The sequence below is a fragment of the Serinicoccus sp. CNJ-927 genome (genome assembly GCF_001942435.1).
GTDB classification, from domain to species: Bacteria; Actinomycetota; Actinomycetes; order Actinomycetales; family Dermatophilaceae; genus Ornithinicoccus; species Ornithinicoccus marinus.
The window spans coordinates 1-57671 of sequence record NZ_MKKF01000006.1; the positions used below are offsets into that span (position 1 = coordinate 1).

The 57671-nt window shown below is 73.3% G+C and carries 51 protein-coding genes, 1 tRNA gene and 3 pseudogenes (1 of these 55 running past the window's edge); 6 read left to right on the forward strand and 49 right to left on the reverse strand.

The features are described 5' to 3' along the window. Positions 1 to 904: pseudogene (locus tag BJF86_RS17810) on the reverse strand (hypothetical protein); the annotation flags it as partial. Positions 905 to 1217: 313 nt separating this feature from the next. Further along, the gene (polA, locus tag BJF86_RS02385) at positions 1218 to 3932 is read right to left on the reverse strand and encodes a DNA polymerase I (RefSeq protein WP_075816821.1); all 2715 of its coding nucleotides are present in this window, start codon (positions 3930 to 3932) and stop codon (positions 1218 to 1220) included. 19 nt (positions 3933 to 3951) lie between these two features. On the opposite strand from polA, the gene BJF86_RS02390 reads away from it, so the two are divergent. Beyond that, positions 3952 to 4407: a hotdog fold thioesterase gene (locus BJF86_RS02390; protein WP_083652661.1), complete on the forward strand. Its 456-nt coding sequence runs from the start codon at positions 3952 to 3954 to the stop codon at positions 4405 to 4407. 69 nt (positions 4408 to 4476) lie between these two features. On the opposite strand, the gene BJF86_RS02395 is transcribed toward BJF86_RS02390, so the two are convergent. The 12 genes from BJF86_RS02395 to BJF86_RS02450 all read right to left on the reverse strand — a co-directional run bounded on the left by BJF86_RS02395 (position 4477) and on the right by BJF86_RS02450 (position 15305). Beyond that, positions 4477 to 5142 carry an ANTAR domain-containing response regulator gene (locus tag BJF86_RS02395; protein WP_414819924.1) on the reverse strand — a complete coding sequence of 222 codons (666 nt, stop codon included), beginning with the start codon at positions 5140 to 5142 and terminating at the stop codon, positions 4477 to 4479. 55 nt (positions 5143 to 5197) lie between these two features. Continuing rightward, positions 5198 to 5283: transfer RNA gene (locus BJF86_RS02400), tRNA-Leu, on the reverse strand. A gap of 59 nt (positions 5284 to 5342) precedes the next feature. Next, positions 5343 to 6803: a pyruvate kinase gene (gene pyk, locus BJF86_RS02405; protein ID WP_075816823.1), complete on the reverse strand. Its 1461-nt coding sequence runs from the start codon at positions 6801 to 6803 to the stop codon at positions 5343 to 5345. 52 nt (positions 6804 to 6855) lie between these two features. Then, complete coding sequence (locus BJF86_RS02410; RefSeq protein WP_075816824.1) at positions 6856 to 7587, reverse strand: DsbA family protein; 732 nt, start codon at positions 7585 to 7587, stop codon at positions 6856 to 6858. 1 nt (position 7588) lies between these two features. Next, entirely contained in the window at positions 7589 to 8095 is a 507-nt protein-coding gene (locus BJF86_RS02415; protein WP_143553645.1) for a MauE/DoxX family redox-associated membrane protein, read from the reverse strand. Then, positions 8092 to 8877 carry a tryptophan synthase subunit alpha gene (gene trpA, locus BJF86_RS02420; RefSeq protein WP_075816825.1) on the reverse strand — a complete coding sequence of 262 codons (786 nt, stop codon included), beginning with the start codon at positions 8875 to 8877 and terminating at the stop codon, positions 8092 to 8094. The genes BJF86_RS02415 and trpA overlap by 4 nt, the downstream gene beginning before the upstream one ends. Beyond that, a complete protein-coding gene (gene trpB / locus BJF86_RS02425) occupies positions 8874 to 10127 on the reverse strand; it encodes a tryptophan synthase subunit beta (RefSeq protein ID WP_143553646.1) in 1254 nt (417 codons plus the stop codon). The genes trpA and trpB overlap by 4 nt, the downstream gene beginning before the upstream one ends. Before the next feature lie 8 nt (positions 10128 to 10135). After that, positions 10136 to 10969 carry an indole-3-glycerol phosphate synthase TrpC gene (gene trpC, locus BJF86_RS02430; protein ID WP_075816862.1) on the reverse strand — a complete coding sequence of 278 codons (834 nt, stop codon included), beginning with the start codon at positions 10967 to 10969 and terminating at the stop codon, positions 10136 to 10138. Positions 10970 to 11020: 51 nt separating this feature from the next. Continuing rightward, a complete protein-coding gene (locus tag BJF86_RS02435; RefSeq protein ID WP_022924080.1) occupies positions 11021 to 11233 on the reverse strand; it encodes an HGxxPAAW family protein in 213 nt (70 codons plus the stop codon). Between the two features lie 12 nt (positions 11234 to 11245). After that, entirely contained in the window at positions 11246 to 11668 is a 423-nt protein-coding gene (locus tag BJF86_RS02440; protein WP_143553647.1) for a hypothetical protein, read from the reverse strand. 11 nt (positions 11669 to 11679) lie between these two features. Then, positions 11680 to 13497, reverse strand: coding sequence for an ABC transporter ATP-binding protein (locus BJF86_RS02445; RefSeq protein WP_075816827.1), 1818 nt, complete (start codon positions 13495 to 13497; stop codon positions 11680 to 11682). Then, the gene (locus BJF86_RS02450; RefSeq protein ID WP_237768050.1) at positions 13494 to 15305 is read right to left on the reverse strand and encodes an ABC transporter ATP-binding protein; all 1812 of its coding nucleotides are present in this window, start codon (positions 15303 to 15305) and stop codon (positions 13494 to 13496) included. The genes BJF86_RS02445 and BJF86_RS02450 overlap by 4 nt, the downstream gene beginning before the upstream one ends. A 120-nt stretch (positions 15306 to 15425) precedes the next feature. Here BJF86_RS02450 and BJF86_RS02455 point away from each other — a divergent pair, with 120 nt between their 5' ends. Together BJF86_RS02455 and BJF86_RS02460 are read left to right on the forward strand one after the other, a co-directional pair. Beyond that, positions 15426 to 16073: a TIGR03085 family metal-binding protein gene (locus BJF86_RS02455; RefSeq protein WP_075816829.1), complete on the forward strand. Its 648-nt coding sequence runs from the start codon at positions 15426 to 15428 to the stop codon at positions 16071 to 16073. A gap of 41 nt (positions 16074 to 16114) precedes the next feature. Next, a complete protein-coding gene (locus tag BJF86_RS02460; RefSeq protein ID WP_075811058.1) occupies positions 16115 to 17272 on the forward strand; it encodes an FUSC family protein in 1158 nt (385 codons plus the stop codon). 1 nt (position 17273) lies between these two features. Here the strand turns inward: BJF86_RS02460 and BJF86_RS02465 are convergent, their stop codons facing one another. From BJF86_RS02465 to efp, 25 genes and pseudogenes are all read right to left on the reverse strand, one after another. Beyond that, positions 17274 to 17723, reverse strand: coding sequence for a PH domain-containing protein (locus BJF86_RS02465; protein WP_075816830.1), 450 nt, complete (start codon positions 17721 to 17723; stop codon positions 17274 to 17276). Next, on the reverse strand, positions 17720 to 18445 hold the full coding sequence (gene pnuC, locus BJF86_RS02470) for a nicotinamide riboside transporter PnuC (RefSeq protein WP_075816831.1): 726 nt from the start codon (positions 18443 to 18445) through the stop codon (positions 17720 to 17722). The genes BJF86_RS02465 and pnuC overlap by 4 nt, the downstream gene beginning before the upstream one ends. 2 nt (positions 18446 to 18447) lie before the next feature. Next, positions 18448 to 19140 carry a ribulose-phosphate 3-epimerase gene (rpe, locus tag BJF86_RS02475; protein WP_075816832.1) on the reverse strand — a complete coding sequence of 231 codons (693 nt, stop codon included), beginning with the start codon at positions 19138 to 19140 and terminating at the stop codon, positions 18448 to 18450. A gap of 4 nt (positions 19141 to 19144) precedes the next feature. Beyond that, the gene (locus tag BJF86_RS02480) at positions 19145 to 20710 is read right to left on the reverse strand and encodes an RsmB/NOP family class I SAM-dependent RNA methyltransferase (protein ID WP_075816833.1); all 1566 of its coding nucleotides are present in this window, start codon (positions 20708 to 20710) and stop codon (positions 19145 to 19147) included. After that, positions 20703 to 21641 carry a methionyl-tRNA formyltransferase gene (gene fmt, locus BJF86_RS02485; protein WP_075816834.1) on the reverse strand — a complete coding sequence of 313 codons (939 nt, stop codon included), beginning with the start codon at positions 21639 to 21641 and terminating at the stop codon, positions 20703 to 20705. Before fmt ends, BJF86_RS02480 begins: the two co-directional genes overlap by 8 nt. A gap of 6 nt (positions 21642 to 21647) precedes the next feature. Beyond that, entirely contained in the window at positions 21648 to 23489 is a 1842-nt protein-coding gene (locus BJF86_RS02490) for an ABC transporter ATP-binding protein (protein WP_075816835.1), read from the reverse strand. Beyond that, positions 23489 to 24484 carry an ABC transporter permease gene (locus tag BJF86_RS02495; protein WP_075816836.1) on the reverse strand — a complete coding sequence of 332 codons (996 nt, stop codon included), beginning with the start codon at positions 24482 to 24484 and terminating at the stop codon, positions 23489 to 23491. Before BJF86_RS02495 ends, BJF86_RS02490 begins: the two co-directional genes overlap by 1 nt. A 58-nt stretch (positions 24485 to 24542) precedes the next feature. Beyond that, the gene (locus tag BJF86_RS02500) at positions 24543 to 26075 is read right to left on the reverse strand and encodes an ABC transporter permease (RefSeq protein WP_075816837.1); all 1533 of its coding nucleotides are present in this window, start codon (positions 26073 to 26075) and stop codon (positions 24543 to 24545) included. A gap of 240 nt (positions 26076 to 26315) precedes the next feature. Beyond that, positions 26316 to 28157 carry an ABC transporter substrate-binding protein gene (locus BJF86_RS02505; protein WP_075816838.1) on the reverse strand — a complete coding sequence of 614 codons (1842 nt, stop codon included), beginning with the start codon at positions 28155 to 28157 and terminating at the stop codon, positions 26316 to 26318. Between the two features lie 252 nt (positions 28158 to 28409). Then, complete coding sequence (locus BJF86_RS02510; RefSeq protein WP_158068353.1) at positions 28410 to 30545, reverse strand: primosome assembly protein PriA; 2136 nt, start codon at positions 30543 to 30545, stop codon at positions 28410 to 28412. A gap of 23 nt (positions 30546 to 30568) precedes the next feature. Next, positions 30569 to 31783 (reverse strand): methionine adenosyltransferase, encoded by a 1215-nt coding sequence (gene metK / locus BJF86_RS02515; RefSeq protein ID WP_075816839.1) that lies wholly within the window; start codon positions 31781 to 31783, stop codon positions 30569 to 30571. A gap of 85 nt (positions 31784 to 31868) precedes the next feature. After that, positions 31869 to 33119 (reverse strand): bifunctional phosphopantothenoylcysteine decarboxylase/phosphopantothenate--cysteine ligase CoaBC, encoded by a 1251-nt coding sequence (gene coaBC, locus BJF86_RS02520; RefSeq protein WP_075816840.1) that lies wholly within the window; start codon positions 33117 to 33119, stop codon positions 31869 to 31871. 29 nt (positions 33120 to 33148) lie between these two features. Next, positions 33149 to 33418, reverse strand: a complete 270-nt coding sequence (gene rpoZ / locus BJF86_RS02525; protein WP_022924097.1) for a DNA-directed RNA polymerase subunit omega — start codon at positions 33416 to 33418, stop codon at positions 33149 to 33151. Further along, positions 33415 to 34017 (reverse strand): guanylate kinase, encoded by a 603-nt coding sequence (gene gmk, locus BJF86_RS02530; protein ID WP_075816841.1) that lies wholly within the window; start codon positions 34015 to 34017, stop codon positions 33415 to 33417. Before gmk ends, rpoZ begins: the two co-directional genes overlap by 4 nt. Before the next feature lie 62 nt (positions 34018 to 34079). Then, a complete protein-coding gene (gene mihF, locus BJF86_RS02535; RefSeq protein WP_010148593.1) occupies positions 34080 to 34397 on the reverse strand; it encodes an integration host factor, actinobacterial type in 318 nt (105 codons plus the stop codon). Positions 34398 to 34522: 125 nt separating this feature from the next. Beyond that, on the reverse strand, positions 34523 to 35395 hold the full coding sequence (gene pyrF, locus BJF86_RS02540) for an orotidine-5'-phosphate decarboxylase (RefSeq protein WP_075816842.1): 873 nt from the start codon (positions 35393 to 35395) through the stop codon (positions 34523 to 34525). After that, a complete protein-coding gene (locus BJF86_RS02545) occupies positions 35392 to 36210 on the reverse strand; it encodes a hypothetical protein (RefSeq protein ID WP_075816843.1) in 819 nt (272 codons plus the stop codon). The genes pyrF and BJF86_RS02545 overlap by 4 nt, the downstream gene beginning before the upstream one ends. Then, the gene (locus BJF86_RS02550) at positions 36197 to 37009 is read right to left on the reverse strand and encodes a hypothetical protein (protein ID WP_158068354.1); all 813 of its coding nucleotides are present in this window, start codon (positions 37007 to 37009) and stop codon (positions 36197 to 36199) included. The genes BJF86_RS02545 and BJF86_RS02550 overlap by 14 nt, the downstream gene beginning before the upstream one ends. Before the next feature lie 10 nt (positions 37010 to 37019). Next, positions 37020 to 40416, reverse strand: a pseudogene (gene carB / locus BJF86_RS02555) (carbamoyl-phosphate synthase large subunit). 4 nt (positions 40417 to 40420) lie between these two features. Beyond that, complete coding sequence (carA, locus tag BJF86_RS02560) at positions 40421 to 41578, reverse strand: glutamine-hydrolyzing carbamoyl-phosphate synthase small subunit (RefSeq protein ID WP_075816845.1); 1158 nt, start codon at positions 41576 to 41578, stop codon at positions 40421 to 40423. Beyond that, on the reverse strand, positions 41575 to 42909 hold the full coding sequence (locus BJF86_RS02565; RefSeq protein ID WP_075811075.1) for a dihydroorotase: 1335 nt from the start codon (positions 42907 to 42909) through the stop codon (positions 41575 to 41577). The genes carA and BJF86_RS02565 overlap by 4 nt, the downstream gene beginning before the upstream one ends. After that, the gene (locus BJF86_RS02570; protein WP_075811076.1) at positions 42906 to 43844 is read right to left on the reverse strand and encodes an aspartate carbamoyltransferase catalytic subunit; all 939 of its coding nucleotides are present in this window, start codon (positions 43842 to 43844) and stop codon (positions 42906 to 42908) included. Before BJF86_RS02570 ends, BJF86_RS02565 begins: the two co-directional genes overlap by 4 nt. After that, a complete protein-coding gene (gene pyrR, locus BJF86_RS02575) occupies positions 43841 to 44428 on the reverse strand; it encodes a bifunctional pyr operon transcriptional regulator/uracil phosphoribosyltransferase PyrR (protein ID WP_075811077.1) in 588 nt (195 codons plus the stop codon). The genes BJF86_RS02570 and pyrR overlap by 4 nt, the downstream gene beginning before the upstream one ends. A gap of 201 nt (positions 44429 to 44629) precedes the next feature. Beyond that, positions 44630 to 45043, reverse strand: coding sequence for a transcription antitermination factor NusB (gene nusB, locus BJF86_RS02580; RefSeq protein WP_022924107.1), 414 nt, complete (start codon positions 45041 to 45043; stop codon positions 44630 to 44632). Positions 45044 to 45046: 3 nt separating this feature from the next. Next, entirely contained in the window at positions 45047 to 45607 is a 561-nt protein-coding gene (gene efp, locus BJF86_RS02585; RefSeq protein WP_022924108.1) for an elongation factor P, read from the reverse strand. Positions 45608 to 45735: 128 nt separating this feature from the next. On the opposite strand from efp, the gene BJF86_RS17815 reads away from it, so the two are divergent. Both BJF86_RS17815 and BJF86_RS02590 read left to right on the forward strand, forming a co-directional pair. Then, positions 45736 to 45909 (forward strand): hypothetical protein, encoded by a 174-nt coding sequence (locus BJF86_RS17815; RefSeq protein WP_158068355.1) that lies wholly within the window; start codon positions 45736 to 45738, stop codon positions 45907 to 45909. Then, positions 45885 to 46208 carry a hypothetical protein gene (locus tag BJF86_RS02590; RefSeq protein WP_075811078.1) on the forward strand — a complete coding sequence of 108 codons (324 nt, stop codon included), beginning with the start codon at positions 45885 to 45887 and terminating at the stop codon, positions 46206 to 46208. Before BJF86_RS17815 ends, BJF86_RS02590 begins: the two co-directional genes overlap by 25 nt. Positions 46209 to 46213: 5 nt before the next feature. Here BJF86_RS02590 and aroB read toward each other — a convergent pair whose 3' ends face one another. The 9 genes and pseudogenes from aroB to BJF86_RS02635 all read right to left on the reverse strand — a co-directional run bounded on the left by aroB (position 46214) and on the right by BJF86_RS02635 (position 56628). Beyond that, complete coding sequence (gene aroB / locus BJF86_RS02595; RefSeq protein WP_237767390.1) at positions 46214 to 47308, reverse strand: 3-dehydroquinate synthase; 1095 nt, start codon at positions 47306 to 47308, stop codon at positions 46214 to 46216. Then, a complete protein-coding gene (locus tag BJF86_RS02600) occupies positions 47293 to 47802 on the reverse strand; it encodes a shikimate kinase (protein WP_075811079.1) in 510 nt (169 codons plus the stop codon). The genes aroB and BJF86_RS02600 overlap by 16 nt, the downstream gene beginning before the upstream one ends. Further along, the gene (aroC, locus tag BJF86_RS02605; RefSeq protein WP_075811080.1) at positions 47799 to 49061 is read right to left on the reverse strand and encodes a chorismate synthase; all 1263 of its coding nucleotides are present in this window, start codon (positions 49059 to 49061) and stop codon (positions 47799 to 47801) included. The genes BJF86_RS02600 and aroC overlap by 4 nt, the downstream gene beginning before the upstream one ends. Before the next feature lie 59 nt (positions 49062 to 49120). Continuing rightward, complete coding sequence (locus BJF86_RS02610) at positions 49121 to 49840, reverse strand: A24 family peptidase (protein ID WP_075816846.1); 720 nt, start codon at positions 49838 to 49840, stop codon at positions 49121 to 49123. Next, positions 49837 to 50691: a shikimate dehydrogenase gene (locus BJF86_RS02615; RefSeq protein ID WP_321166136.1), complete on the reverse strand. Its 855-nt coding sequence runs from the start codon at positions 50689 to 50691 to the stop codon at positions 49837 to 49839. The genes BJF86_RS02610 and BJF86_RS02615 overlap by 4 nt, the downstream gene beginning before the upstream one ends. Then, on the reverse strand, positions 50661 to 51938 hold the full coding sequence (mltG, locus tag BJF86_RS02620) for an endolytic transglycosylase MltG (RefSeq protein ID WP_075816847.1): 1278 nt from the start codon (positions 51936 to 51938) through the stop codon (positions 50661 to 50663). The genes BJF86_RS02615 and mltG overlap by 31 nt, the downstream gene beginning before the upstream one ends. Further along, the gene (gene ruvX, locus BJF86_RS02625) at positions 51935 to 52471 is read right to left on the reverse strand and encodes a Holliday junction resolvase RuvX (protein ID WP_075816848.1); all 537 of its coding nucleotides are present in this window, start codon (positions 52469 to 52471) and stop codon (positions 51935 to 51937) included. The genes mltG and ruvX overlap by 4 nt, the downstream gene beginning before the upstream one ends. Further along, positions 52468 to 55157 (reverse strand): annotated as a pseudogene (gene alaS / locus BJF86_RS02630) (alanine--tRNA ligase). The gene ruvX and the pseudogene alaS overlap by 4 nt, the downstream one beginning before the upstream one ends. 64 nt (positions 55158 to 55221) lie before the next feature. Then, on the reverse strand, positions 55222 to 56628 hold the full coding sequence (locus BJF86_RS02635; protein WP_075811085.1) for a replication-associated recombination protein A: 1407 nt from the start codon (positions 56626 to 56628) through the stop codon (positions 55222 to 55224). Positions 56629 to 56646: 18 nt separating this feature from the next. On the opposite strand from BJF86_RS02635, the gene BJF86_RS02640 reads away from it, so the two are divergent. Further along, positions 56647 to 57435, forward strand: coding sequence for a GNAT family N-acetyltransferase (locus tag BJF86_RS02640; RefSeq protein WP_075816849.1), 789 nt, complete (start codon positions 56647 to 56649; stop codon positions 57433 to 57435). A 97-nt stretch (positions 57436 to 57532) separates the two neighbouring features. On the opposite strand, the gene BJF86_RS02645 is transcribed toward BJF86_RS02640, so the two are convergent. Next, positions 57533 to 57671, reverse strand: the end of a protein-coding gene (locus tag BJF86_RS02645; protein WP_083652662.1) for an AAA family ATPase. It continues 365 nt past the right edge of the window; 139 of the gene's 504 nt are visible here — the last part of the coding sequence; its start codon lies beyond the right edge, outside the window; the stop codon is at positions 57533 to 57535.

Sequence of the window (57671 nt, forward strand, 5' to 3'; positions counted from 1 at the left end):
AGTCCTCCCGGCGAGGTGGGTCCACCGGATACCTGCCTGGGTCACCCGGGCGGGCCCGGTGCGCAGAGTCCTCCCGCTGGATTGGGCCTGAGGGATCCCCCGCGGCGTCGTGAACGCCACCCCTCCCTGCGGCGCAGGTGGAGCAGGCGGCTCGGCCGGCCAGCGCGTCCCAGGGGACGACGACCTGCAGCTCGACGGTCGGCATGCCGGTCGCGACCCGCGCGATGCCCTCCAGGTCAGGCGTGACCAGATCGGCCCAGCCCTCCGGCCTCGCGTCGTCTGCCGCCGCAGACGAAGCAGTCGAACCGGACGGTCCAGGCTCATCAGCCACGAGATGATCCTCGGGGGCGCGGGCTTCGCCAGCTGTCCCCGGCTCGGGCGACCGGGTGCCTGGGCCTGCCTCGGACGGACTGCCGAGGTCGTCCGGCACCGGGAGCCGTCCGTGGACGAGGAAGGCGGTGAGCACGTCGCAGCGGAGCTGGTCCAGGGTGCGGGGATCGCCCTGCTCGCGCAGCAGCCGGGCAGCGCGCTCGACCCGGGCGTGCGCCGCGATCAACGAGATCGCGGGCCCGGTCGCCTCCAGCGTCGCCGTCCCGTCGTCGTGGACCGTGATCCTCGCGCGACGCTCCCGGTAGCCCCGGCTGCGCCGCTCCCGCTCGGCCACCACATCGCTCCCCTCGGCCCGGGTCGCCTCCCGTGCCAGCGCGGCGGAGTAGTCCACCTCGTGCCACGGCCCCTGCCGCAGCTCACCCTCGGGCGTCAGCCGCTCACCCATCCCCAGCCGCGCCTGCACCTCGGCGCACGCCACCCGCTTCGTCTCCGCCCGCCACCTCGCCCGCTGACCGTCGGTCAGCTCCTCCACCGAGACGAACCCCTTCTGCGCCAGCACCGCAGCACCAGCCACCGCCACCACCAACCGCGCCGCCTCGACCAGCCGCGCCTCCAGACCCGAACGGCCGCCGCCACAGCCCCGAGCGCACCCAGCGCCGCCTCCTCCGCCGACCCCTCCGACTCGATCACCGCGACCGCCACACCCCCCACCCCCTCAGATGAAGCACCTCGTCCTGACCCCACGCTCATCGAACGCACGTTCGATATCAAGCGCCGCAGACGGACAGCGAGCAGGTAGGGCGATGGCGACGATGGTGGGCGCACCCCCGTCGATAGCGTGAGCTGAGTCCCACACCCTGCGGCGTGTCTCCGAAGCCTCGCCCGGGTCAGTGGGCGGCGTCGTGCCAGCTCCGGCCCAGGCCGACGCTGACGTCGAGCGGCACCGTGAGGTCGGCCGCCGCCCCCATCTGGGCACGGACCAGCTCCTCGACCTGCTCCTCCTCGCCCGGGGCGACCTCCAGGACGAGCTCGTCGTGCACCTGGAGCAGCATCCGGGAGGCGAGGTCGGCCTCCCGCACGGCGGCCTCGGTGCGCAGCATCGCCACCTTGATGATGTCGGCCGCCGAGCCCTGGATCGGGGCGTTGAGCGCCATGCGCTCCGCCATCTCGCGGCGCTGCCGGTTGTCGCTGGTGAGGTCGGGCAGGTGTCGCCGCCGACCCAGGATGGTCTCGGTGAAGCCGGTCCGGCGGGCCTCCTGGACGACGTCGCGCAGGTAGTCGCGGACACCGCCGAAGCGCTCGAAGTACTCCTCCATGAGCTCCTTGGCCTCGGCGGTGGAGATGCCGAGCTGCTTGGAGAGGCCGAAGGCGGACAACCCGTAGGCCAGGCCGTAGCTCATCGCCTTGACCTTGGAGCGCATCTCGGGCGTGACGTCGGCCTGGTCGACCCCGAAGACCCGGGCACCGACGAAGCGGTGCAGGTCCTCGCCCTCCCGGAAGGCGTGGATCAGTCCCTCGTCACCGGACAGGTGGGCCATGATGCGCATCTCGATCTGGCTGTAGTCCGCGGACATCAGGGACGCGTAGTCACCCGACCCACCGCTCCCGACCACGAAGATCTCGCGGATCCGACGACCGGCGGCGGTGCGGATGGGGATGTTCTGCAGGTTGGGCTCGGTGGAGCTGAGCCGCCCTGTCGCGGCGATCGTCTGCTGGAAGGTGGTGTGGATGCGCCCGTCGTCGGCGACCGCCTTGATGAGGCCCTCGGCGGTCACCCGGAGCCGGGTCACGTCCCGGTGCCGGAGCAGTGCCTCGAGGAAGGGGTGCTCGGTCTGGGCGTAGAGGCCAGCGAGGGCGTCGGCGTCCGTGGTGTACCCGGTCTTGGTCCGGCGCGTCTTCGGCAGGCCGAGGGTCTCGAAGAGCACCGTCTGCAGCTGCTTGGGCGAGCCGAGGTTGACCGTGTCGTCGCCGATGGCGTTCCAGGCGTCCTGCTGCGCCTGTGCCACCCCGTCGGCGAATTCCTGCTCGAGGGCGGTCAGGGCCGGCAGGTCGACGGCGATCCCGGCGCGCTCCATGCGGCGCAGCACCCCCACGAGCGGCAGCTCGACCTGCTGCAGCAGATGCCGCTCCTCCTCGTCGGCCAGCTCGGCGTCGAGGGCGTCCGCCAGGTCGTGGACCGCCCGTGCGTGCACCATCGCCGAGCGTGCCGCGGCCTCCCGGGCGTCCTGCTCCCCCTCGTCGAAGGAGAGGTCGAGCTGGCCCTGAGGGGCCCGCGCCCCCGCCCCCTCGGCCTCGAGCCGCAGCTCGCGGTGGAGGTAGCGCAGGGCCAGGTCGGCGAGGTCGTAGGAGCGCTGGTCCGGCCGGACCAGGTAGGCGGCGAGAGCGGTGTCGCTGACGACCCCCTCGACCGGCAGCCCGACGGCCTCCAGCGAGGCCACCTGCTCCTTGCCGCCGTGCAGCGCCTTGGTCCGGTCCTCGTCGGCCAGCCAGGCGGCCAGGGCCGCCTCGTCCGTGGGCTCGAGGTCGGACAGGTGCAGGTAGACCGCCTCCTCCGGCCCGGCGATCGCCAGCCCGGTGGCCTCACCCGGTCCGGCGGCGGTCCGTGGGTCGGCGTCGACGACGACCGCCAGCCGGCCCTGCGCTCCCGGGGCCTCGAGCCACCCCGGGAGCGCACCGGCGTCGAGGACCGTCCCCGCGACCTCGATGCCCTCCTCGGCCTCGGTCTCCGCGGACTCCAACGTCGAGAAGAGCCGCTCGCGCAGCACCCGGAACTCCAGGCCGTCGAAGACCCGGTGCACCTCCTCCCGGTCCCATCCACGCGCCTGCAGGTCGGCCACCGTCAGCTCCAGCGGCACGTCGGCCACGAGCTGGTTGAGCCGGCGGTTGCGCAGCACCTGGTCCAGGTGGTCCCGGGTCGCCTGCCCCGCCTTGCCGGGCAGCTGGTCGGCATGGTCCACGATGCCCGACAGGTCGCCGTGCTGGGCGAGCCACTTCGCCGCCGTCTTGGGGCCGACACCCGGCACGCCGGGCAGGTTGTCCGAGCTCTCCCCCACCAGGGCCGCGAGGTCGCTGTAGCGCTCCGGCCGGACGCCGTACTTCTCCTCCACCGCCTCGGGGGTCATGCGCCAGGTCTCGGAGACACCGCGGACCGGGTAGAGCAACAGCGTCCGGTCGTCCACCAGTTGGAAGGCGTCGCGGTCGCCGGACACGATGACCACCTCCATCCCCTCCTCCCGCGCCTGCGTGGTGAGGGTGGCGATGATGTCGTCGGCCTCGTAGCCGTCGACGTCCAGGTGCGCGATGCGCAGGGCGTCCAGGATCTGCTTGACGAGGTCGACCTGCCCGACGAACTCCCCCGGCGTGCTCGATCGACCCGCCTTGTACTCGGCATACTCCTGAGTGCGGAACGTCTGCCGCGACTTGTCGAAGGCGACGGCGACGTGCGTCGGCGCCTCGTCGCGCAGCACGTTGATGAGCATCGAGGTGAAGCCGTAGACCGCGTTGGTGCTCTGCCCGGTCGTCGTGGAGAAGTTCTCCACGGGCAGCGCGAAGAAGGCGCGGTAGGCCAACGAGTGTCCGTCCAGCAGCAGCAAGCGACTCACGCATGGCAGCCTATGTCCCATGACCGACAGTCCGACGCCTCGGCCCCCGGCGGATGCCGCTGTGACCCCCGGCTCCCCCGCACCGGCCGACGTCCCCCGGGGCGATCTCGCCGAGCGGATGGGTATGCGTCTGGTCCAGGTCGGGGCCGAGCGCACCGTGGCCACGATGCCGGTGGCCGGCAACACCCAGCCCTACGGCCTGCTCCACGGCGGGGCCTCTGCCGCTCTCGCCGAGACCGTGGGATCGGTCGCCGCGGCCATGCACGCCGGCGAGGGGCGGATCGCGGTCGGGGTGGACCTCAACGCGACCCACCACCGGGCCGTGCGCGAGGGTGTCGTCACCGCCGTCGCGACCCCGCTGTCCCTCGGCCGGTCGGTCGTGTCCTACGACATCGTCGTCACCGACGAGCAGGACCGCCGGGTGTGCACCGCACGCCTCACCTGCGCGCTGCGGGATCGGCCCCCGGGCGGCTGACCCGGTCGCCCTGACCCCGGTCGGCTCATGGCTACTTCTCGGGGCTACTTCTTGGGCTACTTCGTGGGGCTACTTCTTGGCGGGCATGCCCGAGATCACCGCGTCGGCGACCTCGCGCATGGAGAGCCGGCGGTCCATCGCCGCCTTCTGGATCCAGCGGAAGGCGTCCGCCTCGCTCAGCTTGAGCTGGGACATGAGCAGCCCCTTGGCGCGGTCCACCTGCTTGCGGGTCTCGAACCGCTCGCCGAGGTCGGCCACCTCGGCCTCGAGCGCCTTGCGCTCGGCCCAGCGGGCCCGCCCGATGTCGATGGCGGGGAGCACGTCGGCGGCGCTGAAGGGCTTCACCACGTAGGACATGACCCCGGCGTCACGGGCCCGCTCCACGAGGTTCTTGTCGCTGAACGCGGTGAGCATCACCACCGGCGCGAGGCCGTCGCGGCCGATCTGCTCGGCTGCGGTCAGCCCGTCCATCCCCGGCATCTTGATGTCCATGACGACGAGGTCCGGCGACGTCTCCTGGGCCAGTGCGACCGCCTGCTCGCCGTCGGCGGCCTGGCCCACGATGGTGTGGCCGGCCTCGGTCAGCATCTCGGCGAGGTCCATCCGGATCAGCGCCTCGTCCTCGGCCAGCAGGATGCGCATCCCCGTCTCCGCGCCCTCCGCGCCGGAGGTCTGCCTCTCGTCGGCCTCGGGCACCGGCTGGTCCTGCTCCCCCTGCGGCGTCGTCTCACTCACGTCTCGCACCCTATCTGTCGCGTCTCACCCCGGCCAGCACGTCGCGGGCCGGGGGTGGTGCCGGGAGCGGGACTCGAACCCGCACGCCCTCGCGGGCAGAGCATTTTGAGTGCTCCGTGTCTGCCATTCCACCACCCCGGCAGGTGGTCGGCGCGGTCGGGACCGCGCCCAGAAGCCGGTCCATCATACCGGCATCACGATCAGACCTCGGGGTCCTGGGTGTAGGCCGGAGCCTCACCGAGGATGGCGTCGCCCACGCGGTGCATCCGCAGCGCGTTGGTGGTGCCCGAGACCCCGGGGGGCGAGCCGGCCACGATGACGACGATGTCACCCTCGGTGCATCGCTTCTCGCGCAGCAGCGTCTCCTCCACCTGCTTGACCATCTGGTCGGTGTGCCAGACGAAGGGGACGAGGAAGGTCTCCGCACCCCAGGTAAGAGCCAGCCGAGACCGGGTGTGCTGCTCGGTGGTGAACGAGAGCATGGGTGTCGTGGGGCGCACCCGGGCCATGCGGGTCGTCGTGTCACCGCTCTTGCTGAAGGTCACCAGGAACTTCACCTGCTCACCGAGGGCGTCGGCGAGCGAGATCGCGGCTCGCGTGACCGCACCGCCGGGGGTCTTCGGCTTGGTGGTGATCGGCGGGATCCGGTGCATCCCGTGCTGCTCGGTGCTGCAGATGATGCTCGCCATCGTCTCCACCGCCCGGATCGGCCAGGCGCCGACGGAGGTCTCCCCCGAGAGCATGATCGCGTCTGCCCCGTCCAGCACGGCGTTGGCGCAGTCGCTGGCCTCGGCCCGGGTGGGTCGCGGGTTGTCGACCATGGACTCCAGCACCTGGGTGGCCACGATCACCGGCTTGGCCTTCTCCCGGCACAGCTGGATGGCGTCCTTCTGCACGAGAGGCACCTGCTCGAGCGGGAGCTCCACCCCCAGGTCGCCACGCGCGACCATGATGCCGTCGAAGGCATCGACGATCCCGGCGAGGTTGTCCACCGCCTGCGGCTTCTCGATCTTGGCGATGACCGGCAGCCGACGGCCCTCCTCGTCCATGATCCGGTGCACGTCCTGCACGTCGTCGGCCGAGCGCACGAAGGACAGGGCGATGAAGTCCACCCCGCTGCGGACCGCCCAGCGCAGGTCGTCCTCGTCCTTGTCCGACAGGGCCGGGACGCTCACCGCGGCACCAGGGAGGTTGATGCCTTTGTTGTTGGAGACGACCCCGCCGACCACCACCTCGCACACCACGTCGGTCGCCGTGACCTCGGTGGCCCGGAGCATCACCTTCCCGTCGTCGATGAGCAGGTCGTCCCCGGGAGCGACATCGCCCGGCAGGCCGGGGTAGGTCGTGCCGACGCAGTCCTGGTCGCCGGGGACCTCCCGTGTGGTGATGGTGAAGGTGGACCCCGAGCGGAGGGTCACCGGGCCCCCGGCGAAGGTGCCGGTGCGGATCTTGGGGCCCTGCAGGTCGGCCAGGACGGCGACCGCGTGGCCGGTGGCATCGCTGGCCTCGCGGACCTTGATGTAGCGCTCGTAGTGCTCCTCGTAGGAGCCGTGCGAGAGGTTGAGCCGGGCCACATCCATCCCGGCGGTGACGAGCGCCTCGATCTGGGCGGAGGAGGCGGTGGCGGGGCCGAGGGTGCAGACGATCTTCGCGCGACGCATAGGTCAAGCCTAGTCGTGCAGGGGCCGCTTTCCCGCATCGCCTGCCGCGACGTCAGGAGCCGTCGGCGAGCAACTCAGCCAGGTCCGTGGAGCCCTCCATCAGACCCTGCAGCCGGGTGTCTTCCACCTGCTCGCCGTTGACGAGCAGCCGCGGGGTCCCGGTGATGCCGTCCCGGTTGGAACGCTCCTGCATGTCGGCCACGTAGTCGTCGTAGGTGCCGTCCTGGACGCACGCGGTGAACGAGCTCAGGGACTCCCCGGTGAGCCCGGCCGCCTCCCCGAACCCCAGGAGCTCCTCGTCGGTCCATCCGGTACCCTCCTGCGCGGGCTGACCGGCGAAGACCGCGGCGTGGTAGGGCAGGAAGGCACCCTCGTCGTCGGCGCACAGAGCCGCTCCGGCGGCGCGCCGGGAGGAGTCGTTGCCCAGCTTGCCGTCGAGGAAGGACATCATCGTCACCGTCAGCGTGATCTCCCCCGCCTCGGCCCGGGCGGCCAGGTCGTCACCCACCGCCTCCTCCAGCACGCCGCACCACGGGCACTGGAAGTCCTCGTACAGCTGGACCTGCGGCACGTCGTCCGAGACGGGCGCACCGACCTGTATGCCGCCGCCCTCCGGCAGCGCGTTGGCGCTGCCGGTCGCCTCCATACCCCCCTGCCGGGTGACGGCCCACAGCACCAGCGCGCCCACGAGCGCGACGACGAGCAGCACGACCGCGCCGATGAGGACCGGCGAGGGACCGGCGGAGGAGACCTGCTTGACCTCGGGTGCTGGGGGACGGGGCATGTCAGTCGCCTTTCCGGAGGAGGGTGTCGAGGCAGGCCAGGGAACGCGGCCTGACGACGAGCCACGAGGCCATCGCCAGGAACCCCACGTCGCGGAGCATCTCGGTGAGGTAGCGGGTGTCCTCGGGCGCCACCGGCCCGCCCGACCCGAAGCACCCGCAGTCGATGCTGAGCCCGCGGGCCCAGGCCGAGGCGATACCGGCGACGAAGACGAGCATGAGCACGGCGCTGCCGAGCGCCGCGGCGCGGGTGAGCAGGCCGACGAGAAGGAGCAGGGCCAGCGCCAGCTCCACGACCGGCAGCAGCACCCCGACCGCGCGGGCCACGTCGTAGGGGAAGAGCTCGTAGGCCACGACGTTCTGCACCGAGCCGGTGAGGTCGCTGATCTTGGTCCAGCCGGCATACCCCAGGACGCCGGCCAGCCCGAGGCGCAGCAGCAGCCCCACCACATCCAGCGCTGGCGACCGCGGACCCTGCACCGAGGTGCGCTCCTCCTGCACCGCGGTCACGCCCGGCGCACCCCGGCGGCCAGCTCGTCGGTCAGTCCGGCCAGCCGCCCCAGCGAGGTGTCCTCCCCGAGCGCGCGGACCAGGGCGGAGCCCACGATCACGCCGTCGGCGAAGCCGGCCACCTCGGCGGCCTGCTCGCCCGTGCTCACGCCGAGACCGACGCACAGCGGCAGGTCGGTGACCTCGCGGGTACGGGCGACCAGCGACTGCGCGGCGTCGCCGACGCTGGCCCGCACGCCCGTGACCCCCATCGTGGAGGCCACGTAGACGAACCCGCGGCAGGCCTGCGTCGTCGGGCGCAACCGCTGCGGCGTCGAGCTGGGAGCGACGAGGAAGACCGGCGCGAGCCCATGCGCGTCCGCGGCGGTCAGCCAGTCCTGTGCCTCGTCGGGGATGAGGTCCGGGGTGATGAGGCCGGCGCCACCGGCGGCCGCCAGGTCGGCGGCGAAACGCTCGACGCCGTAGCGCAGGACCGGGTTCCAGTACGTCATGACCACGGGGACGGCCCCGGCCGCGCGGGCCGCGGCCACGACCTCGAAGACGTGGCTGAGCCGGAAGCCCGCCGTCAGGGCTGTGCTGGCGGCCCGCTCGACGACCGGACCGTCCATGAGCGGGTCGGTGTAGGGGACACCCACCTCGACGACGTCGCAGCCGTGCTCGGCGAGCGTGCGGACCGCCTCCAGCGAGGTGGGCAGGTCCGGGTATCCCGCGGGCAGGTACCCCACGAGGGCGGCCCGACCTTCAGCCCGGGACCGGGCGAAGACGTCGTCCAGGGTGCTCACGACACGGTCTCCTGGGCACCGGGCCCCGTCTCGCCGTCGACGTGCGCCTCGCCGTCGTCGTCCACGAGCCCGAACCACCGGGCGGCGGTGTCGACGTCCTTGTCCCCGCGCCCCGAGAGGTTGACCAGCACCGTCGTACCGGGACCGAGCTCCGGGCCGATCTTCAGGACGCCGGCCAGGGCGTGCGCGCTCTCGATGGCCGGGATGATCCCCTCGGTGCGGCACAGCAGCGAGAAGGCGTCCATCGCCTCCCGATCGGTCACCGGCGCGTAGCGGGCGCGTCCGCTGTCGTGCAGGAAGGCGTGCTCGGGACCGACGGAGGGATAGTCCAGCCCGGCCGAGACCGAGTGGGTCTCGCGGGTCTGACCGTCCTCGTCCTGCAGCACGTAGGTCGCGGCGCCGTGCAGCACCCCCGGCTCACCGCCGGAGAAACGCGCGGCGTGCCGGCCGCTCTCGACGCCTTCTCCCCCGGCCTCGAAGCCCCACAGCGCGACCGAGGGGTCGTCCCGGAAGGCGTGGAAGATACCCATGGCGTTGGAGCCGCCCCCGACGCAGGCGCAGACCGCGTCGGGCAGCCCGCCGACGGCCTCGTCGACCTGCTTGCGGGCCTCCTCGCCGATCACCGCGTGGAAGTCGCGGACCATGGTCGGGAACGGGTGGGGGCCGGTCACCGTGCCGAGCAGGTAGTGCGTGTGGTCGACGTTGGTCACCCAGTCCCGCATCGCCTCGTTGATGGCGTCCTTGAGCGTGGCGCTCCCGGTGGGGACGGCGACGACCTCGGCGCCGAGCAGCCGCATCCGGGCGACGTTGAGGGCCTGGCGCTCGGTGTCGACCCGGCCCATGTAGACCGTGCACTCCAGCCCCATGAGCGCGGCCGCGGTGGCGGTGGCGACGCCGTGCTGCCCGGCCCCGGTCTCGGCGATCACCCGACGCTTCCCCATGCGGACCGCCAGCAGCGCCTGGCCCAGCACGTTGTTGATCTTGTGCGACCCGGTGTGGTTGAGGTCCTCGCGCTTGAGCAGGACGCGAGGGCCGCCGGCGTGCTCGGCGAAGCGGGGCACCTCGGTGAGCGGGCTGGGCCGCCCGGTGTAGTCGCGCTGCAGGCGGTCGAGCTCGGAGCGGAAGTCGGGGTCGGCCATCGCCGCGAGGCGGGCCTCGTCCAACTCCTCGAGCGCGGCCACCAGCGCCTCGGGCACGTAGCGTCCGCCGAACTCGCCGAAGCGCTCGGCCGCGGTCACCTCGTCGCTCATCGGGCTGCTCATCGGGTATGCCCCGCCCGAGTGGCGGTCGCGTGCACGGCCGGGTGCGCCCCCACGGCGACCATCTCCCGGACGGCCTCCTGCGGCGAGCCGGAGGTGACCAGCGCCTCCCCGACGAGCACCGCCTGGGCGCCGGCCTCGGCGAAGCTCAGGACGTCGAGCGGGCCGCGCACCCCGGACTCGGCCACCGCCACGCAGCCGGCCGGGACGTGCGGCGCCAGCCGGGCGAAGGTCCCACGGTCGACCTCGAGGGTCTTGAGGTCGCGGTTGTTGACGCCGACGATCCGCGCACCGGCGTCCAGCGCCCGGCTCAGCTCCTCCTCGTCGTGCACCTCGACGAGCGCGTGCATGCCGAGCGACTCGGTGCGCTCCAGCAGGCTCACGAGCACCTGCTGGTCCAGGGCGGCCACGATGAGCAGCACCAGGTCCGCACCGTGGGCGCGGGCCTCCCAGAGCTGGTAGGGGTCGACGATGAAGTCCTTGCGCAGCACGGGCACGTCGACCCGAGCGCGCACGGCGTCGAGATCGGCGAGCGAGCCACCGAACCGCCGCTCCTCGGTGAGGACGCTGATGACGCTGGCGCCCCCGGCCGCGTAGTCGGCGGCGAGCCCGGCCGGCTCGGCGATGGCCGCGAGCGCGCCCTTGGAGGGGCTGCTCCGCTTGACCTCGGCGATGACGTGGATCCGGTCCGTGCGGGACAGCGTGGCCCAGGCGTCCCTGGCCGGCTCCGAGGCCCAGGCGAGCTCCTGCACCGCCTCCATCGGGGCGGTGGCCCGCCGCCGGTCGAGGTCCTCGCGGACGCCGTCGACGATCTGCTCTAGCACGGAAGACACTCCCCCAGCGTAGAACGCGCCGCCGGGTGCGGTGACCACGAGGGTGTCCGGTCAGCGGTGGGCGGCGTCGTGCTCCGGCTCGCCCATCCCGGCACGGTCCAGGAGGTACCACGCCAGGGCTCCGACGACGCCGAGCGCCAGACCGACGTAGAGCAGCCAGTCCGGGGACAGCACGACGCCCCAGACGGCGACCACGCTGCCGACGAGCATGATGGTCACGCCCACCCAGGCGGCGACGCTGTGACCGTGGCTGTCCTCGTGCATGTGGCGCTCTCCTCACTCGTCGGGCGACGGGCCGAGGGGTCCGTCGGGCGCCATTGTGCCAGCCCGCGCGCCCGGGAGGAGCACCAGCGCGCCCACCGCCGCGACGACGCCGGCGAGCAGGCAGACCCAGAACCATGCGGTGGCCCCGGCGGGCCGTGCCAGGCCGGTCGCGACCGCCGCACCTGCGGCGGCGAGCACCGTCAGCGCGCGGACGGCGCCACCGGCCCACCCGTTCGCCCGCGCCCCGGCGAGGGCGGCCACGGCCACGACGAGGAGCAGCGCCGTGACGACGGGGGCGAGGTCGGTGCCCGTCCGGACCTCGTCCCAGGCGATGCCGGCCGCATCCACCCTGGTCCCGCTGGACCACGGCTGACCGGCCGCAAGCAGGGCCAGGCCCGTGGCGAGCAGGGTGACGGGCAGCACGGCGCGCCGCACCTCCGGCATCCTCAGATCGCCTGCTGCGCCGCCCAGGAGGCGTGCATCCGGGTGTAGACCCCGCCCCGGGCCACGAGGTCGCGGTGGTGACCGAGCTCGACGATCCGGCCGGCGTCCACGACCACGACGACGTCGGCCGCCTCCGCGGTCGACAGCCGGTGCGCGATGGCGACCGAGGTCCGACCGGTGGTCAACCCCTCGAGCGCCCGCTGCACCCGTACCTCGGTGGCAGGGTCGACCGCGCTGGTGGCCTCGTCGAGGACGAGCAGGTCGGGGTCGGCGAGGTAGGCGCGGGCGATGGCGACGAGCTGGCGCTCACCGGCCGACAGCGACTCGCCCCGCTGCCCCACCTGCGTCCGCAGGCCGTGCGGGAGACCCTCGACCCAGGCGTCCAGGCCGAGCTCGGTGACCGCGAGCCGCAGGTCGTCGTCGGAGGCCTCGGGGCGTCCGAAGCGGATGTTGTCGGCCAGGTCGGCATCGAAGAGGAACCCCTCCTGCGGGACCAGCACCACGCGCTGCCGCAGGCTGGCGAAGCTGATCTGCCGCAGGTCCACCCCGTCGAGGCGGACCACACCCTCGCTCGGGTCCATGAGCCGGGTGAGGAGCTTGGCCAGGGTGGTCTTGCCGGAGCCGGTCTGACCGACGACGGCCACCCGGGTGTGCGGCTCGATGCGCAGGTCGACCTCGCGCAGCACGCGCTCGCCACCGGGGTAGGCGAAGGAGACGTCCTCGAAGTCCACCGTGATGGGGCCGCGCTCGAGCGCGACGCCCTCCTCGCCCGGGTCGGCGACGTCGGCCGGGGTGTCGATGACCCCGATGACCCGACGCCAGCCCGCGATGGCGTTCTGCATCTCATTGAGGATCTCCGTCGCCATGAGCACCGGCTGGGTGAAGAGGTTGACCAGGAACAGGAAGCCGACGAGCTGCCCGAGCGTGAGCTGGCCCCGCGCCGCGAGGACGGTGCCGACGACGAGGACCACCGCCGTGGTGATGCCCGCGAAGGCCTGGCCCGAGACGAAGGCCATGACCGAGCGCACCTGGGCCCGGATGGCCGAGGACCGGTGCGCCTCGATCGCCTCGTCGATCCGGGCGGCGGTGCGGTCCTCGACGCCGTAGGCGCGGATCGTCGTGGCCCCGACGATCGACTCGCTGATCGAGCCGAGCAGGTCCCCCACCCGCTCCCGGACGGTCCCGTAGGAGCGCCCCAGGATCGGCTGGAAGCGGCGGACCAGGAAGACCAGCGGCACCAGGCAGAGGTAGACCACGCCGGCCAGGAGCGGGCTGTAGGCGACCATGAGGATGGTGGCCAGCACGATCTGGGCCGTGCTCACGAGCAGCATCAGCCCGCCGAACTGCACGAACATCGAGATCGTGTCGACGTCGCTGGTGACCCGGGACACGAGCGCACCGCGCCGCTCGGTGCTCTGGGTGAGCACGGACAGGTCGTGGATGTGCCGGAAGGCGCGGAGCCGTAGCGTCGCGAGACCGGACTCGGCCGCGGTGAACAACCGGACGTTGACGGCATACTGCGCCAGCGAGGTGAGCGCGACGACCCCGGCGGCGAGGGCGATCGCGCGGACGACGAAGTCCACGTCCGGACCGCCTGGCGCGTTGATCCCGTTGTCCGTGGTCTGCTGCACGACGAACGGGATGACCACCCGGCCGACGGTCGCGACCACCGCGAGGACCAGCGTCAGCGTCAGCCCGGTCCGCAGCTCCGGCGACAGCTCGAGCCCGCGCCGCAGCGTGGCCAGCGTCCCGAGCTGCGACCGGCCGTCGATCCGGCTGGAGACCGGCTCCTCCTGCTCGCGCTCCGGTGCCTCGCTCACGGGGTCACCTCCTCCTGCCGCGTCACCGCGGCACGCTCGGCGGCCTCGCGGGAGTAGGCCTGGACGAGGTCGACGTAGCCGCGGCAGCGTGAGAGCAGCTCGTCGTGCGAGCCCTGGTCGACCACCCGGCCGTGCTCGAGGTAGACGACCTCGTCGGCCAGCAGGATGGTCGCCATGCGGTAGGCCACGACGAGCACGGTCATCCCGCCACGGGCCTCCCGCAGCCCGGCGAGGATGGCCTGCTCCACCGACGGGTCCACGGCGCTGGTGGCGTCGTCGAGGACGAGCAGCCGCGGCCGGCGCCAGATCGCGCGGGCGAGCGCGATGCGCTGCCGCTGCCCGCCGGAGAGGGTCCCGCCGCGCTCCCCGATGACGGTGTCCAGCCCGTCGGGGAGGGAGCGCACGAAGTCGTCGGCCTGGGCGATCCGCAGGGACTCCCAGACCGAGGCGTCGTCGGCGTCCTCTCCCAGCGTGATGTTGCCGCGCACCGAGTCGTCGAACATGAAGGTCTGCTGCGCGACGAGCGTGGCGTTGGCGGGCAGCTCGCCGTGCGCCAGCTCGCGGGCCTCGACCCCGTCGAGGCGGACCGAGCCCGCGTCGGCGTCCACCAGGCGCAGCGCGAGGTTGGCCAGGGTGCTCTTGCCCGCGCCGGTGGGCCCCACCAGCGCCACCGTGCTGCTGCTGGGGACGGTGAGCGTCACGCCGCGGATCGTCGCCTGCTCCTCCCCGGCGTGGGAGTAGGTCACCCCGGCGAGCGCGGACTCCGCGGGGGCGCCGCCCCGCAGCGTCGCGGTGCCGTAGGGCATACCCCCGCGGGCCTGCAGCACGTGCTGCACCCGGTCGTGGCCGACCACCGAGCGCGGGATCTCGGCGAGCACCCACCCCAGCGCACGCACCGGGAAGGCCAGGATGGAGAAGAGGTAGGCCATCTGGACGACGTCGGCGGCGTCGAGCGCGCCACGGGAGACCTGCCAGGTGCCGACGCCCAGCACCGCCAGGGTGCCGAGGGTCGGGATGGCCTCGATCACGGGCTCGAAGACGCCGCGGGTGCGACCGACCAGGATGAGGGCATCGCGCAGCTCGTGCGCCTTGGCGCGGAACCGCCCGGTCTCCTGGTCCTCCCGCCCCATCGCCTTGACGACCAGACCGGCCTCGAAGGACTCGTGCGCCACCTCCGCGACCTCGGCGCGCAGCTGCTGCGCGTGGGTGATCCGCGGCGACATGACCCGTTGGAAGACGAGGTTGGCGGCGAACAGACCGGGGAAGACGAGGAGCCCCAGGACGGCCAGCAGCGGGTCGACCAGCACCATCATGGTGCCGGCGATGACGAGCATGAACAGGACACCGATCGCCATGGGCAGTGGGTTGAAGACCTGCCACGTCGCCTCGACGTCGGCGTGCGCGTTGGAGAGCAGCTGGCCCGAGGGGTGGGCGTGGTGCCACGAGAGCGGGAGCCGGAGGTACTGCCGGGTCACCCGACGCCGGTAGTCGGCCTGGAGGTTGAACCCCGCCATGGTCGCCCAGACGCGACGCAGGATCACGCCCGCGACATTGACGACCAGCACGGCGAGCAGGACCCCGAAGATGGTCCACAGGCCGGCCGCCTCGACCCGCTGGGCGCGCACCGAGGGCTCGACGACCTCGTCGGTCAGCCAGCCGATCGCCCACGCGGTGGCGACGGTGGCCCCGGCCCACAGCACCGCCCCGACGACCGCGACCGTCGTCGGGCCCCGCTGCCTGGCCATCCCGCCGCCGATGACCCGCAGCCCACGGCGCAGCACCGCGCGCTCGGCGACGGGGCGGGGCACCGGTGCGGCGGTAGACGAGGGCATGGGGCAGGGGACCTCCGGTGACGAGGCGGGTGGTGGTGGTTCCTCCCATCCAACCACGCGGTCCTGACAGACCTCCGGCGTGGTTCGATGAGGGGTATGCCGCACTCCCCCGACCTGCTCCGCCACCTGGTCGCGCGCACCGCCACCGAGCTGGGGCCGGACGCGCCGACGCTCTGCTCCCCCTGGACGGTGCGTGACCTGCTCGCGCACCTCGTCGTCCGGGAGACGCGCCCGGACACGCTCCCGGGCATCGGTCTGCCGCTGCCCCCGCTGCAGCGCCACACCGAGCGGGTGCAGGACGAGGTCGCCGCGCGGCCGTTCGCCGAGCTGGTCGACCAGGTGCGCAGCGGCCCGCCGCCGTGGTGGCCGACGCGGCTGCCCGTCCTGGACCGCGCGGTCAACGTGGCCGAGCTCGCGATCCACCACGAGGACCTGGCGCGGGCGCGACCCGGATGGGCCCCGACCGACCTGCCGGACCCGGTGCCCGCCCAGCTGTGGGGCACCGTCCGCACGGCCGGGCGCCTGCTCTACCGCGACGCACCCTGCGGCGTCGTCGTGGTCGCACCGGGCCACGGCCGCGCCGCCGTGCGTCGGCCGCCGGCGGGCCGCGGCAGCGTCGTGCTGACCGGTGCCCCGCTGGAGCTGCTGCTCCACGCCTTCGGCCGGGACCAGGTGGCGCGGGTGGAGGCGGCGGGCGAGGACCGCGACGTCCAGGCGCTGTCCTCCCACCGGCGCGGCGCCTGAGCCCTGCGCCGCGGGAGGAGTCGGTAGGCCACACTGAGGGCATGAGCAGCGCCCGTGAGCACGCCCGGGCCGCCGGGCACGTGGTCCTCGACCCGCTGCGCGAGGAGATCACCCCCGGCGCGGCACGGACCAGGGTGCTGCGACTGCGCTCCCGGGCCTGGCTGATCCTGCAGGCGGCGACCGGTGCGGTCCTGGCGTGGTTCGTCGCCCACGACCTGCTCGGCCACGCGCTGCCCTTCTTCGCCCCGATCACGGCGATGGTCTGTCTCGGACTGACCTATGGCGACCGGCTCCGACGCATCGTCGAGCTGACCATCGGGGTGGCCATCGGCGTAGGCATCGGCGACCTCTTCGTCCACATCTTCGGCACCGGGCTGTGGCAGATCTTCGCGGTCTGCGTCGTCGCGATGTCGCTCGCGGTCCTGGCCGGGGCCGGGCAGCTGCTCATGATGCAGGCCGGGATCCAGGGCGTCATCATCACCACCCTGGTCGCCGGGGACGGACAGGCCTTCAACCGCTGGCTGGACGCCGCGGTCGGCGGCGGGGTGGCGCTGCTCATCGCCATGCTGGCGCCGATGCGCTCGACCACGAAGCGGCCGCGGGAGCGGATCATCGCCCTCGTGGGTCACCTCGCCGAGGTGCTCACCGACACCGCGCAGAGCCTGCGCAACCGGGACGTGGGCCGGGCCACCCGGGCGCTGCAGACCGCCCGGGGCCTGTCCGCCGAGCTGGAGGCGCTCCAGGACACCACCGCCGAGGCCGCGGCTGCCGCGCGCCTGGCTCCGCTGCTGTCCGGGGTGCACAAGGCGGAGGTCCAGGAGATCAAGGTGCTGCTGCAACCGCTCGACCTCGCGATCCGCAACATCCGGGTGCTCGCCCGACGCGCCGAGGCGGCGGTCGGGGCCGGGGAGTTCGTGCCGGACTCCTACACCGACATGGTCGAGGGGCTGGCCGAGGCGGCCGCCGTCCTGCAGGAGAAGCTGGAGCACCGGGAGCCGCTGGGCGGCGCGCAGGAGGACCTGGTGCACCTCGCCCGGCAGTCGACCTGGGGGCACTCCCGCGCCGGCCTGTCCGCCGAGGTGCTCCGCGCCCAGGTGCGCTCCACCGTCGTGGACCTGCTGGTGCTCTCCGGCATGACGACCGCCGAGGCGCGGCGCCGGGTGCCGCCGACCCGTGAGGAGATCGACCCCGTGGAGTAGCTCAGCGCTGGTGGTGCTCGACCAGGGCCGCCAGCCGGGAGGCCTCACGCTTCGCCCGCTCGCCGTCCGCGCGCTGGATCGCCATGACGGCCAGCTCCTCGGTGTCGTTCAGCTCGAGCACCACCCAGGGCGCGCCGGGCGTGAAGGTCACCGAGGCGACCTGCGACCACTCCAGCTCGCGCCGCAGCACGAGGTTGACGACCACGAGCCCGGCGGCGGAGGGGATCGCGCGGATGAGGGCATACCGCCAGAGGAAGGCCCCCATGGCGAGGCCCAAGCCGGCGATGAAGATCCGGTTGAGCAGCGCCATCGTCGGGCCGGCACCGGCGTAGGTGGGACCGAGCACCGCCACGAGCCCGAAGACCAGCACCGAGGCGAGCCCCGCGACCCGAGCCACCCGCGCGCCGGTCACCGGGCGGAACGGCGCGTAGGGGTCGGTCGCCCCGCTCACGACCGCACCCTGGCGTCACCCGCGGCCGGGCCGGCCCCGGTCACCGCGCCCTGCGGCGCCTCGTCCCGCGCGGCCCGGGACCACACGACGAAGCCCCACAGCACGAGCGCGCCGTAGACGGCATACATCACCGCGGAGGGGTAGTAGCCCGAGTGCCACAGCAGCGGCACCCCGACGAGGTCCACGGCGATCCACACCAGCCAGAAGTCCACCCAGCCGCGGGCCATGGCGTAGGTCGCCAGCATCGACCCCACGAAGATCCAGGCGTCGGTCCAGTAGTACCAGCGCGGTGCCGGCCAGCCCGCGCCCACCTGCGCGAAGACCCCCTGGGCCAGCACGACGAGGAGGGCGGCGGCGAGGAGGTATGCCGTGCGCTCGCGCAGCGTCGCCCAGCGGGGGGTGATCGCCGGCTCACCCTTGGCGCGGGTGCGCCGGGAGGCCTGCCAGCGCCACCAGCCGTAGACGCTGGTCGCGATGAAGAAGACCTGCCGGGCGGCCTGCCCGAAGAGGCTGTGCTCCTGCGGGTTCACGAACCACACCCCCATGAAGACGGTGAAGAGCAGCAGGTTGCCGATGATGCCGACCGGCCAGGCCCAGACGGTGCGTCGCATGCCGAGAAGCGCCGAGGCGAAGCCGAAGCCGTTGCCGACGACCTCGCGCCACGCGACGCTGTGGCCCAGGACGGAGACCTCGGCATAGAAGAGGTCACCCCAGACGTCCACGCTCAGACCTCGGGCGAGGAGCTGGACGAGGACGCTGCGGCGGCGCGGCGGAGGTCCGCGACGGCACCGGCCACGTCGTCGGCGCCGTAGACCGCGGAGCCGGCGACGAAGACGTCGGCCCCGGCCTCGGCGCACCGGGCGATCGTGTCCTGCGCCACGCCCCCGTCCACCTGCACCCAGATGTCGCCACCGTGCCGACGCACCGCCTCCCGGACCTCGCGCACCTTGGCCAGCTGGTCGTCCATGAAGGATTGCCCGCCGAAGCCCGGCTCGACCGTCATGACGAGCACCATGTCGAGCTCGGGCAGCAGGTCGGCATACGGGGCGAAGGGGGTGCCGGGCTTGAGCGCCATCGCCGAGCGCGCCCCCGCGGCCCGGATGGCCCGCGCGGTGCCGACCGGGTCCGCGGCCGCCTCGACGTGGAAGGTCACCGAGGAGGCACCTGCCTCGGCGTAGCCGGGCGCCCACCGGTCGGGGTCCTCGATCATGAGGTGGCAGTCCAGCGGGACCGGGCTGACCTGGGCCAGCGCCTCCACGACCGGTCGACCCAGGGTGAGGTTGGGCACGAAGTGGGCGTCCATGACGTCGACGTGCGCCCAGTCCGCGGTCTCGATGGCGCGGAGCTCGTCGGCCAGGTGGGCGAAGTCCGCGGCGAGGATGGAGGGGCTGATCTGCGGGTGCGCGGGCGGGGCCATGCGTTCAGTCTAGAGAGGGTGCCGCGCGCCGGAGCAGGGCCACGAACATCCCGTCCGTGCGGTGCCGGTGCGGCCACAGCTGGGCCCACGGGCCGTCCCCGGTGTCCGGCACGGGGGCGCCGGAGCGGTCGCGCAGCAGCGGGCGGACGTCCACCGGCTCGACGTCGGGCCGGCGCTTGAGCACGTCCTTGACGACCAGCTCGGTCTCGGCGAGGTGCGGCGAGCAGGTGGCGTAGGCCACGAGGCCCCCGGGCCGCACGGCGGTGAGCGCCGAGTCCAGCAGCGCGCGCTGCAGCGGACCGAGAGTGCCGAGGTCCTGGGGCGAGCGGCGCCACCGCGCCTCGGGGCGGCGGCGCAGCGCGCCCAGCCCGGTGCAGGGCGCGTCGACCAGGACGCGGTCGTAGGTGTCCGGCTCCTCGGCCCCCACGTCACGGCCGTCGCCGACGGTGACGTCGACCCGGGCCCCGGCGTGGACCGGGCCGACGAGGGTGTGCCGGAGGAGCTCGGCGCGGTGCTCGCTCACCTCGTTGGCCCGCAGCCGGGCCCCCTGCTGCGCCGCGAGCGCCGCCAGCAGCCCGGCCTTGCCTCCCGGTCCGGCGCACAGGTCCAGCCAGCGCTGCTCGCTGCCCTCGGCGAGCTCGGGCAGGGGCGCCTGCGCCAGGGCGAGGGTGAGCAGCTGGGAGCCGGCGTCCTGCACCGCCGCGCGGCCCTCGCGGACCGCCGCCAGGGCTCCGGGGTCTCCCTGCGGCAGCTCCCACGCGGTCGGCGCGATGCCGGCGGGCCGGGCACCGCCCGCCTCGAGCTCCTCCTCGGCCCCGAGACCGGGGCGGGCGACCAGCGTCAGCGGGCCCGGGGTGTTGTGGGCGGCCAGGAGCCGGGCGAGCTCGCCGGAGTCCGCGACGGAGTCCTCGGGGGCGGCGCCCCGGGCGGACACGAGCGACGCGCGCAGCGCCCGGACCACCCACTCGGGGTGCGAGTGCTCCAGGGCGAGCCGGGCGAGCGGGTCCTCCAGACCCTCGACCAGGCTCGCGACCCAGGCGTCCCGGTCCTGGCTGCTCACCCGGCGCAGCACCGCGTTGACGAAGCCGCCCGCGCCCTGGCTCACCTGCTGTCGCGCCAGCCCCACGGTGGCGCTCACCGCGGCGTGGTCCGGCACCCGCATCCCCAGCAGCTGGTGGACGCCGAGGCGCAGGACGGTGCGGACCGGTCCGTCGATCTCCGCGACCGGGCGGCCCGCGGCCTGCGCGACGACGGCGTCGTAGAGCCCCCGCATCCGGAGGGTGCCGTAGGTCAGCTCGGTCGCGAAGGCGGCGTCGCGGCCGGAGAGCGAGGCCGAGCGCAGCGCCCCCGGGAGCACCAGGTTGGCGAAGGCCTCGTCGGTGTCCACCTGCCGCAGCACCCGGAAGGCGACCGTGCGGGCGGGGTCGGCCACTCTGGTGCGCTGCGCGGGGGTCTGGGCCGACCGGCGCCGCGGCCCTCGCCGGCCGTCGCGGCCGCCCGTCCGGTCCCGGCCACCGCCGCCGGACCGACCCCGGCCGCCCCCACCACGGGCCGGGCGGTCCTCAGCCACCGAGCACCTCCCTGGGTCCGGGACGCACGCCCCGGGCCCAGTCGGTCGCGGCCATCGCGCGCTTGCCCTGGGCCTGCACCTGCCCCAGCTGCACGGGGGTGCTGCCGGTGCCGACGAGAATCTGGTCCCTACCGACGTGCACCTCGCCGGGCGCGAGCCGCACCTCCTGCGGTCCCTGCTCCGCCGGCACGACCGGGCCGAGCTTGAGCCGGGCGCCCCGGAAGGTGGTCCAGGCGCCCGGTGCGGGTGTGCACGAGCGCACGAGCCGGTCCACCGCGTAGGCGGGGTGGTCCCAGACGACCCGGGCGTCCTCGACCGTGATCTTGGGCGCCAGGCTCACCCCGTCGGCGGGCTGCGGCTCGGGCGTCAGGGCCCCGGCCTCCAGCGCGTCGAGAGTGCTGACGAGCAGGTGGGCCCCGGCCTCGGCCAGCCGGTCGAGCAGGTCGCCGGAGGTGTCCCGCGGCCGCACGGTCTCGGTGAGCCGGCCGAGGACCGGCCCGGTGTCCATGCCCTCCTCCAGCAGGAAGGTCACCGCACCGGTCACGTCGTCACCGGCACGCAGCGCGTGCTGCACCGGCGCCGCGCCACGGTAGGCCGGCAGGAGGGAGAAGTGGAGGTTGACCCACCCGTGCCTCGGGAGGGGCAGCAGCGCAGGTGGCACCAGCAGGCCGTAGGCGACCACCGGGCAGGCGTCGGGTGCCCAGTCCCGGAGCTGGTCCTGGGCCTCGGCGTCACGGAGCGAGGACGGCGTGGCGACGGGTATGCCCGCCTCGAGCGCGACCTCGCGGACCGGGGACGGGCGGAGCGAGCGGCCGCGGCCGGCCCGCGCATCGGGCCGGGTCAGCACACCGACGACCTCGTGCTCGGAGCGCAGCAGGGCACGCAGACTCGGGACCGCCGCGTCGGGGGTCCCGGCGAAGACGAGACGCACGCGGGCTCAGCGACGCTTCCGGTCGCGGCCGTCGCCGACCTCGTCCACCTGCACGACCTCGGCCTCGCTGGAGGACTGGTGGAACTCCTCGGCGTCGACGTTGAGCTCGACGATCTCCTCGCCCTGCTCGCGCAGCAGCTCGTGCCGGTCCCGCCGGCGACGGCCCTGCTCCACCGGGTCGGGCACCGGCGCGGCGGCGATGAGCCGCTGGGTGTACTCCTGCGTGGGATGCTCCATGATCTGCTCGCGCGGGCCGGCCTCGACGACCTTGCCGTTCTGCAGCACGACCACCTTGTGGGCGAGCAGGTCGATGACCGCCAGGTCGTGGCTGATGAACAGGCAGGCGAAGCCGAACTGCTCCTGGAGCTCGGCGAAGATCTTGAGCACCCGGGCCTGCACCGACACGTCGAGGGCGGAGGTGGGCTCGTCGGCCACCAGCAGCTCCGGGTCGAGGGTCAGGGCGCGCGCCACCGAGATGCGCTGCCGCTGGCCGCCGGAGACCTCGTGCGGGTAGCGGTTGTAGACCTCGCGCGGCAGGTGCACCGCGTCGAGCAGCTCGTAGACCCGCTGCTCGCGGGACTTGCGGTCACCGACCTTGTGCACGACCAGCGGCTCGGCGATGCACTCGCCGATCGGCAGCCGTGGGTTCAGCGAGGCGGCCGGGTCCTGGAAGATGACACCGATCCGCCGGCGCAGCGGCTTGAGGTCCTTGCGCCTCATCCCGGTGATGTCCTGGCCGAGCAGCCTGAACTCGCCGGAGGCGGCGGGGATGAGGCCCAGGGCGCACCGGCCGATCGTGCTCTTGCCCGAGCCGGACTCCCCGACCAGCCCGACGATCTCACCCTGCCGCACGTCGAAGCTGACGTCGTCGACGGCGCGGAAGGGCGCCTTGCCGAGCCGCTGGTACTCGATGACGAGGTTCTTCAGCTCGATCGCCAGCGGTGCCTCGGCGTCGACCTCCTCTTTGACGCTGATGCCCATCTGCCCGCGCCCGGCGCCCATCCGGGGGACGGACCCGAGGAGCATCTTGGTGTAGTCGTGGTTGGGGTGCAGCAGCACCTCCTCCACGGTCCCGCGCTCGACGATCTCGCCCTTGAACATCACCGCCACGCGGTCGGCCATGTCGGCGACCACGCCCATGTTGTGCGTGATGAGCAGGATGCCGGTGTTGAGCTTGTCCTTGAGCGAGCGGAGCAGGTCCAGGATGTCGGCCTGCACGGTGACGTCCAGGGCCGTGGTCGGCTCGTCGGCGATGATGACCTTGGGGTCGCAGCTGATCGCGATGGCGATGACCACGCGCTGCCGCTGACCGCCGGAGAGCTCGTGCGGGTACTTCTTCATCTGCCGCTCGGGCTCGGGGATGCCCACCATGCCCAGGAGCTCGATGGCCCGGCTCCAGGCCACGGCGCCGCGGGCGACGCCGTGCAGCTCCATGGACTCCACCATCTGGGTGCCGACGGTGAGGACCGGGTTGAGCGCCGTCATCGGCTCCTGGAAGACCATGGCCACGTCGTTGCCGCGCAGGCGGCGCATCGTCGACTCGGTCAGCCCGCCCACGTCGCGCCCCGCCACGTTGACCTGGCCCCCGATCGTCGCGTTGCGGGGCAAGAGGCGCATGGCGGTCATCGACGTCACCGACTTGCCCGAGCCGGACTCGCCGACGAGGGCGACGACCTCGCCCGGCCGCACCCGCAGGTCCACGCCCTTGACGGCGTGCACGCTGCCGAACTCGGTGCGGAAGCGCACGTCGACGTCGTCGAAAGCGAGCACGACCTCCTCGTCGCCGGTCGGCGTGCCCGAGCCGGTGTAGACCGGCTGCCCCGAGTTGCTCTGCGTGGTCGTCGTCATCAGTCGGCCGTCCTGTTCTGCCTGGGGTCGAAGGCGTCGCGCAGCCCATCACCGAGGAAGTTCACCGAAAGCGCGACCGCGAGGATCATGATGCCGGGCCACCAGAACAGCCACGGTCGGGTGAGGAAGGCGTTCTGGTAGTCCGAGATGAGCAGGCCCAGCGAGGTGTCCGGTGGCCGGACCCCGAAGCCGAGGTACGACAACGAGGACTCCAGCAGGATGGTCGTGGCGATGGTGAGGGTGGCGCTGACGATGATCGTGCCGATGGTGTTGGGGAGGATGTGCTTGAAGATTACCCGGCCCGAGCCTGTGCCGATCGCCTCCGCCGCGGTCACGAACTCGCGCTCGCGCAGCGAGAGCACCTCGCCCCGCACCAGCCGGGCCAGGCCGGTCCACGAGACCAGGCTGAGGACCAGCGCGAGGGCCCAGATGCCCCCACCGGCCATCTTGCCGAGCACCGCGGCCAGGACCAGCAGCGGGATGATGATGAACAGGTCGGTGACGCGCATGAGGATCGCCTCGACCCAGCCGCGGTAGAAGCCGGCCAGCGCCCCAATGATCGTCCCGACCAGGGTGGAGAGCAGCCCGACGGTGAAGGCCACGATCAGGGTCCGCTGCGTGCCCCGCATCGTCAGCGCGAAGTAGTCCTTGCCGATGGTGTCCTGCCCGAACGGGTTCTCGCCGATCTGGAACGGCCAGAGCTGCAGCGTCGGTCGGCCGCCGTCCACCGCGACACCGGCGTCGTAGAACGTCTTGTCCCACCAGGCCGGGATCCATCCGTAGCCGATGGAGGTGAACGCCATGAGCGTGATGAAGACCAGGACGAAGAGCGAGACCATGGCGCCCTTGTGCCGGAAGAACCGGCGGCGGACGAGCTGCCCCTGCGAGTAGGACTTCTGGCTGAGGTCGATCTGCTTCTCGACCGAGTAGACCTCCTCCACCCGGCTCGCGGCCGGCGTGGGCTCTGGGTCGTCCGGGCGCTGGCTGTCGCTCATCGGGTGGTCCTCTGCTCTGTCGGGTGGGTCGCGGGGCGGTCGCGGGTGGGTGTCACGCTCACCGACGGATCCGCGGGTCGAGCGAGGCGTAGGCGATGTCGGCGAACATGTTCATCAGCACCGCCGCGCCGCCGGCCACGAGGTAGTAGGCCATGACCGGGTTGGGGTCGACGAACTGCAGCCCTTGTCGGAACATCGCGCCCAGCCCGCGCCACCCGAAGACGGACTCGGTGACGACGGCGCCGCCGAGCAGCGAGGCGAAGTCGAAGGCGACGATCGTCGTGATGGGGATGAGCGCGTTGCGCAGCGCGTGCTTGGTGAACACCACGCGGTCCGAGAGCCCCTTGGAGCGGGCGGTGCGGATGTAGTCCTGGTTAATGGTCTCCAACATCGAACCGCGGGTGTATCGGCTGTAGGAGGCGATCGAGATCAGCGTCAGCACGATGGTGGGAAGCACCAGCTGGACCCCCCAGTTGTAGATGCCTTCCCAGAAGGTGCCGTCGAAGCGCTCCGGGATGAAGCGGTTCTCCCCGATGGTGCTGATCTGTCGGTCACCGGACATCTCGAGGAACCCGGCCCAGCCGCGCAGCAACTGGTCCATGAAGATGAGGAAGCCCATGGCGAGAGCGGTCCCGACGCTGACGATCATCGCGGTCCGCCGCTCGTAGCCGCCCATGACCCAGCCCACGGCGAGGGCGACCGCCACCGTCACGAGAGCCAGCAGCAGGATCGTCAGCCAGCCTGACGGGTCCTCGAGGATCGGCCCGGTGACGAAGTAGCCCACGAGCCCCAGCCCGATGGTGACCAGCCCGGCATACAAGACCTTGCGGTTGGACAGACCGACCGTCATGACGAGCATGAAACCGAGGGCGGCGAACGCGCCGACGATGATCAGCGGCAGGCCGAGCGCGGGCTGGACCCACCAGTTCACCTGGTCGAAGGCGAAGACCAGCCCGAAGACGACGACGAAGGTCACGGCCCCGGTGACGAGTTGCCGCCGCAGGTCGCCGCCGAGCACCGAGGCCACGGCGAGGGCGAACAAGAAGGCGACGACGCCCATCGCGGCCGTCGACACGTCCGGGTCGGCCATCCAGTTGTTGAACCGGATCGCCCCGACCTCCTTGAGGAGGACCGCGGCCCAGAAGATCGGCAGCGAGTAGAAGAGGAAGGCGGCGAAGGTCACCGCGTAGTCGAAGCCGGAGTACTGCCGGATGGCCGAGAGGACACCGAGAGTGACGCCGATGAAGATCGCGAGGAAGGTCGCGATGGTCACCAGCCGCAGGCTCGCTCCCGCGGCGGACAGCAGCAGGTTGTTGACGCTTGCTCCGTCCCGCGTCATCCCGAGGTCGCACTGGAGCACGAAGCACCGGCTGACCCCGCTGAACCAGCCGAGGTAGCGCTCCCACCACGGGTCGTTGAGCCCCATGTTCTCAGACCGGGCGTCCATGAGCTGCTGGCGGTTCTCGGCGCGCGACTCGCGCAGGTCCGCGAGCGGGTCGCCCGAGTTGATCGTGAGGACGTACATCAGCACGGAGCCGAGGAACATGATCAGCGCGGAGATCGCGATCCTGCGGAGGATGAACTGGAGCACGGGCCTGACCTTTGCAGTGAGAACGGTTCACGGCGGTGTGACGGACTGCCCGCAGACTCTAACCCCTCGGCAGGGGTGCTGACCACGGACGCTCCCGGCGCGTGTCGCCGCCGGAGCAGCACGCCGAGTGGGGAGGTGCCGGACGACGAACGGGGTGGGAGGGAGTCGACCCTCCCACCCCGTTCACCGGTGCCGAGCCGGCAGCGGGACCAGTCCCGCTGCCGGCTCAGCCGGGATGCGTCAGCTGGCGCGCACCCACTGGTCGGCGTTCCAGGAGACACCGGTCTGGACCGAGGTCGGCCGGACGTTCTCCAGGGTGCTGTCGTAGCCCGCGACACCCGGGTGGGCGAACAGCGGGATGCCGTACAGGTTGTCCCACAGCAGCTTCTCGATCACCTTGATCTGCTCCATGTGGACCTCCGGGTCGTTGGAGCCTGCCAGGGTGTTCCACGCCTCGTCGACCTCCTCGTTGGAGAAGCCGCCGAAGTTCTGCCCACCGTCGGTGGAGTAGATCGGTTGGCCCGACGCGACCTGGCCCGAGCCGGCCCAGGCGAAGAGCGCGACCTCCCAGTCGCCCTGCTCCAGCGTGCCGCCGGCCTCGAAGAAGTCCTGGTTGCCCGCGTCGACGATCTCGAAGCCCGCCTCGTTGCAGGAGGCCTGGATCTGGGCCACCTCCTCGGTGCGGCGCTGGTTCGGGGCGGAGTAGCCGATCCGGACCTCGACCGGCGTCTCGACCCCGGCCTCCTCCAGCTTGGCGGTGGCGCCCTCGATGTCGACCTCGTCGTACTGACCGCTGTAGGCCGCGTCCACGACCTCCTGGTAGTCCTCCTGGAACGGGAACTTCTCGCGGAGGTTCATCACCTGGGCGTCCGGGTTGATCGGCGCGATGAGGTTGTCGACGATGTTCTGCCGCGGGACGCACATGGCGAACGCCTCACGGGCCGCCAGACCACCGTTCTCGTCGTTGAAGACCGAGTCCTCGGCGAAGTTGTAGTCCAGGTGCTCCCACGTCATCTCGGCCGTCGTCTCGACCGCGACGGAGTCGCCCATGCCCTCGAGCTGCTGCAGCGTGTCGACGGTGGCCTGCGGCTCGATGACGTTGATGTCACCGTTCTGCAGCGCCTGCACGTGGGTCTCCGGGGCCGCGAACTTGTAGACCAGATTGCCGGTCGCCGGCGCCGGGCCGAAGAACGACTCGTTGGGGACCAGCGCGAGCTGGTTGCCGCTCTCCCAGGCCGCACCCTCGAGGGTGTAGGGCCCGCTCGAGGGCACCAGCGCCTCGTCCTCGACCTGGTAGTTCGGGAAGTTCCAGCCGGTGTTCCAGAACTCGGACACCTCGGCCACGGTCTCGCCGTCGCCGTCCAGGATCGCCTGGGCCAGCTCGGCCGGCTCCATGCCCGCCTGCTCCGCCGCGACGTGCGAGGGGAAGGCGTCGCTCACGACGAGCTCCCAGTCCGGGTAGGGCTCGGGGTAGACGACGGTGAAGGTCTTGCCGTCGACCTCGGCCTCCGGGGGGTCCGGCACGTAGCGGCCGAAGGTGTCGGACACTGGGTCGAAGCCCAGGGTGTCGACGCCACCGAGCGCCTCGGGGTTGGAGGAGGCCCACTCCAGCAAGTAGTCGTTGGCGGTGATGGGGGTGCCGTCGGACCACACCGCGTCGTCGGAGATGGTGTACTCGACGGTGAGCGGGTCCTCGGAGGTCTGCTCGTAGGTGCCGTACCACTCGTTCGGGTAGACGGTGCCGTCGGTGCCCCAGTACCAGAAGCTGCTCAGCAGCATGTTGTTGACGACCGCGTTGTAGGTCGAGTTGGTGGCCGCGGTGTCGCCGTTGTAGGAGTTGTACTCCTCGGCACCGCTGGAGAAGGACACCGTGTCGTCGTTGGTGGTGACCTCGCCCAGGTCGGCCTTGGCGGTGGAACCCTCCTCGCCGCCCATGTCACCCTCGGACTCCTCGCCGGAGCCTGCGCTCTCCTCCGAGCCGTCGCCCTCGCCGCCGCCCTCGGCACCGCTGTCGGTGTCGCCGGAGCCGGAGTCGGACGTGCAGCCAGCCAGAGCCAGGGCACCAGCGGCCACAACGGCCATGGTCGCGCGCCTGATCTTCAATGTTCCTCCTAGTGAATGGGCGTCTCACGCCGGCGGACCGCCCTGGTCCGCCGCGCGCGTGTCATCGACGCGCCGGGGGTTGCGTGGACAACGTAGACACCTGCGTGCCTGCCACGCCACCGTCGTGCCCACACGGTGACGGGATCGTTACTCTTTTGAGACTTCCGTAGCGGTGACGCTACGTCAATCAGAACGGGCGTCCTGACGACCCGTCGCCAGGGCCCGTCAGGGCTACTGTGCGTGCCCGTCCAGGACCAGGCGGAGCGCCTCCGGAGCCTTGCGGGCGCTGCGCTCGGCGCGCACCGTGTGCACCGCCTGCGCGAGGTCGTGCCCGTCGCCCTCGCGTACGGTGGCCCGGGCCCGGCGGCCCTCCCCGTCGCCCCCGTCGAGCGGCACCGTGCCCAGCAGCCGGTGCCCGACCCGGGCGAGCGCCCGCCCGGCCTGGTCGACCGCGCCGACCGGGCCGCTCACCTCGACCTGACGCGTCGCCGGGGGCAGGCCGAGAGTGGCGCGGTCACCGAGCTCGCGCAGGGCGAGCCACGCCGGGTCCCAGCGCACCAGCGCCTCGACGGCGGGCAGGGAGCCGTGCGGAGGCACCCCGCAGAGCACGACGGCCGGCCCGCGCCGCGCCGGCGCTGCCCGAGGACGGGCGCGGACGAGCGCGGCGGCGGCGCACCAGCGACGCAGCGCCTCCACCGGCGCGTCGAGGTCGGCCCGCTCCAGCAGCGACCAGCCGTCGAGGAGGACGGCGGCGGCATAACCGGTCTCGGCCCAGGGCTCGGCCCCGGGGGTCGCGACCACGAGGGTCGCACCCCCCTCGACCTCGTCCACGACGTGCTCCCCGCCCGAGCTCACCACCCGGGTCCCGGGGAAGGCCCGCCCCAGCTCCTCGGCCGTCCGGCGCTCCCCCATCCCGGTGGCCCGCCGCCGCCGGGAGCCGCACTCAGTGCACGCATGGTCCACGGGGACCTCGGTGGAGCACCACCGGCAGGCCGGTGGTCCCTGGCTGCCGGCGACCGGACCGCCCGCGCCGACGGGCCCCTGGCAGCGCTCGCAGCGCACCGGGGTGCGGCAGTCCTGGCAGGCCAGGCCGAGGACATACCCCTGGCGGGGCACCTGCACCAGCACCGGCCGGTCGCTCTCCAGGCCGGCGCGCAGCGCCCGCCAGGCGACGCTCGGGAGCCGCGCCGTCCGGGCCGCCGGGTCGCGCTCCTCCTCGTGACCCTCCCCGGCCACCACGACGGCGGGGGCGACGCCGCGCACGCGGTCGGTGTCCGCGACCACCGGTGCGACCACCCCCTCGTCCACCCACTGCTGCACGACGACGCTCCGGGTGAAGCCGCCGACGAGCAGTGCGGCCCCCTCACGCCGTGCACGCCGACGGAGCACCTCGCGGACGTGGGGATAGGGCGCCCGCGGCTCCTGGTGCAGGTCGTCGGCCTCGTCCCAGCAGACCACCAGCCCCAGGTCCGGCACCGGGGCGAAGCCGCTGGCGCGGGTGCCGACCACCACGCGGGCGTGGCCGCGCAGGGCACGGAGGAAGGCGGTGTAGCGGGCCTCGGGCCCCAGGTCGGCGGTGAGCCGGACCACGTGGGCCTCCCCCACCGCCCGGGTCACCGGCCCCATGACGCGCTCCACGTCGCGGCGGTCCGGCACGACGACGAGCGCGCCACGACCCCCTGCGGTCGTCGCCGCGACCGCGGCAGCGATCGCGTCGGGCCAGTCGTCCCCCGGCCCCTGACCGGGCAGCGCGAGCCACGCCGCCGCGGGTGCCTGCCCGTCGTGCAGCCGCCGCAGCAGGGCCGGCCCCGCGGGATAAGCCGTCCACGCAGGGTCGATCGCGGTGTCACCGACGGGATCGACGTCCGGCCCGGCCCCGTGGTCCTCGGCCTCGCCAGGCCCGGGACGCGGTGGCACCGCCCGCTCGGCCCGGGCGTGCCGCGGCGGCACGGCGAGCCGCACCGTGTCGGAGAGCGTCCCGCCGTAGTGGGCGGCGACCTCCCGGGCGGCGTCCAGCACGGCCGGCGTGAGCACGGGCTCGGGGCTCACGACCGAGCGCAACGGGGCCAACCTGCCCTCGTGCTCGGCGTGAGCCTCACGCGTCAGCAGGAAGCCGTCGTGGTCCCGTCCGGCGAAGCGGACCCGGACCCTCACCCCCGGCCGGGCCGCCTCGTCGAGCTCGGCCGGGACGGCATACTCGAACGGGCGGTCGAGGTGCGCCAGGGGTGTCTCGACGAGCACGGTCGCCACCGGGTCGGTCTGCGCCAGCGGCACGGACGCCGCCGGGCCTCGTGCGCGCCGTCGCGTCGGGGTCGGCGTAGAGGTCGGGCTCGCCGGCGCCGGGACCAGCTCCAGCTGCTCGGCCATGTCGACCCCCGGTGACCCGACGCTCAGACCGCGGCGCGCAGGGCGTCGACCCGGTCCAGCCGCTCCCAGGTGAAGCCGTCGTCGAGGCCGGGGGCGCTGGTCCGCCCGAAGTGGCCGTAGGCGGCGGTGGGGCGGTAGATCGGCCGCAGCAGGTCGAGCTGCGCCACGAGGGCGGCGGGCCGCAGGTCGAAGACGCTGCGCACCGCCTCCTGGATGTGGTCCACCGGAACGCTCTCGGTGCCGAAGGTCTCGACGTAGAGACCGACCGGGTGGGGGTAGCCGATGGCGTAGGCGACCTGGATCTCGCACCGGCGCGCGAGCCCGGCGGCGACGACGTTCTTGGCGACCCAGCGCATGGCGTAGGCCGCGCTGCGGTCGACCTTGGAGGGGTCCTTGCCGGAGAAGGCGCCGCCGCCGTGCCGCGCCATGCCGCCGTAGGTGTCGACGATGACCTTGCGCCCGGTGAGCCCGGCGTCGCCCATCGGACCCCCGATGGTGAAGACGCCGGTGGGGTTGACAAGCATGCGGTAGCCGTCGGTCTTGAGCTCGACACCAGCATCGTGAGCCTGGTCGAGGACGGGGGTGATGACCCGCTCCCGGATGTCCGGCGTCAGCTGCTCCTCCAGGTCGATCCCGTGGGCGTGCTGCGTGGAGAGCACGACGGTGTCGAGGCGCACCGCGCGGTCGCCGTCGTAGGCGATCGTCACCTGCGTCTTGCCGTCCGGCCGGAGGTAGTCCAGCTCACCGCTGCGGCGGACGGCGGCGAGCTGCTCGGCGAGCCGGTGCGCCAGGAAGGCGGGCAGCGGCATGAGCTCGGGCGTGTCGTCGCAGGCGTAGCCGAACATCAGCCCCTGGTCGCCGGCGCCCTGCTGGTCGTAGGGGTCGGCCTGCTCGGACCCGCGGCTGGAGACGGCGTCGTCGACACCGGTCGCGATGTCGACGGACTGGTCGCCGATCGAGATCTCGACCCCGCAGGTGCGTCCGTCGAAGCCCTTGTGGGAGTTGTCGTAGCCGATCTCCAGGATCGTCTGCCGGACGAGCTGGGCGATGTTGGAGTAGCCCTGGGTGCGCACCTCGCCGGCGACGTGGACCAGCCCGGTCGTCACCATCGTCTCGACCGCCACCCGGGAGTGCGGGTCCTGGGCGAGCAGGTCGTCCAGGATGGCGTCGCTGATCTGGTCGCAGATCTTGTCCGGGTGTCCCTCGGTGACGGACTCCGAGGTGAACAGGCGGGTCATGGGGGTGCTCCTTCGGGGCAGCGGCTGCTGACTGACCTGCGCGAGTCTACGGTCCGGAACCGACACCTCCGGAGCCGCTGCCGCCTCAGCGCAGCAGCGGTACCGCGTGGTCCCAGATGGCCGCTGCGACCAGCGCCTTGTCGCCCGGACCGACTGTGCGGACCTCCTCGGTCCCCGGCCGCAGGAGGTGTGCCGTGGTGGTGTCCTGGCCGAAGGTCCTGCCGTCCCCCACCTCGTTGGCGACGAGCAGGTCGCACCCCTTGCGCTCGAGCTTGGCGCGGGCCAGGGCGAGCACGTCGCCGGTGCCGTCCCCGGTCTCGGCCGCGAAGCCCACGAGGAAGGGCGAGGCGGCTCCCGCACGGCGCTCGACGAGACCGGCCAGGATGTCCGGGTTGCGGACCAGCTCGATCGTGGGGGCGCTGTCGTCGCCCTCGCCGTGGGTCTTCTTGATCTTGCTCTCGGCGTAGTGCGCCGGGCGGAAGTCCGCGACGGCGGCCGCCATGACCACGGCGTCCACCCCGCCACCGTCGACGAGGCGGTCGACGGCGCGCTGCAGCTCCAGCGCCGTTTGCACCGGCACGAGGTCGCACCCCGCCGGCGTCTCCAGGCTCACGTTGGCACCGACCAGGCTCACCCGCGCTCCGCGCCGGGCCGCCTCGGCCGCGACGGCATACCCCTGCTTGCCGGAGGACCGGTTGCCGAGGTAGCGGACCGGGTCCAGCGGCTCGCGGGTGCCCCCGGCAGTGACGACGACGTGCCGCCCGGCCAGGTCGCCGGCGGCGCTGCGGCCGGCGTCGTCACCGGTCGCGGCCGGCGTCACGGCCGCCAGCGCGGCGGCCACGATCTCCTCCGGGTCGGGCAGCCGGCCCGGGCCGGTGTCCGCCCCGGTCAGCCGCCCCGAGGCCGGCTCGACCACGTGCACACCGCGCTCGCGCAGGAGGGCGACGTTGGCCCCGGTCGCCGGGTGCGTCCACATCTCGGTATGCATGGCCGGCGCCAGCACGACCGGGCAGCGGGCGGTGAGCAGCGTCGAGGTGAGCAGGTCGTCGGCCAGGCCGTGGGCGGCGCGGGCCAGCAGGTCGGCGGTCGCCGGGGCGACGAGCACGAGGTCGGCCTCCTGGCCCAGCCGGACGTGCGGGACGAGCGGGACGTCCTCCCAGACCTCGCTGGACACGGGACGTCCGCTGAGGGCCTCCCAGGTGGGTGCGCCGACGAAGCGCAGCGCGGCGGCGGTGGGCAGGACGGTGACCTCGTGCCCGGCCTCGGTCAGCAGCCGCAGGACGGAGCACGCCTTGTAGGCCGCGATCCCTCCGGAGACGCCGAGCACCACGCGCATACCGGTGTGCCCTCCGTGCCCTGTGGGTGTCAGCTCTCGGGCGAGCTGGTGTGCAGCTTGCCCTGGTCGATCTCGTGCAGCGCGATCGACAGCGGCTTGTCGGTGGCGTCCGCCTCGACCAGCGGGCCGACGTACTCGAGCAGGCCCTCGCTGAGCTGGGAGTAGTAGGCGTTGATCTGGCGCGCCCGCTTGGCGGCGTAGATCACCAGGGCGTACTTGCTGTCGGCGCGCTGCAGCAGGCTGTCGATCGGGGGGTTGGTGATGCCGTCGGGGTGGGCGATGGTGCCGGTTCCGCTCACGGTGCTCTCAGTCCTTCGTTCGTTCGGGTCTGTTCAGGGGTCGGGGCTGCGGTCTGCGCAGGGGGGTCGGCCATCAATGATACGAGTTCCTCGGCCGCCCGGGCGACATCGTCGTTGACGATGGTCACGTCGAACTCCTGCGCGGCCACCAGCTCGGTGCGTGCGGTCTGCAGCCGCCGCGTCCGCTCGGCCTCGGTCTCGGTGCCCCGGCCGACGAGGCGCTGCACGAGCTCCTCCCAGCTGGGTGGCGCGAGGAAGACGAAGAGCGCCTCCGGCATCGCCTCCCGCACCTGCCGGGCACCCTGCAGGTCGATCTCCAGCATCGTGGGACGACCCTCCTCCAGGGAGCGCTCGACCGGCCCGCGCGGGGTGCCGTAGCGGGCGCGGCCGTGCACCGTGGCCCACTCCAGCAGCTGGCCCTCCCGGTCCAGCCGGTCGAACTCCTCGTCGTCGACGAAGAAGTAGTGCTCCCCCTCCCGCTCCGCCGGGCGCGGCGGCCGGGTGGTCGCGGACACCGAGAGCCACACGTCCGGATGGTGCTCGCGCACGTAGGCCGCCACGGTCCCCTTCCCGACCGCGGTCGGGCCGGCCAGCACCACCAGGCGGCGCGGGGCGCCGTCGGCGTCGCGGCCCTGCGGCGCGCCGCCGGTCTCCCCGGCGCTCAGCGGTCGCTGAAGTGGTCGAGCAGGTGGTGCACCTGGTTGGCACCCAGCCCGCGCACCCGGCGGCTCTCGGAGATCCCGATCTCCTCCATGAGCTGGCGCGCCCGGACCCGGCCCACCCCGGGCATCGACTCCAGGAGCGCGGAGACCTTCATCTTGCCGATGACGTCGTTCTCCTTGCCTTCGGCGATGACGTCCTTGAGGGACCCCTGGGAGTTCTTCAGGCGGTTCTTGACGGCTGCGCGCTCGCGGCGGGCGGCGGCCGCCTTGGCGAGGGCGTCGGCGCGCTGCTCCGGCGTCAGCTCGGGAAGGGCCACGGTCCTACTCCTTGATCGTCCAGTGCCAGGGGGCAACCCTGGTGCCGTCGAACATAGCGACCCTCTCCGTCCCGTGCCAACCCCGGTGTCGCCGCGCGACCCCGCTGACCTGCGGCGGTCGGGGGTCAGCCGTCGCCGAGCGCCCCGGCGAGACGCCGCGTCCAGCGCTCCAGCGCGCTCGCCACGCCCTCGGGGCCTTCGCGCAGGACACCCCGCGACACCGGCACGAGGACGCGACCTGCGGCACCGCCGAAGGCGCGCACGACGTCGTGCTCGTCGGCGCCCTGCGCCCCCACGCCGGGCGCGAGCACCGGGGCGAGCGACCCCGCGAGGTCCAGCCCCTCCGCGGCCGGGTCCAGCGTGGCCCCCACCACCACCCCGACGTCGCCGCAGGGTGCCTGCCCGGCATTGTCCGCGCCGACCTCCTGCAGGAGCTGCTGGGCCACGCTCGGGCGGCCCGCCGACTGGACCTGCCCGCCCTCGGGGTTGGACGTGCGCACGAGCACGAAGACACCGCGCCCCGTGGATCGCGCGAGGTCCAGGGCCGGGCGCAGCGCGCCGTAGCCGAGGTAGGGACTCAGCGTGACCGCGTCGGCGGCGAGCGGGGCGTCGTCGTCGAGGTATGCCTGCGCATACCCCGCCATCGTGGAGCCGATGTCACCGCGCTTGACGTCGAGCACCGTCAGCAGACCCCGGTCGCGGCAGCCGCGCAGGACGTCCTCGAGGACCGCCACCCCCGCGGCGCCGTGCCGCTCGAAGAAGGCCGACTGCGGCTTGACCGCCGCACAGCGCCCTGCAGCGGCGTCCAGGACGACGCTGCAGAACTCGGCGACCCCCGCGGCGGTGTCCGGCAGGCCCCAGTCCTGCATCAGCTCCCGGTGCGGGTCCAGCCCGACGCACACCGGCCCATGCCGGCCGAGGGCCTCGGTGAGCCGGAGCCCGAAGCGCTGCGGGGCGGCGTGGCTCCCTGGGCCGGGCGAGGTCGGGTCGTCGGTCATGGGAGCTCCTCCGTGCGGTCGGGTGGTTGGTCGAGGCGGCGGGTGAGGGTGTCGAGCAGGGTCGGGTCGGCCCACAGCGCGGTGCCGAGCTGCACCGCCACCGCTCCGGCGGCCAGGGCGCGGCGGGCGCTGTCGAGGTCGTGGACGCCCCCTGCGGCGACGAGGGGGACCGCGGGCCAGCGCTGCTCCTGCGCCGCGGCGGTCAAGGCGCGGACGCCGGCACGGCACACGGCACCGGTCGAGGGCCCGGACCACCAGCGCCCCTCGCCCAGCGCGATCGACCCGCACACGACCACGGCGCCGGCGCCGCCGGCCACGGCGCCACGGGCGACGCCCACGAGGTCGGGCTGCAGCGCGGAGAGCCGGGCGAGGAGCAGCAGGTCGCGCGGGGTCTCCTCGCGCAGCCGGGCCATGACCCGCAGCGCGTGCTGGTCGTCGGCACCCCGCAGGTCGACCTCGACCGCGCCGACGCTGTCACCCTCCAGCCCGCGGCACAACCGCCCGGCCAGGGCCGCGGCCTCTCCGGTCCCGCTGCCGCGGACCGCGACCACGGCCCGCAGCCCGCGGGTGGCGCACCACCGCAGCCGGTCCACCGCCGTGAGCAGGGTGATCCCCGGGACCGACCCGTGCTCCAGCCCCCCGGGGCCGTGGCCGTGCACGAGCGCCGGCCCGTCGTGCTCCGGCTCGGCGACCACCGGCCCGACGGGCACGAGGACGCGCTCCAGGGGCCCGAAGCGGATCAGACCCCGGGCGTCGTCCACGGCACCGGGGGTGACGAGCACCCGGGGCAGGGACGCAGCCTCACCGCGCCGCATCGGCCACCCACTCCCCGGGGAGGACCGGCCCCTCGAGGCAGGGGCGCAGCCGCCGCGTCTGGCCGTCGACGACGACCCGCAGGTCGCACTGCCCGCACAGACCCGTCCCGCACAGGACCGGCTCCTGCAGGTCCAGCGCGGCCACCCGGGAGGCCCTCCCCCGGTCCCGGGCCGCCGCCGCGACGTCCCGGACCTGGTCCCGCGAGCCGGTGGCGTAGACGACCCCGACGCCGTCCAGCTCGTCCAGCCGCCCGCCGACGGTCGTCGCGAACCGGTCGCCCTCGGTGAGCATCACGGTGCTCGCCTGCCGGCGCAGCGGCCCGACCTCCAGGTGACGGTCCGGGTCGTCGGCGGAGAGCACGAGGTGCACCTCGCACCCCCGCTCCCGCAGCAGCGCCACCAGCCAGCGCAGCGGGACGCTCCCCGCCTCGTGCCCGGCGACGAGGACCGGCACCGGCTGCGCCGGCAGACCGAAACCCCGGCCCAGCGGACCCAGCAGACGCTGCGCACGCCCCTCGCGAAGGCGCTGCCCGTCGGAGGCCGCCAGCACCACGTCGACGGTCGTCCCGTGCACCGGGTCCACCGACACCCCGGCGACCCACAGCAGCGTCGGCAGCGGCTCGCCACGGCTGAGCTCACCCGGGACCACGACGAACTGCCCCGGCCGGCAGCGCTCCCACGCCGGGTCCGGTGGCACCGCCAGGCTGACGACGTCGTAGGCGCCGGACGCACGGGTCAGCGTCGCCACGGCCTCCAGCACCGCCGCAGAGCGGTGGCCGGATCGACCGGGAGCGGTCATGCCCGCGTCCTCAGCGCCCGCCGGACGCGCGGGCATACAGGTCCAGCGCCCGCGCGTGCTCCTGCAGCGGCGCCACACCGAGGGGGCCCGCGCGCATCGCCTCGATGCCGAGCACCGCGACCGCGAGCTGCTGGACGGTCGTGATGATCGGGCGGTCCAGCGACGTCGTCGCCGCCCGGATCGCGTAGCCGTCGGCCCGCGCGTCGCGGCCGGAGGGCGTGTTGATGACCATGTCCACCTCGCCGTCGGCGATCTGGTCCACGATCGTCCGGACCGTGCCGTCGGCGCGGCCCTCGCTGTGCTTGTGCACGACCTGGGCCGGTATGCCGTTGCGCCGCAGCACGTCCGCGGTCCCCTCGGTCGCGAGCACCGAGAAGCCGAGGTCCACGAGCCGCTTGACCGGGAAGATCATCGAGCGCTTGTCCCGGTTCGCCACCGAGACGAAGACCGTGCCCTGCGTCGGCAGGCTCGACCCGGCCCGCAGCTGGCTCTTGGCGAAGGCCGACCCGAAGGCCGCGTCGATCCCCATGACCTCGCCGGTGGAGCGCATCTCCGGCCCCAGGATGGAGTCGATCGCCTCGCCGGTCTGGGTGCGGAAGCGGCGGAACGGCAGGATCGCCTCCTTCACCGAGAAGGGGGCGTCGGCGGGCAGCGAGCCGCCGTCGACGCCCTGGGGCAGCACGCCCTCGTCGCGCAGCTGCTGGATCGTCGTGCCCAGCATCACCCGGGCCGCGGCCTGCGCCAGCGGCACGCCGGTCGCCTTGGCGACGAAGGGGACGGTGCGGCTGGCCCGGGGGTTGGCCTCGAGCACGTAGAGCACGTCCTGGGCCAGCGCGAACTGCACGTTGATGAGGCCCCGCACGCCGATGGCCTCGGCCAGGGAGCGGGTCGCCTCGCGCACCGCGTCCAGCTCGGAGCGGCCCAGGGTGAACGGCGGCAGCACGCAGGCCGAGTCGCCGGAGTGGATCCCGGCCTCCTCGATGTGCTCCATGATGCCGCGACGTAGAGCTCGGTGCCGTCGTAGACCGCGTCGACGTCGATCTCCACCGCGGTGTCGAGGAAGCGGTCGATGAGCACCGGGTGGGCCTCGTCCTCCCCGGTCGCCGCGGTCGCCCGGCCGACGTAGGAGGTGAGCGACTCGTCGTCGTAGACGATCTGCATACCGCGTCCGCCGAGGACGTAGGAGGGCCGGACCAGGACGGGGTAGCCGATCTCCCGGGCGACGGCGAGCGCGTCGTCCACGGTGTATGCCGTGCCGTGCCGGGGCGCGGTGAGGCCGGTCTCGGCCAGCACCCGGCCGAAGGCGCCGCGGTCCTCGGCGAGGTGGATCGCCTCGGGCGGGGTGCCGACGATCGGGACCCCCTCGGCCTTGAGCGCGGCCGCCAGCCCGAGCGGGGTCTGGCCCCCGAGCTGGACCACGACCCCGGCGACCGGACCGGCCGCGCGCTCGGCGTGCACCACCTCCAGGACGTCCTCCAGCGTGAGCGGCTCGAAGTAGAGCCGGCTCGAGGTGTCGTAGTCGGTCGAGACCGTCTCCGGGTTGCAGTTGACCATGACCGTGTCGAAGCCGTGCTCGCGCAGCGTGATCGAGGCGTGCACGCAGGAGTAGTCGAACTCGATGCCCTGGCCGATGCGGTTGGGCCCCGACCCGAGGATGAGGACCGCGGGCCGCTCGCGCGGCCGGACCTCGGTCTCCTCGTCGTAGGAGGAGTAGTGGTAGGGCGTCTGCGCGGCGAACTCGCCGGCGCAGGTGTCCACGGTCTTGTAGACGGGGCGCACGCCGAGCGCGTGCCGCACCCCGCGGACCACGGCCTCCTTGAGACCGGTGAGCTGGGCCAGCTGTGGGTCGGAGAAGCCGTGCCGCTTGGCGAGCCGGAGCAGCTCCGGGGTCAGGCGGCCACCGGAGCTGGTGCGCGCCGCCGCGCGGACCCGCTCGGCGATCTCGTTGATCACGGCGATCTGGTCGAGGAACCACGGGTCGATGCCGGTCGCCTCGTGCGCCTCCTCGACGCTCGCACCGCCCCGCATCGCCTGCTGGACCAGCACCAGGCGGCCGTCGGTCGGGGTGCGGGCCTGGTCCAGCAGCGCCCGGGCCATCTCCGGCGTCGGCGCCTCGTCCTCGCGCCAGTGGAAGCTGGTGTGCGCGGCCTCGGTCGAGCGCAGCGCCTTCTGCAGCGCCTCGGTGAAGTTGCGGCCCAGGGACATCGCCTCGCCGACGGACTTCATCGTGGTCGTCAGCGTCGGGTCCGCGAGCGGGAACTTCTCGAAGGCGAAGCGCGGGACCTTGACGACGACGTAGTCCAGGCTCGGCTCGAACGCAGCCGAGTAGAAACCACCATGCCGAAGGCGGACCGGGGGGTGCCCGGGGGGCGGAGCCCCCGGGGGGTGGTGATGTCGTTGGGCACCTCGTCGAGGGTGTAGCCCAGCGCCATCTTCGCGGCGATCTTGGCGATCGGGAAGCCCGTCGCCTTGGACGCCAGGGCCGAGGAGCGCGACACCCGCGGGTTCATCTCGATGACGATGATCCGCCCGTCGGCGGGGTTGACCGCGAACTGGATGTTGCAGCCGCCGGTGTCGACCCCCACCTCGCGGATGACGGCGATGCCGATGTCGCGCAGCCGCTGGTACTCCCGGTCGGTCAGGGTCATCGCCGGGGCGACCGTGATCGAGTCGCCGGTGTGCACACCCATCGGGTCGAGGTTCTCGATCGAGCAGACGACCACGACGTTGTCCGCGCGGTCGCGCATGACCTCGAGCTCGTACTCCTTCCACCCCAGGATCGACTCCTCGAGCAGCACCTCGGTCGTCGGGCTGTCCTGCAGCCCCGCCCCCGCGATGCGGCGCAGGCTGGCCTCGTCGAAGGCGAAGCCGGAGCCCAGGCCGCCCATGGTGAAGGAGGGACGGACCACGACGGGGTAGCCCAGCTCGTCGGCGGCCGCGAGCACCTCCTCCATCGTGTGGCAGATCGCCGAGCGGGCCGACTCGGCGCCGCAGCGCTCGACGACGCCCTTGAAGGCCTGCCGGTCCTCGCCCAGCTGGATCGCCTCGACGTTGGCGCCGATGAGCGGGGCGCCCAAGCGCTCCAGCGCCCCCGACTCGTGCAGGGCGATAGCGGTGTTGAGCGCCGTCTGCCCGCCGAGGGTGGCCAGCACGGCGTCCGGCCGCTCCCGCTCGATGATCGACTCCACGATCTCGGGGGTGATCGGCTCGACGTAGGTCGCGTCGGCGACCCCCGGGTCGGTCATGATCGTCGCCGGGTTGGAGTTGACCAGGACGACCCGGATGCCCTCCTCGCGGAGCACCCGGCACGCCTGGGTGCCGGAGTAGTCGAACTCGGCGGCCTGCCCGATGACGATCGGGCCGGACCCGATGACGAGGACGCTGCTGATGTCGTCGCGCTTGGGCACTGGCTCAGGACTCCTTGGTCGAGGTCTGCAGGAGGTCGACGAAGCGGTCGAAGAGGTATTCCGCGTCGTGCGGGCCGGCCGCGGCCTCGGGGTGGTACTGCACGCTGAAGGCGGGCACGTCGACGCACGCCAGGCCCTCGACCACGTCGTCGTTGAGGGCGACGTGGTCGCAGCGGACGGCGCCGTAGGCGGTGTCCACGGGCTGGTCGGTCGGTATGCCGTCGGGCCAGGCGATCGCGAAGCCGTGGTTGTGGCTGGTGACCTCGACCCTGCCGGTGGTGCGGTCCAGCACCGGCTGGTTGATGCCGCGGTGGCCGAAGGCCAGCTTGTAGGTGTCCAGCCCCAGCGCGCGGCCGAGCAGCTGGTTGCCGAAGCAGATGCCGAAGAACGGGATGCGCCGGTCGAGCACCTCGCGCAGCAGCGCCACCTCGTGCTCGGCGGTCGCCGGGTCGCCCGGGCCGTTGGAGAAGAAGACGCCGTCCGGCTCGAGGGCCAGCAGCTCCTCGCTGGTGGTGCGGCTGGGCAGCACGTGCACCTCGATGCCGCGGCGCGCCATGAGCGCCGGGGTCATCCCCTTGATGCCGAGGTCGAGCGCCGCCACCCGGAAGCGGGTGGGGGTGCCCTCCGGCGGGGACACGACATACGCCTCCTGCGTGGAGACCTCGGCGGCCAGCGCCGAGCCGGCCATGCGCGGGGTCTCGGTGACGGTGCGCAGCAGCTCTTCGTGCGAGGCGCGCGCGGCCTCGCCGGAGAAGATCCCGACCCGCATCGCGCCGCGGTCGCGCAGGTGGAGCGTGAGCGCGCGGGTGTCCACACCGCTGATCCCCACCACCCCGGCGTGCTCGAGCGCCTCGCCGAGGTCGCCCTGCGAGCGCCAGTTGGAGGGGCGGATCGCGGGGTCGCGGACGACATACCCGGCGACCCAGATCCGCTGGCTCTCCATGTCGGCCTGGTTGACCCCGGTGTTGCCGATGTGCGGCGCGGTCATGACGACGACCTGGCGGTGGTAGGACGGGTCGGTGAGGGTCTCCTGGTAGCCGGTCATGCCGGTGCAGAAGACCGCCTCACCGACGGTGCGACCGCGGGCGCCGTAGGCCTCGCCTCGAAAGGTGCGGCCGTCCTCGAGGACGAGGACGGCGGCCTCGTGAGTCGTCGTGGTCACCGGTGGCTCTCCTCGTGGTCGGCTCCCCAGACGAGCCCCTCGCGCGCCGTCACCTGGCCCCGGAGCATCGTCAGGTGGACGGCGCCGGTCAGCTCGCGGCCGTGCCAGGGGTTGTTGCGGGACAGCGAGCGGGAGCGGGCGCGGTCCACGGTCTGGGTGCGGGTCGGGTCGACCAGGGTGAGGTTCGCCGGGGCACCCGCCACGACCCCCTGGCCGTGGTGCGCGAGGCGGGCGATCCGCGCCGGGGCGCTCGACATGCTGCGGGCGACATCGGCCCAGGTCATCCGGCCCTCGGCGACCATGATCGTCGACACCACCGGCAGCGCGGTCTCCAGCCCGAGCATCCCGAAGGCGGCGTCGGCGAAGGCGTGCTCCTTGTCCTGGCGGACGTGCGGGGCGTGGTCGGTGGCGACCGCGTCGATCGTGCCGTCGGCCAGCGCCTCGCGCAGGGCCAGCGTGTCCTCGGCCGGGCGCAGCGGCGGGTTGACCTTGTAGGTCGGGTCGTAGCCCCCCAGCTCGGCCTCGGTGAGCATGAGGTGGTGCGGGGTCACCTCCGCGGTGACCGCGATCCCCTGGGCCTTGGCCCAGCGGACGACCTCGACGCTGCCGGCGGTGGAGACGTGCGCGACGTGCACCCGGGAGCCGGTGTGCCGCGCGAGCATGACGTCGCGCGCCACGATCGTCTCCTCGGCCACGGCGGGCCAGCCCGGCAGCCCCAGCCGCCCGGACAGCTCCCCCTCGTGGCAGCATGCCGAGCCGTCCGCCAGGCGCGGGTCCTGCGCGTGCTGCGAGACGACCCCGTCGAAGGTCTTGACGTACTCCAGCGCCCGGCGCATGAGGCGCGCGTCGTGGACGCAGCGGCCGTCGTCGGAGAACACCCGGACCCGGGCGCGGGAGCGGGCCATGAGCCCGAGCTCGGCGAGCTCCTCACCCGCCAGGGACTTGGTGACGGCACCGACCGGCTGGACGTCGACATACCCGGCGCGGCGGCCGAGGTCGAGGACGGTCTCGGCGACCTCGGCGGAGTCGGTGACCGGGGTGGTGTTGGCCATGGCCAGGACCGCGGTGAAGCCGCCGAGCGCCGCGGCCTGGGAGCCGGTCTCGACCGTCTCGGCGTCCTCGCGGCCCGGCTCGCGCAGGTGGGTGTGCAGGTCGACGAGACCGGGGAGCAGCACGAGTCCGTCCGCGGAGAGGCGCGAGATGCCCTGAGGGGCCTCCGCGCCGGCGTCGGTGCCGACGGCGCGGATCGTGCCGTCGACGACGAGCACGTCGGCGGCACCCTCCCCCGCGATGTCGGCACCCGTGATGAGCAGGGGCGGCGTGGTGCTCACGGCGCGTCTCCTTCCCCGGCGAGGAGGTGGTAGAGGATCGACATGCGGACGGCCACGCCAGCGCTGACCTGGTCGAGCACCAGCGAGCGCGCGGCGTCGGCGGCGTCCGCGGAGATCTCCAGGCCCCGGTTCATCGGGCCCGGGTGGCAGATGACCGCGTGGTCCTGCAGCAGGCCGAGCCGCCGGGCCGTGAGGCCGTAGGTGACGGCATACTCGCGGGCGGTCGGGAAGTAGCCCCCGCTCATCCGCTCGCGCTGCACCCGCAGCATCATCACCGCGTCCACCTGCGGGAGGACCTCGTCGAGGTCGTAGGAGACGTCGAAGCCGTCGGCGGCCGCCCAGCCGGTGACGCCGCTGGGCATGAGCGTCGGCGGTGCCACCAGGGTGACGTGCGCGCCCAGCGCCCGCAGGCAGAGCAGGTTGGAGCGCAGCACCCGGGAGTGGGTGAGGTCGCCGACGATCGCGACGTGCCGACCGGCGAGGTCGTCCCCGCCGAGCGCGCGGCGCAGGGTGTAGGCGTCGAGCAGCGCCTGGCTGGGGTGCTCGTGGGTGCCGTCGCCGGCGTTGACGATCGAGCAGTCCACCCAGTCCGCGATCTGCGCCGGGGCACCGCTCGCAGGGTGCCGGATGACCATCATGTCGACGCCCATCGCGTCGATGGTCAGCACCGTGTCGCGCAGCGACTCGCCCTTGGAGACCGAGGTGCCCTTGCCGGTGAGGTTGATGGTGTCGGCGCTCATCCACTTGCCGGCGATCTCGAAGGAGGCGCGGGTGCGGGTGGAGTCCTCGAAGAAGAAGTTGATGATGGTGCGGCCGCGCAGCGTCGGCAGCTTCTTGACCTGGCGGTCCTGGACCTCGTGCATGGACACGGCGGTGTCGAGGATCGAGGTGATCTCCTGCGGGTCGAGGTCGGCGATCGAGAGCAGGTGCTTCACGCGATCCACACCCCCTCGACCTCGTCACCGGCGCCGGTGAGCCGGACCATCACGCGCTCGGTGCGCGAGGTCGGCAGGTTCTTGCCGACGTAGTCCGCGCGGATCGGCAGCTCGCGGTGGCCGCGGTCGACGAGGACCGCCAGCCGGACCGCGCTGGGGCGGCCCAGGTCGGCGAGACTGTCGAGCGCGGCGCGCACCGTGCGGCCGGAGTAGAGCACGTCGTCGACGAGGACGACCACCTTGCCGTCGACGCCGCCGGCCGGGACGCTCATCGGCTCGGGAGCACGGGTGGGCTGGCTGCGCAGGTCGTCGCGGTACATCGTGATGTCCAGCGAGCCGGTCGGCACCGTGCCGCCCTCGACGCCGGCGATGGCCTCGGCGAGCCGCTGCGCGAGCGGGACGCCGCGGGTCGGGATGCCGAGCAGGACCAGGTCGGCGTGGCCCTTGTTGCCCTCGAGGATCTCGTGCGCGATCCGCGTCAGGGCGCGCTGGATGTCGTCGCTGGCGAGGACCTCACGTCCTTCGTGATCGGGCGGCCGGGTCGGTGACGGCGAGGCCGCCTCTCGGTCACGGGCAGGGCTCATGCGGGCCCACTCTCCTTCCCCGCCTCACAGGACGGTGGTTAAAGGACGTGTCGGTGCGCACCACCCTACAACCACGACACCCCGCTCTCCCCACCCCCGAGCGGCCGCACGGTCTGCGTCGGCCGAGCGCGCGCTCGACCGAGGCGAGATCCGGTGGCGCCGTCACGCCCGGGATGTCAAGGCATACCGCGCTGCGGTCGGTCAGACGATGGTGGGCTTGACCTCGGAGATGCGGGCGAGGAGGCCGTTGACGAAGCCGGGGGACTCGTCGGTGCTCATCCGCTGGACCAGCTCGACCGCCTCGGAGACGGCCACCATGTCGGGGACCTCGTCGTTCCAGAGGATCTCCCAGGTGCCGACGCGCAGCGCGGCGCGGTCGACCGCGGCCATCCGGTCCAGGCTCCAGCCCTGGGACCAGGTCGCGAGGACCTCCTCGATCTGGCCCCATCGGCTGACGACGCCGCGCACGACCTCGACGGTGTAGTCGGGCAGCGCGTGCTGGGTCGTGGGGGCCTCGATCCGCTGCTCGAGCAGCTCAGCGACGTTGACGCCGCGCTGCTCGGCCTCGAACAGCAGCTCCAGGGCCCGCTTCCGGGCCCGGGTGCGTGCCGCCACGGGTCAGTTCACGCGGCCGAGGTAGGAACCGTCGCGGGTGTCCACCTTGACCTTCGTGCCGGTCTCGAGGAAGAGCGGCACCTGGATCTCGGCGCCGGTCTCCAGGGTCGCCGGCTTGGTGCCGCCGGTGGAGCGGTCCCCCTGCAGGCCCGGGTCGGTCTGGGTGATCTCCAGCACGACCGACGGCGGCAGCTCGACGTAGAGCACCCGTCCCTCGTGCTGGGCGATCATGGCCCGGTTGTTCTCCAGCAGGTAGTTGGCCGCGTCGCCCATCGCCTCGGGGCTCACCGGCACCTGCTCGTAGGTCTTCTCGTCCATGAAGATGTAGTCGGTGCCGTCGTGGTAGAGGTACTGGTAGTCCGACCGGTCGACGGTCGCCGTCTCCACCTTGGTGCCGGCGTTGAAGGTCTTGTCCACGATCTTGTTGGTCAGGACGTTCTTGAGCTTGGTCCGCACGAAGGCGGGGCCCTTGCCGGGCTTGACGTGCTGGAACTCCAGCACCTGCCACAGCCCGTTGTCCATGTCCAGGACCATGCCGTTCTTCAGGTCGTTCGTGCTTGCCACGTCGTGTGTCTTCCTTCGGTATGCCGGTCTAGCGTGCTCAAACCCGGTCGAGTCTACCCGGGCCGGGGCCACGCTCCCCCGCACCGGCCTCCCCGCCCGGGCGACCGGCATACGGCACGGTGAGCGGTATGAAGTCGAGCACCGCCCTGGCGATCCCCGCTGCCGGCCTCGCCGCCGTCGCGGTCCGCGACCTCACCCAGCGCCAGCACGCGACCCTGCGCAGCTTCCCGGTGCTCGGCCACGCCCGCTACGCCCTGGAGAAGATGGCCCCACGGGGGTGGCGGCGCAGAACCGGTGGCTGACGCGTGGGCTGGACCCGGACCTCACGTCGGCCCGGGCGGCCAACTACCTGCGCTCCTGGCGGCGCGAGATGCTCAAGCTGGCGGAGGCCTGTGGCGTCGTGCACCCGGCCCTCATCACCGGCGACATGGTGGAGATCCTGCTCGGCCACCGGGCCTCGACACCGCTGTGGCAGCAGGTCGGCTACGACTCCCCCGACTGGGGGCTGCCCTCGACCGCCCAGGTCGAGCAGCTGCGCAGCATCATGGCCGCGGCTCCGCACGGCGGCTCCGCCGAGCCGTCGGCGACCGCGCGGCGCTGACCCGGTCAGCCGCAGACCGCGGCATACGCCGCGACGAGGTCCTCCTCGGGGGGAGCGACGAGCCGCGTGGGACGCGCGAGGCCCTCGAGCGCCACGAAGCGCAGCGTGGCCCCGCGCGACTTCTTGTCGCGGCCCATGGCCGCCCGCAGCTGCTCCCAGCGCCCCGGGAGGTATGCCGTGGGCAGGCCGACGGACTCCAGCACCCGCCGGTGCCGGTCCAGGAGCGCCGCCGGCATCACCCCGGCCCGGTGGGCCAGCTCGGCGACGTAGACCATCCCCACGGCGACGGCGTCGCCGTGCCGCCAGCGGTAGTCCTCCACCTGCTCGACGGCGTGGCCGAAGGTGTGGCCGTAGTTGAGGATCTCCCGCAGCGAGGACTCGGTGAGGTCGGCTGCGACGACGTCCGCCTTGACCTGCACGGCCCGGGCGATGAGCTCCAGCGTGCGGTCGGGGTCGGCGAGCGGGTCGCCGGCACCCGTCGGGTCCGCCTCGACGAGGTCGAGGATGACCGGGTCGGCGATGAAACCGCACTTGACGACCTCGGCCAGGCCTGACACGTAGTCGGCCCGGTCCTGGGTGGTCAACCAGGCCGGGTCGCACAGCACCTCGACGGGCGGGTGGAAGGCACCGACGAGGTTCTTGCCCGCTGCCGTGTTGATGCCGGTCTTGCCGCCGACGGCCGCGTCGACGACGGCCAGCAGCGAGGTGGGCAGCTGCACCGCCTCGACCCCGCGCAGCCAGGTCGCCGCGACGAAGCCGGCGAGGTCCGTCGTGGCTCCCCCGCCGATGCCGACGACGAGGTCGGAGCGGGTGAAGCCGGCCTCGCCCAGGACGTCCCACAGGTCGACGAGGACGCCCGTGGCCTTGGCCGCCTCCGCGTCCGGGACCGGCGCGAGCCGCGGGCGCGCGCCCGCGGCGACCAGCACCTCGGCGGCCTCCTGCGCGAGCTCCTCTCGTCCCCGCTGGTGCACGACCAGCACCTGCCTACCCGGCTCCGGACCGGCGTGGACCGCCAGCCGCTGCACGGCGTCGGGGCCGACGTGCACGGCATACGGCTGCTCCCCGCCGACCGGGATGGTGCGGCTCAGCGGCTCAGCCACGCGCCCACCTCGTCGGCGATCTCCTCCGGGGTGCGACCGGCGGTGTCGACCCGCAGGCCGCTCACGCTCTCGTAGGTCTCGCGCCGGGCGTTCATGAGCCGGGTCCAGGCGGCGCGCGGGTTCACCAGGAGCAGCGGCCGCGAGGCGTCGAACCCGACCCGCTTCGAGGCGTCCGCGATGCCGACGTCGAGGAAGACCACGACGTGCCCGCCCGTGAGCGCCTCGGCCACGTCCGGCTGCATCACCGCGCCGCCGCCGAGCGCGAGCACGCCCTCGTGACCGTCCAGGGCCCGCAGCACCTCGGCGCGCTCCATCTCGCGGAAGGCCGGCTCGCCGTCCTCGACGAAGATGTCGCTGATGGAGCGCCCCTGCGCGGCCTCGATCGCGGCGTCAGAGTCGTGCAACGTCACCTCCAGCCGGTCCGCGAGGACCTGGCCGACGGTGGTCTTGCCCGCTCCGGGAGGTCCGACGAGGACGACGACGGGACGGCTCACCGGTCCCCCTCCGTCGCGGGCGTGCGCTGGTGCTCGGCCACCGCCGCGAGGTAGGCCGCGTGGTTGCGCGCGACCTCCGGCACCGAGTCGCCGCCGAACTTCTCGAGGACGGCGTCGGCCAGCACGAGGGCGACCATGGCCTCGGCCACGACGCCGGCGGCCGGGACGGCGCAGACGTCGGAGCGCTGGTGGATCGCGGTGCCCGCCTCACCGGTGGCGGTGTCGACGGTCCGCAGCGCGCGCGGCACGGTGGAGATGGGCTTCATCGCCGCCCGGACGCGCAGCACCTCGCCGGTGCTCATGCCGCCCTCAGTGCCGCCGCTGCGCAGGGTCGAGCGCCGGATCAGCCCGTGCTCGTCGCGGTCGATCTCGTCGTGCGCCTGGCTGCCGCGACGGGCCGCCGTGCGGAAGCCCTCGCCGACCTCGACCCCCTTGATCGCCTGGATGCCCATGAGCGCCCCCGCCAGCCGCGAGTCGAGCCGGCGGTCCCAGTGCACGTGCGAGCCGAGACCGGGCGGCACCCCGTAGGCCAGCACCTCGACCACCCCGCCGAGCGTGTCGCCCGCCTTCTTGGCGGCGTCGACCTCGGCGACCATGGCGGCGGACAGCTCGGGGTCGAGGGTCCGGACCGGGTCGGCGTCGACGCGGTCCACGTCGTCGGCGCCGGGCAGGCTCGCCGGGTCCGGCGCGTCGTCCTCGATACCGGGGACGCCGGCGCGCCCGATGCTCACGGTGTGCGAGACCAGGCGTATGCCGGTGGCCTGCTCGAGGAAGGCGGCGGCGACCGCGCCGAGCGCCACCCTGGCCGCCGTCTCGCGGGCCGAGGCCCGCTCGAGGACCGGCCGGGCCTCCTCGAAGCCGTACTTCGTCATGCCCACCAGGTCGGCGTGGCCGGGCCGCGGCCGGGTGAGCGGCCGGTTGCGGGCCAGCTCCTGCGGGGCGCCGACGTCGTCGGCCCCCTGCAGGTCCTGCGCCGGCACCGGCTCGGGCCCCATGACCGCCTGCCACTTGTGCCACTCGGTGTTCTCGATCTGCAGTGCCAGCGGCGACCCCAGCGACAGCCCGTGCCGCATCCCGCCGAGGAAGTGCAGCCGGTCGGCCTCGAAGCTCATCCGGGCGCCCCGGCCGTAGCCGAGCCGGCGGCGGGCGAGGGCGCCCTCCACGGCCTCCCGCTCCACCGTCACGCCCGCGGGCAGACCCTCCAGGACGGCGGTCAGGGCGGGGCCGTGGGACTCACCGGCGGTCAACCAACGCAGCATGGCGTCATCCTCCCACGCAGGTCACCCCACCCTGGCGGTCACCACCGCGGGCGGGCTGCTCAGGCCAGCCCGACGAGCATGCCCTGGCCGACGAGCAGCCCCAGGAGCGCGCCGAGCATCATCGCCGGACCGTAGGCGAACTCGCCCTTCCAGCTGACCTTGCGCCCCACGAGCAGGCCGAGGGCGAACAGACCGCCGACCAGGAAACCGGCATAGATCCCCAGGACCGCCTCAGGCCACCCGAACCAGCCCAGCCCGGCACCCAGCACCACGGCGAGTTTGACGTCGCCCAGCCCGAGGGCGAGGGACCCGCGCGCCAGCGAGAGCAGCGCGATGAGCAGGTAGAACGCGCCGGCACCTACACCGGCCAGCAGCGCCCGCAGCAGCGGGTCGACGCCCCCTCCGACGAGGGCGGCCACCGGCAGCCCGACCCCCAGCAGCCCCATCGTCGGCCACATGATCCGGTCCGGGAGCCGGTGGACGTCGAGGTCCATCGCCGCCAGGCAGACGCAGGAGAGCACGACCGGCAGCAGCGTCAGGCTCAGGACGAGCGCCACCGGCCACCCGGGCACGGCCTCGTCGGGCACCTGCCACACCCGGTGCAGGAGGGCCGCGGACGACAGGCCGAGGGCCACGGGGACCCACCAGCGGCGTCCCGGCGAGGGTTCGTCGACCTCGTCCGGCTTGCGGTAGGTCGTCCGCTCCAGCCAGCGCGCGACCGGGAGCCCCAGGACCGCGACCACGACCGCGACCACCGAGGGCAGCACCAGGTCGGTCACGAGGTCGCCTCGGCGGCGAGGTGTCGGCTGAGCGCCCGGTCCATCGCGGCGGTCGGCCCCGGCCGCCCCGTCATCAGCTCGACCTGGCGCACCGCCTGGTGCAGCAGCATCCGCGTTCCCCTCACGACCTGGACCCTACCGCCCGTCGCCGACAGCACCGCCGTCCCGAGGGCGCTCGGCCAGGGGTCGTAGCTCACGTCCATCACGACCGGCAGCCGCCCCGTCGTCCCGACGACGGGTGGGGCGGGAGCACCACCAGGCAGGGTGCTGACGACCACGTCCACGCCGCCCAGGGGTATGCCCTCGGCCAGGAGACGCACGGTCGTCACCATCCCGATCCGCTCGGTCAGCTCGCGGGTCGCCGGTCGCAGGTCGTCCCGCACGCAGCAGGTCAGCCGGTCCACGCCGAGGGCGTGCAGGGCGACCACGACCGACCGGGCCGTGGCCCCGCCGCCGACCACCACGGCACGCCCCGCCCGTCCGACCCCCGCCTCGTGCAGCGCCGCGGTGAGCCCGTGGACGTCGGTGTTGTGGGCCGACCAGCCGGCCTCGCCCCGCACCAGGGTGTTGGCGGCCCCGACGGCCACCGCCTCCTCGCCCGCGACATCGGCCAGCGCGAGCGCCTCCTCTTTGCCGGGCATCGTCACCGAGAGCCCGACCCAGTCCGGCCCCAGGCCGGCGACGTGCCGCGCGAGCCCACCGGAGCCGACCTCGGCCCGGTCGTAGGACCAGCCGCGGAGCCCGAGCTCGGCATACGCGGCCCGGTGCAGCACCGGGGACAACGAGTGGGCGACGGGTGAGCCCACGACGCCGGCGCGCCTCAGCACTGGTCCGGGTTGTCCTCGCACCACTGGAGGAACTCATCCTGGTTGACGAGGTGCTCGTCGTAGGTCTCGGCGAACTTCGTCTCACCGGTCGAGGGGTTGACGGTGACGAAGTAGACCCAGTCGCCGGGCTCGGGCTCGGAGGCGGCGCGCAGCGCGTCCTCGCCGGGCGAGTTGATCGGCCCCGGAGGCAGACCCGGGTGGCGGTAGGTGTTGTAGGGGCTGTCGTCCGCGCGCTGCTCCTCGGTGGTCCCGGCGCGCCCGCGCTCCTGGAAGATGAAGTGGATGGTGGAGTCCATCTGCAGGAAGCCGTCGGTCTCGGAGTTGCCCTCGATGCGGTTCTCCATGACCCGGGCGATCTTGGGCAGGTCCTCGGCGAACTGCCCCTCGCCCTGCACGATGCTCGCCTTGATGACGACCTCGCGCAGGTCCTCCTCCGGTATGCCGATGTCGGAGTAGACCTGCTGCCCCTGGTCGATCATCGTCTGCAGCTGCTCCTGCGGCGTGCTGTCCGGTCCGAACTCGTAGGTGCTGGGGTAGAGGAAGCCCTCGAGCTCGCCCTCCGCGGCGGCGGGCAGGTCCAGGTCCGCCGGGTCGACGGACTCGTAGTCGGCCACCTCGTGGTCGGTGCCCTCGGCCAGCAGCTCGAAGGTCTCGGCGACCCAGAGACCCTCGCGGATCGTCACGCCGTTGCGCTCGCGGAACGCAGGGTCGAGCAGCCGTGCCAGCGCCGCCTCCGAGCTCATCTCGTTGGCCATGCGGTAGGTCCCAGGCTGGATCGCCGCGGCGTCCGGCTCGGCCTGCAGGGCGGTGGAGAACGCGGAGACCGAGCCCACGACCCCCTCGTCGGTGAGGATCTGGGCGATCTGCCCACCAGCCGCGCCCTGCGGGATCTCGACCATCACCTCGCCGCTGCCCTCGCCCTCGTAGTCCGTGGTGTCGATGGACTCGCCCGCGGACAGGTCGGGCAGCATCGAGCGCAGGGACCCGAAGGAGTAGACCGCCGCCACCACCACGACCACGGCCGCGAGGGCGAGCGCCAGACCCTTGAGCACCGGGTTGCGGCGCCGACGGCGTGGCCGGGACATCAGCTCCTCGTGCTCCTCGGGCGAGAGCACGTGGTCGGCGAGGGACTCGTCGTGGTGCCGAGCGCCGCGCAACCCGAGCACGTCGTCGCCGAAGGGCGCCGCGTCGTGCTCGTCGGCCCAACCCGCGCCGAGGTGCTCGTCGCCGGGTTCGTCGTGCGCGTCGCGCCCGCCGGGCGGCTGGCTCATGTGGCGTCCTTCGCGTCAGGGTCGCGAGACCGTCGGCCCCGTGGCTTCCTCGCCTTCAGGGACGAGCCGACGGGGCGGCCGGCTCGGCGAGCGTCCAGGGCTCCCTGGAGGATAAGCACCGCGGCCGCCTGATCGACGACGCCACGCTGGTCACGGCCCCGGACGCCGCTGCTGTGCAGCGCCCGGTGCGCGTCGACCGTGGTCAGACGCTCGTCCCACAGGCGGACCGGCACCTCCAGGCGCCGTTGCAGCCGCTCAGCGTACTCCCGCGCCCGGGCGGCGGCCACCCGCTCCTGGCCGTCGAGGGACCGCGGGAGCCCGACGACGACCGTCACGGCAGCCCGCTCGTGGACCTCGTCCGCGACGCGGTCCAGGTCGGTGCTTCCCTCGTGGTCCCGCCGCAGCGTGTCGACGGGGTGGGCGAGCAGCCCGAGCGCGTCGGAGGCGGCCAGGCCCACCCGGGCCTCGCCGACGTCGATCCCCAGCAAGACGCCGGCCGGCCCCTCCGGCGACGCCCCGTGCGGATCGCTCACCCGCGCAACGCGTCCTCGACCGCGCGGAGCGCGGTGCCGGTGGCGGCAGCGTCCTGGCCGCCACCCTGCGCGAGGTCGTCCTTGCCGCCACCGCCGCCCCCGAGCGCACCGGCACCGACCTTGACCAGCGCGCCGGCCGTGGTGCCGCGCTCCCGCGCCGCCTCGTTGGTGGCGATGACCACGACCGGGCGGCCCGACTGGACGCCGGTGAGGGCCACGACCGAGGGCCGGTCCTGACCCAACCGGGTCCGCAGGTCGGTGACGAGGCGGCGCAGGTCGTCCGCGCCGACGCCCTCACCCAGGTCGTGCCCCAGGAAGGTGGTGCCGTCGACGTCGCGCGCCTGGTCCACGAGCCCGGCCGCCGAGGACAGCACCTGGGAGGCCCTGGCCTGGGCGATCTCCTTCTCCGCGTCCTTGAGCCGCGACACCAGCTGGGCGACCCGGTCGGAGAGCTCGTCCGGACGCACCTTGAGGGTGTCGGTGAGCTGGTTGACGATGATGTTCTCCCGCGCCAGCTGGGTGTAGGCGTCCGCGCCGACGAGGGCCTCCACGCGACGGATGCCGGACCCGATCGAGGACTCGCCCATGATCTTGACCAGGGACAGCTGGGCGCTGCCAGGGACGTGGGTGCCGCCGCACAGCTCCAGGCTCCACGGGCCGCCCACGGAGACGACGCGCACGAGGTCGGGGTAGCGCTCCCCGAAGAGCGCCATCGCGCCCATCTCCCGGGCCTCGGTGAAGCTCATCTCGGCAGCACTAACCTGCAGGTCCTCCATGAGGCGCTCGTTGATCCGCGCCTCGACCGCGGCCAGCTCGGCGGCGTCCAGCCCCCGGGTCGAGCGGAAGTCGAAGCGCAGCCGGCCCGGCGCGTTCTCCGAGCCGGCCTGCGTGGCGTTGTCGCCGAGCGTCTCGCGCAGCACCTTGTGCACGATGTGCGTGGCCGTGTGCGCGCGCGACACCGAGGCGCGGCGCACGACGTCGATCTCGCTGTGCGCACCCTCGCCCACCGCGACCTCGCCCTCGACGAGGCGACCCCGGTGCACGACGAGCCCGGGCACCGGGCGCTGCACGTCGGTGACCTCGAAGAGTCCGCCGCCGCCGAGCCGGATGGTGCCGTGGTCGGCCAGCTGACCGCCGGCCTCGGCGTAGAAGGGGGTGCTGCCGAGCACGATCTCCAGCTCGGCACCGTGCTCGGCCGCGTCACCCCCGACCCGGGTCCGCTCGACCTCCTGCCCACCGGCGAGGAGCCCGAGCACGCGGTCCTCGCCCGCCATCTGCTCGTAGCCGGTGAACTCGGTCGCCGCGCCCAGCCGGTCGGCCAGCCCGCGGTATGCGCCCGCTCCGCCCCTGCCGGTCTTCTTCGCCTTGGCGTCGGCCTTGGCCCGCTCCCGCTGCTCGGTCATGAGCGTGCGGAAGCCGTCCTCGTCGACGCTCAGCCCCTGCTCGGAGGCCATCTCCAGGGTGAGGTCGATGGGGAAGCCGTAGGTGTCGTGCAGCGCGAACGCTCGGAGCCGGCGAGCCGGGTCGAGCCCGCCTCCTTCGCCCGGGCGACCGCACCGTCGAGGATGCTCGTGCCGCTGGCGAGGGTGCGGCGGAAGGCCTCCTCCTCGGCATACGCGACCTCGCTGATCCGACCCCACTGCTCCTCGAGCTCGGGGTAGGACGCCTTCATGACGTCCTTGCTCACCGGCAGCAGGTGCGGCAGCGCGGGCTCCTCGACCCCGAGCAGCCGCATCGAGCGCACCGCGCGGCGCAGCAGGCGGCGCAGGACGTACCCCCGGCCCTCGTTGCCCGGCACCACGCCGTCGCCCATGAGCATGAGCCCGGAGCGCACGTGGTCGGCGACGACGCGGAAGCGCACGTCGTCCTCGTGGTCCTCGCCGTAGGTCCGGCCGGCGAGCTCCTCGGCGCGCTCGATGACCGGGTAGACCTCGTCGATCTCGTAGAGGTTGTCCACGCCCTGCAGCAGGTAGGCGACCCGCTCCAGGCCCATCCCGGTGTCGATGTTCTTGCTCGGCAGCTCTCCGGCGACGTCGAAGTCGGTCTTGGAGCGCACCTCGGTGAGCTCCTCCTGCATGAAGACGAGGTTCCAGATCTCCAGGAAACGGTCCTCGTCGACGACCGGGCCGCCGTCAGGCCCGAACTCCGGGCCGCGGTCGACGTAGATCTCGCTGCACGGGCCGCCCGGCCCGGGGACGCCGGTGTGCCAGTAGTTGTCCTCCAGCCCCCGCTCCTGGATCCGCTCCGGCGGCAGGCCGGCGACGCGCTCCCAGAGCTCGCGCGCCTCGTCGTCACCCCTGAGCACGGTGACCCAGATGGACTCGGGGTCGAAGCCCAGGCAGCCCTCGTGCTGCGACCCGGTGACGAACTCCCAGGCGTAGGAGATCGCCCCCTCCTTGAAGTAGTCGCCGAAGGAGAAGTTGCCGTTCATCTGGAAGAACGTGCCGTGCCGGGTGGTCTTGCCGACCTCCTCGATGTCGAGGGTGCGCACGCACTTCTGCACGCTCGTCGCACGGTCCCACGGCGGGGTCTGCTGACCGGTGAGGTAGGGGATGAAGGGGACCATCCCGGCGACCGTGAACAGCAGCGTCGGGTCCTGGCTGACCAACGAGGCGCTGGGCACCACCGCGTGGCCCTTGCTCTCGAAGAACGACAGCCAGCGGCGGCGGATCTCGGCGGTTTCCATGGTCTCCTCACGAGGCGGATCGGGACTGATCCACTCTAGATCACCGGCGCCACCCGGTATGCCCTCACTCCCCGCCGCGGAGGCGCCCGCGGATGACCCGGCGCAGCTCGGCCCAGCGCGGGCCCAGGCGCTCCTCCCAGCCCCGGTTGGTGGGCCGGTAGTAGTCGGCGTCGGCCGCAGCGAGGTCATCGGGGAGGAACTGCTGCTCCCCCACCCCGGCGGGCTCGTCGTGGGTGTAGCGGTAGCCCTCGCCGTGACCGAGCCGCGTGGCCCCGGCATACCCCGTGCCCCGCAGATGCGGCGGGACCGGGCCGCCCTTGCCGGCCCGGACGTCGGCGATCGCGGCGTTGACCGCGGCGTAGGCGGCGTTGGACTTCGGCGCCACGGCGTTGTGCACGACCGCCTGCGCGAGGATGATCCGGGCCTCCGGCATACCGATCTGGGCGACGGCGTGCAGCGCGGCGACCGCGGTCTGCAGCGCCGTCGGGTCGGCCATGCCGACGTCCTCGCTGGCCGCGATGACGATGCGGCGGGCGATGAACCGGGGGTCCTCGCCGGCCTCCAGCTGGCGGGCGAGGTAGTGCAGCGCCGCGTCGACGTCGGAGCCGCGCATCGACTTGATGAAGGCGCTGGCGACGTCGTAGTGCTGGTCGCCGGCCCGGTCGTAGCGCACCGCGGCCTGGGCCATCGCCTGCTCGACCTGGGCGAGCGTGATCTCGGTGACCTCGTCCTCGCGCCCGGCGGCCCGCTCGTCCGCGGCGACCCCGGCGGCCGCCTCCAGCGTGGTCAGCGCCCGGCGGGCGTCGCCGCCGGCCATCCGGACCACGTGCTCGGTCGCCTCCTCGCCCAGGGTGTGCGCCCCGGCCAGGCCGCGCTCGTCGGTCAGCGCGCGGGCGACGACGCCGCGCACGTCGTCGTCGTCGAGCGAGGTCAGGGTGACGAGCACCGAGCGGGACAGCAGCGGGGCGATGATCGAGAAGGACGGGTTCTCCGTGGTGGCGGCGACGAGGATGACGGTGCGGTTCTCCACACCGGGCAGCAGCGCGTCCTGCTGGGCCTTGGTGAAGCGGTGGATCTCGTCGAGGAAGAGGACCGTCTGCCGGCCGTGCAGCGAGCGCTCGCGGACCGCCTGGTCCATGACGGCGCGGACGTCCTTGACCCCGGCGGTCACCGCCGAGAGCTCGACGAAGGTGCGGTCGGCGGCGTGCGCGACGAGATGCGCCAAGGTGGTCTTGCCCGTCCCCGGTGGGCCCCACAGGATCGCCGAGAGCGGCCCGGCCGCTCCCCCACCACCCTCGATGAGCCGCCGCAGCGGTGAACCGGGCCGCAGCGCCTCCCGCTGACCGACGACCTCCTCCAGCGTGCGAGGCCGCATCCGCACCGCGAGCGGGGCGAGGAGCGCCCCGCCGGCGTCCCCGGCCGCGGCCCCTGCGGTCGCGTCGCTCTGGGCGGAGGTGAACAGGTCGGACACGGATGTCAGGCTAACGCCGTGGACCGACTGACCCGGCACGCCGACCTGCTGGCGCTCTCCGGAGGCGACCCGTGGGTGCGCTGGGCGTTGCCGGACCCGCTCCTGGGTGAGGTGTGGGTGCACGAGGACGTGGCGCTGGTGCAGCGGCTCGGCGAGCGGCCCGGCTTCTGGGTCGCGCCGCTGTCCTCGGGTATGCCTGATGCCGATGCCGACCCTCGGGAGGGCTCCCGGGTCCGGGGCGCCCTGACCCAGCTGCGCGACGGGGGTCACCTGCGGCGGCTGGCCGCACGGGCGGTGTCGGTGCCGCAGGAGCACGCGGCCGTGGCGCACGAGGTGCTGGACCTCGGCGGCGGGGGCGACTGGGAGTGGATGTGGACGCAGGAGCCACCCGAGGTCGACGTCCGCGAGCACGACGTCATACCCCTGGACGACGCGGCTGACGCGGCCGAGCTGGAGTCGTTCACGCGTGCCCACAACCCGCGGGTCTGGACCGAGATCGGCACCGGGCGCGTGCACCGGTGGGTCGGGCTGCGCGACCGCTCTGGGGCGCTGGTGGCGATCGGCGGGGCGGAGCGCGAGGCCACGGGCATACCCCACCTCGCCGGGATCGTCACCGCCACCGACCGTCGCGGCGCCGGGCTCGCGCGGGTCGTCAGCGCCGCGCTGACGCGGTGGGCGGTGGCCGAGCACGGCGTCTGCACGCTCGGCGTCTTCAGCGACAACGACGCCGCCCGGCGGCTGTATGCGCGGCTCGGCTATCGCACCGCCCGCGCCTGGCACTCACGCATGCTCGCCCGGAGCGACTGACCCAGGACGCCCAGTGGCCCACTCCGGTGACCCGAGAGGCCGCTGACGTGCCCCGGAGTGGGCCACTCGACATTTGGGCCTGGAGACCTCGCCCTGCTCAGGGGTGCCTGACGCCCACGACGCGGGTGACGATCGGGTCGACGGACTCCTCGGCGGTGATGCGCTCCTCCTCGACGAAAGGCAGCGGCTGCCAGCCGTGGTGCCATCCGGCCATCGCCTCGACCCCGAACTCCCTG

Coding starts and splice junctions, on each gene's coding strand:
- BJF86_RS02390 (WP_083652661.1), top strand. CDS start 3,952: ATGACCGACAGTCCGACGCCTCGGCCCCCGGCGGATGCCGCTGTGACC.
- pyk (WP_075816823.1), bottom strand. CDS start 6,803: ATGCGTCGCGCGAAGATCGTCTGCACCCTCGGCCCCGCCACCGCCTCC.
- BJF86_RS02410 (WP_075816824.1), bottom strand. CDS start 7,587: ATGCCCCGTCCCCCAGCACCCGAGGTCAAGCAGGTCTCCTCCGCCGGT.
- trpB (WP_143553646.1), bottom strand. CDS start 10,127: ATGAGCGACGAGGTGACCGCGGCCGAGCGCTTCGGCGAGTTCGGCGGA.
- BJF86_RS02435 (WP_022924080.1), bottom strand. CDS start 11,233: ATGCACGAGGACAGCCACGGTCACAGCGTCGCCGCCTGGGTGGGCGTG.
- BJF86_RS02455 (WP_075816829.1), top strand. CDS start 15,426: ATGCCGCACTCCCCCGACCTGCTCCGCCACCTGGTCGCGCGCACCGCC.
- BJF86_RS02460 (WP_075811058.1), top strand. CDS start 16,115: ATGAGCAGCGCCCGTGAGCACGCCCGGGCCGCCGGGCACGTGGTCCTC.
- rpe (WP_075816832.1), bottom strand. CDS start 19,140: ATGGCCCCGCCCGCGCACCCGCAGATCAGCCCCTCCATCCTCGCCGCG.
- BJF86_RS02490 (WP_075816835.1), bottom strand. CDS start 23,489: ATGACGACGACCACGCAGAGCAACTCGGGGCAGCCGGTCTACACCGGC.
- BJF86_RS02495 (WP_075816836.1), bottom strand. CDS start 24,484: ATGAGCGACAGCCAGCGCCCGGACGACCCAGAGCCCACGCCGGCCGCG.
- BJF86_RS02505 (WP_075816838.1), bottom strand. CDS start 28,157: ATGGCCGTTGTGGCCGCTGGTGCCCTGGCTCTGGCTGGCTGCACGTCC.
- BJF86_RS02510 (WP_158068353.1), bottom strand. CDS start 30,545: ATGGCCGAGCAGCTGGAGCTGGTCCCGGCGCCGGCGAGCCCGACCTCT.
- metK (WP_075816839.1), bottom strand. CDS start 31,783: ATGACCCGCCTGTTCACCTCGGAGTCCGTCACCGAGGGACACCCGGAC.
- coaBC (WP_075816840.1), bottom strand. CDS start 33,119: ATGCGCGTGGTGCTCGGCGTCTCCGGAGGGATCGCGGCCTACAAGGCG.
- pyrF (WP_075816842.1), bottom strand. CDS start 35,395: ATGACCGACGACCCGACCTCGCCCGGCCCAGGGAGCCACGCCGCCCCG.
- BJF86_RS02545 (WP_075816843.1), bottom strand. CDS start 36,210: ATGCGGCGCGGTGAGGCTGCGTCCCTGCCCCGGGTGCTCGTCACCCCC.
- BJF86_RS02550 (WP_158068354.1), bottom strand. CDS start 37,009: ATGACCGCTCCCGGTCGATCCGGCCACCGCTCTGCGGCGGTGCTGGAG.
- pyrR (WP_075811077.1), bottom strand. CDS start 44,428: ATGAGCCCTGCCCGTGACCGAGAGGCGGCCTCGCCGTCACCGACCCGG.
- BJF86_RS17815 (WP_158068355.1), top strand. CDS start 45,736: ATGAAGTCGAGCACCGCCCTGGCGATCCCCGCTGCCGGCCTCGCCGCC.
- aroC (WP_075811080.1), bottom strand. CDS start 49,061: ATGCTGCGTTGGTTGACCGCCGGTGAGTCCCACGGCCCCGCCCTGACC.
- mltG (WP_075816847.1), bottom strand. CDS start 51,938: ATGAGCCAGCCGCCCGGCGGGCGCGACGCGCACGACGAACCCGGCGAC.